Genomic DNA, 50,717 nt, shown 5'->3' with positions numbered 1-50,717 from the left:
CGTCAGCACTGGCCTGGCCGGTGACGAGCGTAGTGCCGCTCGGGAACCACGGACCCACGTTGCCGGAGCGGTCCACCAGGCGCGCCCAGAAGAAGAAACGCTGCCCGCCGCGCAGGCCTTGCAGAGTGTGCTTGTCCTGCGGGTACGCCAGATCCGCCAGCTTGGTGGCGTCGGCCAGCACACTGCCGGCGCTGTACCACAGCTCGGTACGCTGGGTGTCTTCCGCACCTGGTGGGAAGGTCCACTTGAGGCCGATGGCGAACAGCAGGCTTTCCGCGCTCAGGCTGGTGACAGCTGGCGGCAGGCCTTTCTTGCCAGTCAGCTGGGTGAGGATCGAGCTTTTCCAGATCGACGAGATGTCGAAGGCACTCACCGCGCGCACGCGTGCCAAGTACGCGCCCGCGTAGATGCCAGTGACGTCCACCGAGGTCGCCCCGGTACGCTGCAGCCTGATCCAGTTGCCGTTATCTTTTCGCCACTCAACCTCATAGGCCGCAGCCCCGGTCACGGCAGCCCAGGCGATGGTCATGGTGTTGACCGTAATGCCTTGGTCGATCATGTAGCTCGAGGTCAGGGTCACGCTCGCCGGCGGCTGTACGGTGGTCACTGGAATGACGCTGATCGGGCGCTCATCAAGCTTGGCACCGGTATCGATCGCGGAGAATTTGCTGGGGTTGAACTCCAGTGCAGATATCTCGTACTGGCCTTCCTGGGTACGCGTGGTTTTCAGCACGCGGAAGAGCTGCACCGCCAGGTCGCTGTAATCGATCGCCCATTGCAGCTGAGGTTGTGGTTGAGCACTGTAGGCCGTGGTCACGGTCACCACACGTCCGCTTACGGACTGCACTGTGCGCGCTTGGGCGGTGCCGTTGGGCAGGTTGACGATCAGGCGGTCGCCGGCCTTGATTGGTGTGTCGCGGTCAAGCGTCACAGTTTTGCCAGAAGATGCCGAGATGCGCCCGCCATTCGGCCGGCCGGCCACTAGCTCGTCTGCCACGGGAATGACGTATCCAGGGAGCGGAATACGCCCTTCCATGCCAGTCTTGAACGTCACCGTGCGGTCTTGGTTGTTACTCAACAGCGCCCACTTGCCGCGGCGCTGCGCCTCGGAAGCCCGTGTGCAGCCAATGGCCGAGATTTCCACCGGGCGATCGCGGTAGCGACGTTGCAGCGTCACGTCGGTGACCGGAATCACGTCGGTGTCGTAGTTGTTCGACGGGTTGTCGTAGCTGACCAATGCACGGCTGTAATGCGTGTTCCGCTCGGCGCCGCCGTAGACGAACTCGCCATCGATTACGTTGGCGCGGGTGAACACGTAGTCGATGTCTTGCGCGCGCGGCATGTCAGCCTGCATGAACAGCGAGCCATGAGCCCAGTACACCATGCCCCGGTAGATGGCCGAGAGATCGCGCAGCAGCACCCAGGCTTCGGAGCGGCCCTGCAGGTTGATGTCGCACAGGAAGCGCGGCTCTTGGCCGCCTATGCCATTTGGCACAAGCTGGTCGCAGTACTGGGCGATGCGGTACATCTCCCACTTGTCGACCATCCAGGGCTTGATGCGCTTGCCCAGGCCGAAGCGGTCTTCCACGCACAGGCCATAGGTCACGAACGCGGGATTGTTGGTCCAGGCCTGTTTGAACGAGCCGTCCCACACGCCCGTGTAGGTGCGCCCGATGGGGTCGTAGTTGCTCGGCACAGGCCAGCGCTTGGCCTTGCACTTGACGGTCACCGCCGGGATGTTCTGGAACTGCTGGGCGTCAAACTCGACATACAGCAGCGCGGTGTTGGGGTAGCGCAGTTTTTCGTCGATGATCTCGGTGTAGCCGGCCACGTTCATGGTGTCGGCGATGGTGCCGACGTTGGCGTTAGGCGTGATGCGGCGCACGCGCATCATCCAGCCCGATGTGGCCTTGGGCAGGTTGATGCGTACCGAGCGTTGGTAGCCGGTGCTGGTCTTTCCGTCCGCAGCGCCACGATGGGCCTCCGCGTAGGCTCCGCCATCGGTAGCGATGTCGATCGCGTATTCGACGCGGTAGCCCTTGGTGTTACCGCTGGCGTCCTGACTTAGCAGGCGCGGCCAGGCCAGGCGGACGCGCACGGCAGACAGTTTGGTGTCGCTTAGGGCGCGAGTGAATGGGTTGTCACTGCGCAGCTCGACGCCTACGGTGGTCTCGTTCTCCACGGCGGGAATGCCTTGGATGTACTCCTGCTCGATCGTGCCGCGGCGCCACTCCCATTTCACGCCCGGGAAATTGGTGTTGCCGCTGGCGTCCATGATCGGTGTGTTGTCGAGGTAGATGTCGCGATCGGTGGGCGTGCCGTCAAACTCACCCTCACCCACTGCCAACAGGATTTTGGCCACGTTGGTGGAGCGCAGACTGTCCGGTGCCTCGACGGGGGTCGCGGGCTTGCTCTCGCCACCCTTGGCGCCAGTGATATCCAGGTGAGTTGCTGCTGCCATGCTTTCCTCCAGGCAATAAAAAACCGCCCGTAGGCGGTTGCGATGTTGCGGTGGCTCTAGGCCTTGTCCTGCGCCTCAATCGAGGCCGAAATGATCGCCCCGCCCCAGCGTCGTTCACCTATGCAGATCGGGACGGGGTTGCCGCTGGCTGTGGTGTTCTTGGCGCTGCCGAAGGCGTAAGACGGAAGGTTCTCGGGGGCCCCGCTCTGGGACAGACCTTTGGCTTGCGGGCTGAGCATTTGGATGACGCCGCCAACCATCAGTGACGCTCCCATCATGATCATTGCAGATCCAAAAGGAGCTGCGGCGCCGAATGTGCCGCCCGTGATGATCAGGCCTGCAACAATCAGAACTGCGCCAACCACGGTTTGCAGCAGGCCTGCGCGTTTGCTGCCTTCTACGACCGGCACGATTCGAACCTCTTTGCATCCGCCCCGCGCAAGCTCATCCTCACCCACATTCTGACCGTTGCGGAAGATGGCGAAGCGCATGCCCATGGACTCCAAGCGCTTAATTTCCTGCTCAAAGCCGGGGATTGTAGCCTTCAGCGCGCGGAAAACTTCATACGCGCTGCCCCCGTCGAGAATCCGGTGATGCAAGCGCCCGAACTTTCGAGCCAGTGAGCAGGACAGCTTAATTTGCGTCATGGGTTCATAGTGAGCTGCAGTCATCGCCATGTTTTCCTCTAGGTAATAAAAAGCCGCCCGGAGGCGGCTCGGTGTTATTTGCTGTCTCAGATGAGCGCTATAGGCAGCCTTGCAAAGCTGTCAGGCGCTTTTTCGCGATCCAGTTTCCCAGCACCACGTAATACTTCGCTTCTGATCCACGCGGAGATGGCTGAATATCTACAAAGTATTCTGATGCTTCTGTGAATACGGTGTAGCCGGTATCGCGGCCCGGTTGAAGGGTAGCGCCCGGTGTCCCGCCAAAAATCGGCTGGTTCTGCCACTCGTACTGGACGCACTTAGCCAACGCCGCGTCGGTTTTGGACGAGATCAAGACTTTGTAGGGTCCAGCTTGGCGTGCTTCGTTCATGGTAGGGGCCATGCACCCCGCCAGCAACGCCAGCCCCAGTCCTGCTATCAGAATTCGCATTTAGTGGCTCCTCTTCGATGGCAGTAATTCATCATCGAGCGATTGAACAGCTTAAGACACGCTATTTATTAGCTTCCTGCCGAGCAAGCCCTAGACGTTCTAGGTCTCCAGTCAGCAACAGAGTTTCCCGGAGATATATCTCAGCTTCACAGGCTGGCACATTTTCATCCAGATCATAATCAGCGACTCCTCGGAGTCTTTTCTGCTTCTGAAGTCTCCTAGCAATTTTCGTGAGCGCCTTTCCTTGTGCTTCAAACTTCAAAAAAAGACGCTCATGAACGCCAGCATCGCGTTTTTCGCAATTTGGCAAGCTCAGTCTTTTGGCGGTCGCTACAGCGCAGTGGTAGACATAATAGTAACTGCGACTTATCGCAGACCGACTATCAATCTCGGAGTTCTGTTTGGCCAGACGGATAGCCTGCTCGTGAAAATCTTTAGGCGATACCGACATAGTACGCTTCCTCGCGATTAGGCTTTTCGTCCGCAGTCCATGGTGTCGTGCAAATTGTAAGTTCCCGATCAAGAGGTCCGTCGTGATTGTCCATGAGCGCATCAAGAACCTTGTCGTTCAGGTCTATGACATCCTCAACAGATGCTCTGACCCAAAATCGATAGAGAATCCCCTCCCCTTCCATGGCGAAGAATTTGAAGCCCAAAATGGGATGATTCACATGTTCCCTGATTACTCGGCAGGCTGTGTCCAGTCGCTTAGTAAGCTCCATATCGGACTCACCTAACAGGTTGAGGATCTTAAGCGCAGCACCCACGTGTTCGTACTCAGATTTTTCTGGGCCAGTGATTTTTGCGGCCTCTTCAATCGCTCCTATGTTCATCTGGATAGCAGCCAATAGTGACCTCGACTCGGGCGGGACTTTATTTAGGAATTCGGATACATCCACCACTTCTCGTGCACGAAGCATTTGTCCATTGATTAAGGAGAGGTGTGCCGTGGAAAAACCCGAAGCCACGGGCTCCAGCCCCCAATAGGCCGATGCTGCGACATGTTCCATGGATTCAAAGTATTTACCCTGGAGGGCGAGAAGATAGGCGACCTCGTGGTGCAGGACAACTCTGAAATTGGCTGACGTATTAACCGACCCGAGGTACTTTATAGCCTTACGCTTGGCACGCTCGACAGACAACTCATCGAGCATGTAAGAATTGTGCAGCGTGTCTTCGATCGCTCTTCTGGTCTCGGAAATCTCATCCGCGATGGTCTTTTTTGCTACGCCAGCCATGGCAATCTCACTCGTTTTATGAGGTGCGACTGTAGCACGCCACACAGTTATTTCGAGCTGTCCACCCATCCACCCTGGACGCATCCCCAGTAGCGACCCGCCCCGATGCCGTAGTAGCGTTGTGCCTCCCAACGAACCACCCCGGTGCGATGCCGGCAAGCCCATAGACTGGCGCACATAGCGAGGAGGTTCCAGTGAGCAAAGAGCCAAGACTACCGGAAGGGGCTCCGATCTATTTTGTGCAGCCTGGAGAAAGAATTACGAACCTCCCGGCGAGCGAACCAACCATTCCGGTAATCCGAATGGTGATACAGCCAGCTATCCCCTCATCACCATTTCAAGAAGTGCCTGGTTCAGGTCGATTTGAAATCACCGCACTGATTGATACAGGCGCGACTGGCGTTTACATCGATGAAGACTTCGCAAAACAGTATGGCTTTCTAAGTGAAAGAACGATGACCGTCCACTCGGCCGCAGCAACAACGATCGAGCCAGTGTATCCAGCACTTTTCGAGCTTCCTGAGGCATCGTCTCACTACAAACAGTCTGCCGAGTTCACATCTGTTCCTCTGCGGAGACATGGACGGGAATATCATGCCGTTCTCGGCATGCAGTTCCTGAGCAATGGCATTCTTTTCATGGATTTCGACTCAAACACTTTTCGGTTTGAATTCACCACCAAGCCCAACAAATAGCAACTCTCTGGTATCCCACGGGCCGTCCTGCTTCAAAGCGATGACCTCGCGGTCATCCCAACTGCAGTAGGCCAGGGGCTTTACCGAGACAAATTCAGCTCTTAGGCTGATTCTTGTTTCGAGTATGCTGACCGCAACCGCATACGCCTTCTGATCACTCATGCAGCCTCCAAACGGCCAAGCCGCTTCAAGTTGCGTCCCTGTGACGCAAGACAAGTCGTGTCCGGTCGAGCCATGGCCCACCGTACACGATGATTTCCGATGGCCTGCCGAGCAGGTGGTGCAGCATGAATGGGCCAGGTCCAAAGACCTCGGCTCGTTCGCCTGACAGCTGTGGATCGACGCCCAGGTATATCCCGGCATGGTTCGGGTGGGCAGTGCGCCCCACGGCCATGACGATCATGTCGCCCCGCCGGGGTTGGTCGACTTGGTAAAAGCCAGCCGCCTCGTAGGCCTGCTCGTACAGGCTCGGCCCGTCAGCGTCTTCCCACCATCCTTCTTCGCGGGCGTAGGCCGGAAACTCCAGCCCCCACTCGCGCTGGTACCAATCCGCGCAGGCCTGCCAACAGTCCCAGGCGCCATGCACAAATGGCCGATCCAACAGCGGCGTGTGCCCGGTGGGTGTGATTGAGCGCAAGTCGCCCTCAGGCCAGGACAAAATGTGCCAGGGCAGACAGGTTGCCTCGCACATGGCCAGATCACGCGGCGACGGCCTGCTGGTGGCGTCGGGGTGCGAGTGCACGATGCCGATCACCTGGCCCTGGTCTTCAGCCTGGGCGTACTGCTCCGGCGAGATACGAAACTCCTCGCCCGGGTCGGCTGCGGTGTTGTCGCAAGGCACGTACCGGTGCGCCTTGCCCTCGGCAATGATCAGCCCGCAGCACTCGCGCGGATACTCCGCCGCAGCATGCGCTTGCACGGCGGCCAGGATGTGTTTGCGCATGGTCAACTCCGCGCAATTAGGGAGACAGCCGGGAAGCCGCCGAAGGGGACCGCGTTGCCTTTGCCGAAACGCACCGTGCAACCGGAATCGAGGCAGCCATTGCACTGGTCCTTAGCCGGGTCGCTGGTGGGCTTGCCGTCCATGTCGAAATAGGGACCGGTGTAACCGCAGTTCGGCCCGCGATAGCCCGCAGTCATGGCCCAGTGGCACAGCTGTGTCATTTGCCTGCCAATGGTCTCGCCGCCCACATCGCCCGGGCTGGCCAGCTCCCATGCCACGGCCGTGCCGCTCTCGGAGACTTTCTGATCGATGTACCAGACCTCGACGGCCTCCTCGGCAGGGTCCGCCTGCGGGTTGCCCGCGGGGAAGTTGGCCGCGTCCAGGTACTGCGCCAGGGTATGGCGCATCGTGAGCTTGAATTCCAGCAGATCGTCGAACGCCAGGCACAGCGCTGTGATGCGCCCGTTGACGTTGCCTACAGTCAGGCTCGGCCGAACAGCGGTGCCATCCGAATTGGCCTCGATGCCTTCGATCTGCATGGGCCAGGCGCTGTACTGGTTGCCCTGCCACCAGATCGACTTGGCCGGCAATTGATCGGCGGAAGCGCCTGCAGCTGCCAGCTCCTCTGGCGTGTGAGGTATTGCATGCCCATGGAAGCGAAGCGTGTCAGCGCCGAAGTCCGAGCCATCAAGCTCAAACAGCAGCACCTCGTTGCCAGGCTCCAGAGTCTGGATATCTTTGATCAGCGGCATGATTGTTCCTACGGTTGGAAAGCCCGCTCGAACGTAGCGGCAATTTTGAAGCGGCCGCCACCCACCGGGGTGGGCTTTGGATCGGCGCAGGTGAACAAGCCCAGATCGCCGAGTGGCGTAGTCCACAGGAACGCCTTCGCGCCGCCGTGGCGGTCGAAGAACTCCATGATCTTGCGCACCTGGGCCTTCGTGCCCGTGACCGATACCGGGTAGCTGTCTTCCTTGTTGTTCGGGCCATCGCCCACTACTTGCCGGTAGCCCCCACCGAAGCGCGATTCACGCACGCGGTAGGTGATCTCCGGCGCGCTGCCTCGCTCGGTCGGCCAACTGAATTTCTCGATGGCCATCTTCACCGCCCCTTAGCATTTCGATAGCTGGTTCCACCTGGTCGCCAAGAGTCAGCAACCGCCTTTTCGGCAGCAGTCTTCATCTGCATCTGCATGTTCCTCTGCAGAGCTTCTTGATCGAGCTGCATCCCTTCGCTACTGCGATCCTCAACGGTGACCGATACAGGGGCAGAGAGATTGAGGCTTGAGCTGCTCCTGCTGCTCGCGCTTGGGAGGGAAGGCATAGGCGACATCGAGTCGACATAACCGCCGTCGGCATAGCCCCGGGTGTTCAGCGTCTCCAGGAAGTCGCGCATACCGGGCTGGCTTACCACTTCACGCCTCAGAACGAACTCGCCGCTGTGCACCACGCCGGCGGGATCGTACTTGCCGCCGTCGCCGGTGTAGCCACCATCAGAGAATCCGTACGCTGCCGAATAACCTGCCTGAGATGCGCCGAGGTTGGAGGACACATAGCCAGCAGAGCCAGGCTCCAAGCCGTTGCCTGTCCCCCCACCCCCGAAATACGCAGAGGCTGCTGAAACACCCAGGTTGACCAAGCCGCCCAACAGGCTCGACGCAGCTTGGCGTGCGGCGATTCGGGCCATGTCCGCCAGAATCGACTTGGTAAAGTCAGCAAACGAGAATTTGCCGGTCATGGCGAAGTTCACCACGGCGTCCTCCATCGAATTGAAGGCATTGGTGAACAGCGATTTGGTCTGGCCTGAGATGTCGCGTGCTTGATCGAGGTAGTTTTGGAAAGCGGATTTTGCGCCGCTTTGCCAGTCTCCCTGGGCGACAGTGATCTTGTCGTAGTTGTCGACCACGGTTTCGCGGTACCGGTCCTCGGCCTGACCGAGAATGACCAGATCGCGCTGATAGTCGTCCTGCGAGTACTTGTCCGGCGCCGTACGCCGGCGGTCCAGCAGCCGGGCGCGCTCGTCGTTAAAGCGGTCCGTCGCTCCGTCAAGGTTGCTTTGCAGGCCGGCCTGTCGATCGCTCAGGCCCAAGGCGCTGGCTGCGCGGGAGCCGGATATCGCAAGCGCCTCGCGCTGCCTCTCGAGCTGGTCGGTGTAGGCCTGGACCGCCACTTTCTGCTTAGCCAGCCGGCCTTCCTCGTTCGTGGCCAAGACAGCCAGTTCCGAGTCGGCCTCCTTCTGCGCCTTGACCATGGATGCGCGTGCGTCGGCGATCTTCTGGTCGAGCTGGATGCGCTGTTGGGCGCTAGTCGTGCTGCGGCCCTTGGCCTGCTCGAGCGCGGCGATCTCGGCCTCGTAAGCGTGAGTTACATCGGAGGATTGCTGCTCGATGATTGCGGCACGCTGGGAGGCATATGACTCCTCCGAAACCAGTCCAGCCTTTTGCGCAGCATCCAGCTCTTTCTGATGGTTCTTGTACTCGGCCAGGATGGCGCTGAGGGCGTTTTTCCTGTCGTTGAACTCGGTGAGGTCGACTTCGCCCGTTCGGCCCTTCGGATCCTTGTACTTTCCCTTGATGTTGGCGATGTTGCTAGCTACCACATCTGCATTCAGGCGGGCATCGTTGGGGTCTGCTTTCCTGATCGCTTCCAAGTCTCGGCGATACTTTTTGATTTCCTCATTGCGCTTCTGCTCGTTGGTCCACGCTGACTTGGTCAGCGCGTCAATGCGAGTCATTGCGGAAACGGCATCTTTTTGCGACTTGGCTTGATCAGCGTCGTATTTTGCGAGATCCGCCTCAGCCACAAGCTTGTCTTGGAGAAAGGCTTTCTCGTCCCTCAGAAGCGTGAGCGTTCTCTCGCGGTTCCGAGAGATACCAAACCCACCGGCTTCGGTCATCGCGATTCGGCGGTCAAGGTCTGCAATCTGTTCGGCTGTGGTTGCGACACGCCCAATATTGAGCAGCCCGTCCACGGCATTCGATGCAGCGTCCTTTACTTTCTTCCAACCCCTTTCGATGGTGCCGAGATTTTCGGTTATTTCGCCCGCCCGCTTCTCGACCGTTTCAGCATAGGTTTCAGTCAGAAGGTTAGTTGCCTCAACGGTTTCGCCCTGATCCTTAAGGGCCACGATCTGCGAGTAAACCGAGGCAGTCAGGAAGTGATACTGGTCATTCAGTTCCTTCGCCGCCTTGACCGGGTCATCGGCGATTTTCATGAACTCCGCCACGGTCGCATCTATCGAGCGTCCAGTCGCATCCTCCATTGCGGTGGCGGCATTAGCGATGAGCTCGAAGCTCTCAGAAGCGATTTTGCCGCTGCCAGCCAGCTTGGCCAGAACTTCAGCGGCGGCTCCAACCGTCCCATTGGCGTCACTGACTCGACGCGCCATGTCGCCTAGGGCGCTAGCCGTGGTTCCGGCGTAGTTGCCCGTCAGAATGAGAGCTTGATTGTAGTGGTCGGCCTCTTTGCTGCCTTGGCTGTAGCCATAGACCAGCGCACCAATCGCGGCGGCAGCTGCCAAGGCGGCCGCGACCATCGCACCCAGGCCGAACGTCAATGGCGGAGAGGCAGCCCTCAGCGCGTCAGTTGCCTCTTTTGCGTTTTTGGCGGCGTCTGCAGCAGTGTTTGCCCCGTCCGCCATGTCGCCAAGGCCTTCACTGGCAGCATCAGCACCCTCTGCCGCGGCTTTACCGCCCTCGCCGATTGTACCGAGAGCTTCGCCAACCGAGCCGATGCCGCCGCCGATACCCAGCACAGAGCGGATCTTCTCGCCCAGCACATCCAGCGTCGGGCCAATACCGCCGAACGAGTCGACGATCTGGCCGCCTTGCTGAATAAGCACGAGCAGCGGGTTTTGCCCGCCGGCCAGGCTGGTGAAGATGTCGGTGAACTGCGCGGGGAGCTGGCGCAACGCGGCTGCGGTCTGCCCGGCGGAAACACCAGTGTTGCGAACGACTTCATCGAAGTCGCCGAGCTTCTGGCGGGCAGCCTCAATTCGCGTGTTGTATTCCCGGAACGTCTCGTCATCCAACAGCTTGGCGTCTTTGAACTGACGCAACTGAGTCTGCTGCTGGTCCAGCTTGTCCAGCGCGGCAACCACGGGGTTGATCCGGCCCAGCAACTCCTGCAGCCCTTCAGCCTGCAGGCCGTTGGTGGCAGCAGCCTGGCGCGCAGCCTCAGCCAGCCGGTCTTCGGTTTCGAGTAGCGCGCGGCCACGGGCATTGATCTCTTCCTGATACGCCGCCCAGCTAGCTGCCGAGGATTGGGCCCCATCCATTGCGGAGCCCGCCTGTGTCACGCTGGCGGCCAAGCTCTGGTGGTACTCGCTGGCCTCAAGCGAGGCTTTCGCCATAGCCTCCAGCCGCCCCCGGCGCTCGTCCGCCGACTCGGCCGCACGCTGCTCTGCCTGAGCTGCCGATTCCGTCGCGCTGGTCAGCGTTGCCTGTGCCTGCCCAGCCTGATCGGCGGCGGAACGGTAAGCGGACATCCCCGCAGCCGCACTGGTGAAGGCCTCTGAGGCGCTGGTTACCGCGCTGCCCACCGTAGCCATCTGCTGCGCCAGCTCGCCTTGCTTGGCATTGAGCGCCTGCAGCTCCTCAACGATCTGGCGGGTGTCACCGCGCATCCCATTGAGTGCGTTTTCCCAGGCGCTGCCTGCTTTGCCTGCCGAATCCTCGGTGCGCTTGCCAGCGTCTGTCAGCCTGTCGAGATCAGATGCGGCGTCGACGGCATCGCCCGAGTCGACCCGGATTCCGAGTTCGGCAATGGTGGTCATGATCTACTCCAAGGATTCGGCCATGACGGCCAGTGCTTCGACCTCCATGATGCGCAGGTCGGGGAAAATGTCGGTGAGGTCGCGACGGCTGATGCCAAGCATTGAGGCTGTGGCGGGGATGGCGGTGTAGTCGAGCCCGGAGGCACCGGCTTGTGCGACGCGCCACTGAGTGCCCATCGCCTCAAACAGGCGCAGGGCCGGCCACGCATCGGGCCAGACCTCGACTTCTTCCTGCTCGATATCTGCAAGGCTCAGCCCCAGCGAGCCCAGTTGCTCGGCGCTGGGACCGCGCTCGTAGATGGCCCGCGCCGCCGCCCTCAGTTTCCCAAGCGAGCCGGGGCATAGGCCGCTTGGTATGCGTCGATCACAGCCTTCGGGGCGCCGGTGCAGGTGAGCACCAGCTGGCGCACCGTTTCGTCGGTGTATTCGTCCTGCAAGCCCCAGCCGTGGACGATCTCCTTGATCTGGTCGGCCTGCAGTTGCACCTCGCTGCGGGTGACCTCGGCCCAGGTCGCGCCTTCCTTGGCCTGGTCGGCCAGCGACTCGCGGGCCTGGTTCCAGCGGTCGAACATCTCCGCCAGCGCCAAGCGGTCAAAGTAGCGGAATTCGAACTTCACTTCGACCGGCTCGGCGCCGACGCGCGGCAACAGCACTGCGGCGCTGAACGTGGGGTTCTGCGCAATCTTGATCTTCGCCATGGGATTCCCTTATGCCGCCTGGATGTAACGCAACGGGCGACCCGACAGCGCGACGTTGATGACGCGGGTCATCAGGTTATTGCGCTCCATCGTCGGAGTGCTGGAGATGCTGACATAGCCCGGGTAGAGGATCTGGTCACCGTTTGGAAGCTTGAGACGCAGCACGGTCAGCGACTTGGTATCGCCGTAGCCTTCGACCAACGCGACGTAAGCGGCGGTCGGCTGATCCTCAACGGTGATCGCCAGGTTGATCGGGTTGCGGTTGGTCGGGAACTGGCGGTCATCGTCGTCCTCGAGGTAGCCCACGGTCAGGTACTGCTGTTCACCACCAGACGAGGTGAACGCGGTCACTTTGGAGATCTGTGCCCAGTTGCTCACCGGGAGCACCGAGCCCATGCCAGCGCCGACGGTGTACTTATCGGTGTTGGTCGTGTTCAGCCCGCCCATGGAGAACTTGTCAGCCGCCACATTGGAGGCACGGACGGCGCGGTCATTGATCAGGGACCAGCCCGAGTTAACCACCAGTACATCGCCGTTCTTGATGGTGTGGCCGGCAGCGGTGGCCACCGGCGGCGCGGCGTTGGTCAGGGCGGTGTAGGTGACGGCAGCGCCGAGTGATGCAGCAATTTCCAGCACAGAGCCGTTAGGCAGCGGGAAGCGTGCGGCCATGGTGTTTTCCTCTTGGGTAGAAACGAAAAAACCCGCACGCGGCGGGGCTTCAGGGGGTAACGGGTGTCAGGCGGCGTCGAGTCCGAGCGTCATTTGCAGTTGCTCGCGCCAGTAGTCGACCTGATGCTCGAGCGCAGGCTTGCGGCCTTTCCATCGGGCCAGCTCGCGGCCGGAGAGGCTGGCGACCTGCTGACCATCGCTGAGGGCGCGGCAGGCGCGATCGAACTGCTGCTTCTCGTTCAACTCGCCGCGCAGGAGTGCATCGATGTGCAGGTCGGCCCAGACGGCGAAATCCACCTCGAGCCAGCGAGCGAATGCCACGGCAAGCTTCGGATGAAGCCATGTCCCACCAGTGCGGCCTTTGCTGGTTCGGGTTAAAAGGTGGGATTCCCCCACATTAAGATGACGTGCCAAGGCTTCCATGTACTTGATTGAATCAGGAAGCCTGAGCCATTCAGCGGGCTTCTTACCGAATCGCTTGGCAACGTCGGTGGCGTTGATCCAGCCCTCGCTGTTGAAGCGCACGGCCTGGCCTTGGTAGTGGAATGGAATCACGTTGCTGTCGTTCATCGGTGTCACCTCGTTCATCAGGCGAAAAGGAACGCAGCCGGGGCGGACGGATGAACGAACATCCGCCGTTCGGCTGTACGGGCCTAGGCTGCGTGTTGGGTTGGCCGCACCTAGACGGCCTTGGAAGGGGGGCTACTGGTCCGCGATACCGCGGTAGGTAAAGCTGCTCGGAACTGCGTAAGTCGCCGACTCGGTGATGGTTGGCCCCTGCTCTACCGGCTCGGTGATCAGCCCCTCAAAGCCGTTGCGACTGAGTGAGGTGTCGACGCGGAAGACGCCGGACAACTCGTCCACCAGCGTCTCGGCTGTGGCCAGGGCCTGGCCTGCAGGGCAAACAATACTGATCTGGTAGACGCCGGTGTATTCGTACGCCTCTCCGCCCAGGTAGTTGCAGGTGGTGCTGCCTGGCAGTAGATAGGCGCGGAGGTAGGTCTCGCCGGGCTCGGCCTCGAACCCCTCTTCAAAGTTGGCCACCCGAATGGGACGCGCAGCGGCCCAGGCAATCAGCTTGATTTCGATAGCCTGCCTGGCTCTTGCCTGGCTCATAAGCGATTGGCCCTGATGGCTGCGTCGACGATGCGCTGGAAGTTGGCCAGGGTGATCCGCACCATGCCGGCCGGGGCCTGGGTTGAATGGCCGTATTCCAACGGTACCGCGTAGGGCAGGTTGTTCACGATGTAGGCCGTCTGGCCGATGGTCAGCGCCTGAACCTGAGCAAGCAGCGCTGCGATCGCCTCTTTGCCCGATGGGTCGATGCGGTCGAGTTCGTCGGTAGCGGGTGAGTCGATGGAGAACTGCCAGTTGCCGCGAAAACGGCCACCAACGTAACCCTGCCCGGTCACCAAGCCATTCACGAAGAAGTTCTGATCCCGCTCGGTTTTCGTCAAGGGCTTCGCATAGCGCAAGCCTCGCTTGAGGTTGCCAGCCTTGGTGAGGTTGCCTGGCGTCTGCCTGATCGCCTCATTGCGCGCAACGACCTTGGCGTCGTAGCGATCTGCCTCAGCGGTCCGGGCGGCTCGGTGAGCCACATTGGCCGCCCAGATTTCGGGATTGCCCACGGGCGACATGCGGATAACGCTGCTGCCGATCTCGATCACGATTTCGCGGAAGGTGGCGTCCAGCGCCTGCTGCGCCTGCTCGGCGAACGCTCGGATGCTTTCGGCAAACCCACCCTCGCTCCCACCGTACCGCTGCGTCATGTGTGAGCCACGGGACATGTCATTTCCTCAGTTGGATGGTCCAGGTGGCCTTAGCCGGGTCCTCGGAAACGTTGAGGGTCCGGTATCCACTCACCATGTCGCCGATTTTCGGCTCTGCCGGTGTATCGGTGGCCGCGCCGCCCATCTGCTCGAACAATTCGTTCTGCAGCACCAGCAGCTTCACGTCCTGAGTCTGGATGCGTGAGCCGTCGATCTCCTTGGCCAGGTAGCTGCCGAAAACCCCTCGCCCGGTGTAGAGGAGCGTCGAGGCCGGCACCGTGCCGCCGATGGCGGGGTCGTAACCGCCTTTGATGGAGCGCGACCCCGCCACTGGCCGGACCGCATCCGCTAAGCCGTCAGGGTCGTCCAAGGCTTCTGCGAGTTCGGCCTGCAACTCTTCGCGCATGCCCATGGCTAGACCCTCTTAAGCATCACGGTGCCCTGGCGGCGCGTCCATGGCGCGATCAGATCCAGCGCGAAGTTCTCGCCGGTTGAGCGGTCGGTCGACCCTGCGGCGTAGGTCTTGCTGACAGAGGTGCCTGACTGCGCCGACACCGTCTTGCTCTGCACCTCGCGGTCGGTGTCCTTGTAGAGCTTGCCGGCTACAGCCAGCTTGGCTACCTGTGCCCCGGCAGACTTGATTGCGTCCGGCACCACCTCGGGCACCGCACGCTTGATCTTGGCCGTGAGCCACGCATTGGCCATGGCCACGGCAAGGACCGCATCACCGGTGCCAGCCCAGCCCGCTCCGAGCTTGCCATCGACGTCGGCGACAGTGATGAAGTCGGTCATGGCCTTACTCCTGCGGGATCAGAGCTTGCAGGTCATCTTTCTTCGCACTGGCGTCGAAGGCAATGCCCTTAGCGGTGAGCCATTCCTTCAGCTCAGGCACCTTCATCTTGTGCGGGTCGGTTTCCTTCTCAGCTTTGCGGAGCTCGTCGATCTCCTCTTGCGTGCTGCGTGAGGCATAACCCTGCGGCGGGTAATTCGACGCCTTGTAACCTTCGGCGACGTACTCGGCCACGGTTGGGCCATTCTGGCGCAGTTGATCCGAACCTGCGCCGTTGCCAGCGGCTGAACTGACAGCGGCTGCCAGGGCCTGCTTCTGCAGTCGATTGATCTGGGCGAGCGTGAGCTGCTCGCCCGGCTTGATTTCGTCTTTGCTCATAGTCGTCTCCACGGAAACGAGGGCCGGAGCCCTCATCGACTCAGGCGCCTTTGATTTTCAGGAAGGCGATCGGCACGTTCTTGCGATCGACCACGCGATTCCAGTTCGCAGCCTTACGCAGGTCGGCCAGCAGAGGCGAAAACTCGTCGACGCTGGTGTCGGCTCCGGTGCGGCCACGCAGGTTCGCGCGATTGGTGATGTCGTCGCCGGTGAACTGGTAGCCGAACGGGTGCAGGATCCAGGTCTTGCGCTCCCACAGCGTTTCTACGCCGCCGCCGTTGCCGGCGCGGGCCTGACGCTCGATCTCCTCCGGCACTTCCGGGCTACCTTCGCCATAGCCGAACGCGCCAGCACCGAACAGCACGGCGGTCGTGGTGATAGACGCAGGGTTGCCGCCGCTCGTTGCCGGCATGGAGTCGTCCACGATGACGCGCTGACCCATGAACGTTGGGATAGTCAGGTTGCCCTGGCTGTCCTTCACGAAGTCAATGTCGTCGGCGTCGACCATCTGCTTGTAGGCCAGCGAGTGCACAGCGATGGCCGAGAGCTGCCCGAACGCATCGCCCAGGGTGAAGACCGCCGAGGTGAACGCCTGACGCGACCACAGGCCCGCTGCGCCGTCATAAACCATGTCGCCGTCGTCGTTGGCCTCGTTGTCAGCCAGCAGGCCTACAGCCGAGGCGATGACGCGACGCTGCCACTGGCGCTGCCAGTAGGTACCGAAACGGTTGCGGATACGCTGCATCGGATCGGAGCCAGCCAACTCCACCACCAGGTCGGCCGCCGAATAGCCTTGGTTCAGGTAGCTGATGCGCGCCTTCTGCAGGCCGGAGCCCAGCTTATTGGGCGCGGCCATGTCAGCGGGATCGTCGTTGGAGGCATTCGGCTCGACGGACGCGTCCAGATCGCGCCAGAAAGGAATCTGGATTTCCTGCCCCCCGGTGTTGGCTTTGGTGTCGAGCATCTCGTTGCGAACAACGACGCCGGACTCGAAGAAGGCCGTCTTTTCAGGGGTGTTCTCCGCCTGATAGTCGGCATAGACCTCGGGGATTACGGCGTCGGAAAGGCGAGTGGTCGCCATAGGGTGTTACTCCTGTTTGGTGGCATCGCGCAGCTGGCGATATTTCGCCGGGTCCGACCGGTAAAGGGCGGTACGTTCGGCTTCGGTCATGTCGGTGAACTTCTGCGTGGCCTTGCCACCGTTGTCGCCGGTCGGTCCGGCACCCTGAGCCCTTGGCCACAGGTGGGTGGCGGTTTCGCGCAGCGATTCCGCCCATTCGTGGGGAGACAGTGGGCTCTTGCCGTCCTTGCCGTAGATGACCTGGCCATCACGATCGGTGGCGACCGGCTCGCCGTCTTCGCTCAGTTTGAAAGTGCCGCGAGCGCGCAGGATGATGTCCTCGGCAGCCTCGGGCAGCGCGCCAGCCTTGATGGCAGCAGCGCGGATGGAGTCGGCCAGCACCTTGTCGCTGTACTTGGCGGCGAAAGCTTCAGCCTTTTCGGCGCGCTCGTTCGCAGCCTTGATCTGCTTGTCGAGGTCGCCGCGCAGGCGCTCGGTGCGGCGGCTGACGACCTCGTCCAGTTTGCCCTCGGCGATCAGCTTGGTCTCTTCGTCCTGGCCGGCCTTGGTGAGCAGGCCTTTGACGGCCTCGATGTCCAGGCCGTCGAACTTGCCCTTGATCCCGTCCAGCTCGGTCTTGATGGTCTTGTTGGAGTCGATCAGCTCGCGGTTCTTGGTCTTGAGGCCCGAGACCTCGCCGTCCAGGAATTTCTGCACCTCGCCGCCCAGCGCTGCCTTTAGTGCTGCGGCTTGGGTCTCGTCGAGGGTGAGGCCGTGGGCGGCCGGGTCGAAATCAAAAGGCATGTGGCTATCCCCTGGGGATTGGTGGGCCCGCCTCGCGGGCGTAAAAAAGCCCCGCAGTGCGAGGCAAAGATGCGCGCCACGAAACCGTGGCTCTGTGTTCTGTGGCGCGGGTCAGTTGATACCTGCCCGCTGGAACGCCAACGGCTCCAACTCCTTGAGTTGGTCCAGCGTCAGCGGCTTGAAATTCTTGTCCAGCTGCAGGGCGGCGAATCGCTCGGCCGTGAGCCCGCCGTCGCGGAATAGCTTGGCGCGGACCGGGCCCAGTGCTGCGTCTTGGAACGTCGCAGGCTGCGTCTTGAGCCACTGGTAGTAACTGAGGCCTGCAGAGACCTGCGCGCCGCCTGAGGATCCGACTGACGCGCGCGTGGCGCCATCCGCAAGCACTTCCGACAGTTTGGTGATGGGCACGATCGTGGTTCGGCATTTGATATGGAACGGTGGCACCGGTCCCTTGCCCGCCTCAAACTCGCGCCCGTCCAGGCTCTTGCACAGCACGCTGGTTTTGCGGTCGAGGGTAGCGACGATGCGATAGCCGGGAATGAACTCCGCGTTGGCCGCCAGCGTCTCCATGCGCGCAGTCGTGGCCACATGCTGAACTGCAGTGTGCACGACTGCCTTTGCGTTGCGGTTGCTGACCGCCAGCACGCCATCGGTGAAGTTCTGCGCGGCCGTGCCGCGAATGGCCTGAGTGATCTCGGCATTAGTCTTGCCCTGCACCACGCCGAGGCGGATGGCATTGGTCACCCGGGTCGACTCCGTGCGAGTCCAGTCCTTGAGGAATGGCTTGAGCAGTTTCCCGCCGTCGATCCCTGCGACCTGTAGCGGCTTCGTGTTGATCGCGGCCCGGAGCAGCGAGTCGGCCGGCATGATGGCGTCGATCAGCAGTGCTTCGGCAAGGCTCCTGCCCTCGAAGGCTGCCTCATACAGAGCGATGTCCACCAGATCGGCCTGCATGCGCTCGCCGAAGGCCTGGTAGATGCTGAGCAGCTTGCCGCCGACACCACCCAGGAACTCCTCCAGCCGGTTCCGGCTGTAGGTGGTCAACTCCTTGCGCGTCAGCTGGTCGCGCACCTGCGTATCGACCTGGCGCAGTGTCGTCTGGAACTTCTTGACCTCACCCGCCTTGAGCCGCTCCAGCAGTACCGCGTGCCGACTGACCTGCTCCAGCAGCATTTCGTCCGCTGTCTGCTTTGGTTTCGTCGCCATCGTCTTTGTCCAGGTCAATGCCGGCTGACTCGCGCTCATCGCTGATCAGCTCGGCCTCTTCGTCGTAGGCGCGCTCAGGCAGCTTGCCGGTGGTGAGGTACTGCCAGTAGGTCACGGCGCTGATCGTGCCGGCCATGACACTCTTCTGCAGCTCGGCCAGCACCTGCGCGTTGACCTCTTGGGTGGTGAACTCAGGTTTGACGGTGAAGACCACGTCGTCCGGGTTGTAGCCGGTCCACTCAGCGGCGTACCGCAGGGCCTGCTCAATCGCGGCGGCTGCGGTAATGACGATGCTGTGCAGCGTGGCGTGCTGATCGTTCTGCCGCGTCTTGCGTGCCTCGCCCGACTCGGTGCCGGACACATCCATCACCTTGGCGCCGGCCTCAAGGGCTGCGCTCTTCTGGTCGGCCATGGCGGTGCGTACTGCCTGCACACCAGCGCCCTGGAACTCGAGGTAGCCGCACTGGCCGTTCTCACCCAGCACCCATGCAGCCGAAGGGCCTGTAACGCTGAGCTCGACATTATCATCGATGCCCGACACCCACGGCTGCGGGTGGCTGGTCTGATGCAGCGCGGTGAAGTAGTCGGCGCTGAGCTGATAGGACTTCAACGCCGCCCGCGCCATTGTCAGCAGCGGAATCTCATCCACGTCCGGCGAGTTGTCGGTCGACCCGCAGTAGATCACCGGGATGTACTCGAGGCCACGCACCAGCTGGTTACCGGCGCCTACGGTGCCAAGGGGTCTTTCCTCCTCAAGCAGCTCGCCGGCCTCGTTGCGCACTGCTGTGTAGCAGACCTCGCCGTCCATGTAGAACTCGCGAAACACGATCTGGCAGTCATGGCTGTAGCGGTCCTCAGCCTTCTTGCGGAACTCGCGGAACACGGACAGCACCAGGTCCTGCCGGCCGCCTTGGTCAGCGGTGTCCCAATTGATCGCGTTGCGCACCGCGTACGTGGCGAAATACGGCTGGCCTGCGTCATCGACGTTGACCACCAGCGGCACCCGGCCGTGAGAGATGGCCTGGCGCACGATGCGCAGGAACAGCTGAGTCAGGCCGAAGCCGTCAGCAGTGGCGTTCTCTTCCAGGCTCTTCAGGCCGCTGGGCAGCTTCACTTCAGGAATCAGCCGGGAGACCAGGCCCATCATCGAGCGCAGCGAGTCGCGCACCCAGTGCTCGTACTGCGCCCGGGCGGTGTAGTTCAGGTAGAGGTAGGCATTGCCCTGCCCGTCCAGCTTCTCCGCTTCTACCATGCCGCTGGGCTTGGGCAAATTGCGCTGGTTGCGCTTGATGGCGCATTCGCCCTCTAGCGCGTCGTCCATCATCCGCCACTCATCGATGTGAGCGTCGAAGTCTGGGTTGGTGGATTGAACAGGCATTACGCCAAACCTCCGATGCGGCGAGTGCCGGCCGACTGGCTCTTGATTGGGTACCGCTTGGCGATGAAGTAGCCGGCGGCGTCGTTCATGTGGTCGTGGCCTTTCTTCGGGTCTTTGTCCGGCACACCGTTCTTGTCGTAGGTCTGCCGCTCCAGGCACTGCGTGAGCTTCGGGCACTGGTCGATGTTGACCTTCAGGCGCCGCTCGCCGTAGGTGTTGAGGAACATGGCGTTGACCGCGTTGACGCGGTCCTTCACGCCGGGGTTCTGCGAGTCGACCACCACGGTGAAACCAGCTTTCTTGAGCAAGGAGAGGTCGGATTCGCTGGCGTTCTTGCTACTGGTGTTCTGGCCGCTGGCGTCGGGGTATACCGATACGCCGTGTCCATGGAAGCGGGCCTTGATCTTCTCGATCATCTCCGGGGTGTCGCGAACCGTGTGGAACTCGTCCAGCGCCAGCGGGAGGCCGTTCCTCACGACGTACACCACCGCGCTCATCTTCATGACGTTGAAGTCCATGCCGATGTGCAGGGTCTCGCCTGGCTGGATGCGCTCAGTGGTGGTGCACTCGGTGCGGTCGAAGGTGTAGTAGACGACCCCTGCGTAGTTCTCGAATCCGGCCTCGTATTCTTGGCGGAACGTGCGCGGGTCCATCTTGCGCCGGGCCGCGTCCAACTCCTCGGCTGGGACGTTGCCGCCCTGTAGCGATGTGTATTGCCAGCTCTTGTGGTCAGGCTCACCGCCGGGCTGGCCGTCGCGGTAAGTGTCGTAGCAGTGGTTGAAGCCCTTCGGCGTGCCGATCCGCAGCGCGTGGCCGCCCTTGAGGGTGCCAACGCTGGGAATTGTGTACTGGCAGGTCGAGAGCATCGGGCGCAGGACCTCTTCCCAAGCGGCGTACTTGCAGTCAGCCCATTCGTCCACCAGCACGAAAAACAGACCAGAGCCCCGCAGGTCGTCGTAGTTCTCCAGCCCCACGCACCGGATAAGGTGACCGCTCTTGAGCGTGATCAGCATGTCCGTTTCATTGGGCTTGGTCTCGCGCCATTGGGGCGGAATCGCCTGCTTGAGCCGGCGCCAGAAAACTCGACGGGCCTGCTTTTGGGTCGGAGCTGCGTACCAGATCTCGTCCTCGACGCTGACGCCCCACTCAGCAGCCAGGCGCGCGGCACGGCGCATCTCGGATTTGCCGAGAAAGGTTTTGCCGAACCGCCGACCACACACCGCGTCACGGAAGCGTGCCTGAGGCTGGAAGCCCCACACGTAGATGTTCGCCTGCTTCGGCGTCAGCTTTACCGGCGCGTCATAGGTACGGGGTAGTCGGGACATTCTCGTCTGGCTCCAGCGTGTACTCAGCAACGGCGTGCTGCTGGTCCGCCTGGGAGCCCAGGGGCTTATCGGGTTCGAGCTTGCGGTTGACGTACATGTCGCCGCACTCCTTGGCCGCCTGCTCGTATAGCTGGGCGGTCAGGGCCAGGTTGCGCATGGTTTCGGCCTTCTCGGCCATCCGGCCAAGTCCGCGGAGCCGATACGCTCGGTTGGCGATGGGAATGTCTGCGGTCTCTTCGCGAAAGCGCTTGCGGCACTCGTTAAACAGGTCGACCCACTTCTGGGCCAGGCCGCGCCCTGCATACTTGGTTGGGTCATGCCCTTCGCACGTCTGGCGGCTCAGCTCGATCCCGAATTCCTTCTTGACGGCCTCCACCACCTGAGACGGTGTATCGAAGCAGGCCAGAGCCTGAACAATGAAGGCTTTGACCTCGCTTCGTAGTGCTGCCATAGGGTTGTCCGGTAGTCAGGGCCTGTCAGGATTCAGGCCGACTTGAGCAGGCAGGTTCCGCAGGCCCTCGCAATATTGATCTTGGCCACCTCAGGTGGCTGGCTTGCAGCGTCGATTAACTGCTGTACGTCTTGGCTGGCACCGTAGCGGCGAACCACGCCGATGAACTCCTCGACGTCGTGTCCGCGCATCTCCAGCTTGGGCATGCCGTCATCACCAAAGGCCGGCGCGCCGTACTTGTCCGCCTTGTGGGCGATGTGATACAGCTCATGCTCCACTAGGGCGCAGAACTCGGCGTCGGTGCACTGGGCGCAGTAGTCGGCTGCCAATGTGATCAGGAACTGCGGCTCTTCGCCGAACCACTCCCGCATCTGCTGCTCTTGGCGGGCCTTCTGCCAGCCGCCGGCGCGGTGCATCACCTGCTCGGCTTGACCTAGCACCGTTCGGCCCTGCTTAGCGAACGACTGCGATGCCCACAGCACCTGGACGCTGGCATCCAGCAGGTGGGCATGATCGGGGTTATGCAGGCTTCCAGTGTCGGCGAGGATCTCATTCGTTATCCATTCCCAGACCTCATGCGCAGGACTAAGGGTCTGAAATACCGATTCAAGCAGGCTAACTGGAGGTGTTGGCTTGCCCATTTTCCGCCATCCCCATTGAAATAGTGTCTCGTCGCCACCACATGCTCAGTGTCGGCCAAGGAGGGCTATCGTTTTGCGAAATGCAAGCTCATTGGCTGGCTTACCTCCAACCCTCAACTCGAGCTTCATTCATGCCTATCAAATGTAATGACCCTGCTTTCCTGATCGATACAGTTCGCCGCAAACACCCTGACGCTGCAGAAAAGCACCCAACCGCTACTCAGCACCAATTCATATTCAAGTGCGGATTGATTATGAACATCTACAGCACGGGATCCGTGAATTTTCAGGGGAACAGCTTTGAAAACCACACCGCCTCAGACCTGATAAATGTCATCGACATGATCAACAGAGGGTAACGATCCTTTTAGTGCCGCTTTCGCATGCGGCACACTCCAGTGATTGACGAGCTCAGATGCAGAGGGCTTCGTTCTGGCAATCGCGATCAATGCCGTATCTGCTAACACCCAAAAGGTCTCTGCGGCCGCCTATTGGTTTTTCTGAGGGCGGAAGGCACAAACGCCCTAGTCTGGTAACGCCCGCCTTCGTACCACTCACAAGTCACTCTCGACCTCCCGTCGACACGATAGCTGTGATTTTCGATCCTTATCACTGTCATCACGGGACCGCCGCTCACCAACTCCACCACATCGCCAATCTTGAATTCGGACAATTTAACCTGCTCCTCGTGTGAGCTGGGACAGTGGGGACTTGGAGCGTTTTTTTCAAGATCTAAAGCGACTGGCGCGAATGACTTGAGCTCAGGTCAGTTCGACCGCTTGCACAGGTCGCAGTCCAGACGCCGGCATACCCAGCGCTTTACTCGCGGCCAGTAGGTGATGACGAACATGTGGCGGATACCGGCCAGGGCCAGGGCGACGTGCATCGTCACGCCGGCGGTGTTCGGGGTGAAGAACATCCGGTCCGACCGGGCGAGGATGGCGTAGCCGCTCAGGGCGATCACGATGTACAGAATCTTGCCCACCACCCCATCGCGGACTTTGCCGCTCAAGACTGCCCAGGTCGCCCACCAACCAATGAGGCCGGCCGAGATGGCATTCACGTACTCAAGCATCATTGGGAAGGCCCTCCGAACTTGGACCTGATGACAGACCAGAGGTCAGCGGCCTTGATGGCGCGGGTAATGGCGGCGATGAGCGAGCCGCCGAAGGTGCCCAGCAGGAACCCTACCCCGGCCACGCTGCGCGGTTCGACGATGCCGAAATAGGCGCTGACCATACCGGTGAGGTAGTGAGCGCAGGCCATGCCGGTGAACAGAAATAACAGCCAGGCCGTGCGATCTGTCAGGTCGTCCTTGTGCCAACGGCTGGCGATCAGGGCCCCGAATAGGCCCGCAATGCCCAGGTCGAATTTCTCGAGCAGGCTGTGGAAGAAACCCATGCTCGACCTCTCGTAGCGCATGAACGAAAAAACCCGGCGCGAGGGCCGGGTTCTTGAATTTGGTGTGCCGGACAAGCGACACGTAAAAGCTGAACAGATCTCCGAAACTATCGAAGATCTTGAATGGTGAGGGATGGCAGGCTGTTGACGCCGAAGGCTGTTGATGCGTTTGCCGAGAAACTAATCCAGGTTTTCCACATAACTTTCTTCATACGACTACCTCCTTCTTGTCCAGATTGTTGTACTGCGCTTGGTGTGTCACTCAGTGCTAGCAGGAACCACATTGAAACTATCCATACCAGACCTCCAAACATCAACAACCCGCCTTCGCTACCGCTTGAGCTTAAGCTCGCTGCTAGGTAAGCATTCCTACACAGTGCGCAGAAATGACAGGATGGGCGCATATTGCGACATGGCGACATGATATTGCAAGCCCTTTAGAGGGACTATTTCACGCTGCCTCGCTTTCCAGCACCCCTACCGTCTCTAGCAGGTGCTGGGCCTCGACCAGCGCCTCGTTCACAAAACCTTCCAGCGATCCGCGAATGGCCTTGTTCCAGCGCTGGTACGTTCGCTCTGTCAGCCCCTGATCATCCCAGGTGGTCATGTCATAGTTCGACGCAGCCAGGACGATCATCTCGCCTGGGCGATCCTCGGCAACCGTCTTGGCGTGAGCATTAGCACGCTCCACGGCTCGCTGGGCTGCTTTGTTGCGCCAGGCCCAGCGATCCTCACCCTTGTCGCACTCACGCACCTCGGCAGGCTTGGCCTGGACCGCTACGCGCTGCACGCCCTTGCGCTGCTCCGGCACCGCCCACACCAGCACGGCCTGCTGCGTGAAGCGGCGCGGCGCGGGCGTAGCCACCACAGGCACCAATCTGCCTATCGCATCCACCTTTCGCCCCTTGTGCGTGCTGTACTTGGCCAGCAGCGCGTGCCAGTGCCTGGGGGTGAGCTGGGCGTGCAGCATCTTGTGCACGATGCAGTCGGCCAGCAGCGCCGCGTCCTTGCCGGTGATCTCCCCTTTCAACTTGCTGGACTGCACCTTTGGCTCGTAGTCACAGCCGCCGGCACTGTTGATCGTCTCGGCCGCCAGTGCGCGCACTACTGCGGATACCACGTTCTGGTATTTCATGCTGCGGCCTCCAGCGGTTCGATACGGACGCGCACAGCGCCGCCCTTGGTGGTTTCCTTGCTCACCCTGACCTGGGTAGCAAAAACGTTGTCATCGATGCCCAGAGCATCAGCCAGGCCGTCACGGCCCGCCTTGAACATGGCCAGCAGGTTGTCGTCGTCGCGTCGGCGGCGGTCGGACGGCACGAACTCGACTACCAGCAGCGCCTGGCCTGCAGGGGATTGCAGGCCGGCCTGCTTGGCGAGCGCATGACACGCGGCGCGATAGGCTTTGGCCGCCCTGCTCTTCTTCGACCAGTGCACGCGGGCGTTGGGGCTGCATGCGGCCGGCGGCCACGGAAGCATCACTTCGCTCATGCGGCCCCCTTCACTGTCATCAAGCCGGCGCGGATCAGGGCCTCATGCGTCTCCGCGATGGCCCTAGGCATGTCCGACCAATCCACCTCGCCCCGGCCGCGCCCGTCGAGCGCATCGTGGCAGCTCGAGCAGGCGTAGACCGCCACGGTGTCGAAGCCCTTCATGCCCATGCCCTTCTTGCCGCATGGCAGGTGCGCCAGCACGGTCGTCTCAGGGTTGAAGTTGCAGGTGCCAGGGATGCGGACTGTGCAGTCCTGGCCACGGGCGCTTTCGCGGACCTTCTTGCTCACGACCCTCATGCCACTCTCCCCCGGCGCTCGCCGTAGATCGCCATCATCAGATCCTCAGGGTGCGGCAGGAGCAACTGCAGGTGCTCTGCGCTGTAGGCGTCCAGCAGCTCCAGGTACTGGGTCATCTGCTGGGTGGTGAACTTGCGGGTCTTGGCCCGACCGACGCGGTACCGAGTGCCATCGGGCAACTGCACCGGGTGCACCTCGGCGGGCCAGAGCTTGGCCACCAGGATGCTGTGCCACTCTTCAGCGCTGGCCAGTTGGCCGTGCGAGTCGCGCAGGTGCGCCTGGATCAGCCCGTTCCACTGCCACAGCAGGCGGTTCTGCGCGTCCGAGCGCTTGCTGCGCACCTCGACGATGGTCAGGCGGCGCGGCCTGGCCAGGTCCAGGCCGGTGATGTAGCCCAGCAGGCGGGCGCGGTCGGATTCGTTTCGGAGCATGAGGTCAGTCATGGGCGCACCATCCTGTCCACGCATCCGTCGACGAATTCAGCGCGATGCCGGTCCTCGAGTCCGCAAGCCCCATCAGCCCAGCGATCCAGCCAGCAGCCGTCTCTCAGCGCTCGGTACCGCTCGGCATCCTTGTGCAGGGTCTCGTTCTCGGTCTTGAACTGGTCGCGCTCGCGCTGCACCTCTTGACGCCGCTCAACCTCTCGCGCCCAGTCCCTACACTCGCTGCCAGCTTCTCGCCATGCGTGCTCGATCTCAGCAAGGAGGGCCAGGATGGCCGCAGGTCTGGTCATCGACTCGAAGTCTCGAACCTCCTGCGGGAATGCTGCAGCCTCTTCTTCGGTGAAGTCCGCGCCCTGCTCATCGCGCAACATGGACTCAGCCAGCGCCTTGAGTTTCTGCTTGTCGATCGTCATGGCCGGTCCTCCTGCAGCAGCTTGAACAGACGGTCGCGCTCCGCTTCAAGGTCTTTCAGGCGTAGGTACTGCTGGATCACCACCGCCCAGGTCGCGATCAGGGCGAGAATCAGGAATGGGTTCATGGCTTCACCTTCAGGCCGGCGGCCTTGATGCACTGGGCACACGCGTGTCGCATGCCAATGGCCGAGTGATAGGCGTCCATGTGGCTGTCGTCGATGGCCTCCTCGGGATCTTCGGGAACCTCAGGCTTCGGCGGCAGCTCCACCACCACGGCCTCGCGCGATGACTGCCAGGACGCAACCCATGAGCAATACAGCTCATGGGTACGAAGGGTCAGGTAACAGCCGTGGTTGCCGCGCGATAGATCAACCGAGAAGGTCATGCCTCGCATCGCTACCTCGAACTGCTCGCGCATCTTGTTGGTGTCCATCAATGCTGCTCCTCTTCGGCGGCTTCCATTTCGTCGAGCTTTCGCATGGTCCGAGCGAGCAGTCGCGTGAACTCTTCTTCGCTCTCGCAGATCACCGGCACGAACAGAACGCAGTACTTGGCGAACGTCTGGGCCACGATCAGGCTGGCGCGGATTTTCTTGATCGTGCTCATCACGCGCCCTCCTTGCCACGGTGCGATTCCCACTCGAACGGCACCACGATCATCCCGCCCTCGCGCAGCCGGTCGACACAGCGCTCGCCCATGGCCATTGGCAACTGGTGGCCATCAAGATTGGAAATCACCACCGTGGGCTTAACCTGCTCGTACCGGCCGTTAATGATTGCGAACAGCGTCGTCAGCTCGAAGTCGCTCGGCTGCTCCTTGCTCACACCCACCTCGTCCAGCATCAGCAGCGATGGTTCGATCAGGCTGGCCAGGATGCTTGCCTCGGTCGCCTCGCTGGCGCGGTCGTAGGTCGCACGGATGGCCTGCAGGATCGAGCCAACAGTCCGGTACACCGCCGAGTGCGAAGTGGTGCGCATCAGGTCGTTGGCCATGCCGGCGCCCAGGTGTGTCTTGCCGGTACCGGGTTTGCCCAGCAGCACCATGCAGCGGCCCGTCTCGGCGATCTGGGTGAAGGTCTTGACGTAGTGGCGGCAGAAGCGCAGGGCGTCGGCCTGGCCCTTGTTTTCGACCTTGTAGCTCGACAGTGAGCGGTCGGCGAAACGCTTGGGGATCAGCGAATCGCCCAGCTTGCGGGACAGGGCCATGCGCACGGTCAGAGCCTGTTCAGCCTGCTCGCGCGCCTCGCGCTGGTCGCTGGCAATTCGGGCGCACTCAGGGCACTGGCTGCGCAGGGCTCGACCCATCAGCATCGTGACCTTCTGGTCGAACGGACCGTGCTTGTCGCACTCTGCGGGCTCGATACGGTTGCCGACCGCGGCTTGGTTGATCGGGGTGACTTTTTCAGAGCGCATAGCTGCCATCCTCCCGGCGCTTCAGGCCTGCGGTGTAGTCCTTGTCGTCAAACCCGTGGTGGCGGGATGGGGCGGGAGATTTCGGCTCTTGCTCGGCCAGGCGCTTTGCAATCCACGACGCCTTGAAGCCCTGCCAGCCGGCGGACAACGCTTCGGTCATCGCGACGTCAGCGGCGATGCCCAGGGCGGCGCACGCGACCAGCTCGGCGTTCAGTGAATTCCATACCGTCTCGGTGACAGCGGCCTTCTTGGCCTTGCGCAGCGCCAACCAGTCGGCCAGCAACGGCTCGGACAGACCATGCGGGTTGTCGGCCAGTAGCTTGGCCAGGCCGAACGGTTTTTTGCGCTCAGCCTTCGTCGGCTCCGGATCAGCCTGAGGGGGAGATGTAATATCTTCCGAAGGAAGATTTACATAGGGGGTTTCTTTCTTGGAATAGAGAAGGGAGTCGTCGGTTTCGGTCTGTTTCGGTTCCGATCCGATTCGGATGATTTGAGCCGAGTCAGACGATTTGGTCTGTTTCGGCTGTTCAATGAAGACCCATTCTTTCGGGTCGCAGAGACCGATATCACCACGCGCCCCGCCTTCGCGGAAGAGCACGCGGCGGCGCAGCAACCCGGAGATCGCTTTCGACACGGTGTCAGGGTGGATGTGGGTCGCCTTGGCGATGGTCGTTGCAGGGATGCGCTGGGCACCTTCGTTGAAGTTCAGCGTGGCCTTGGCCACATACAGCACGACTTTCATTTCGTGCGCCGACAGGTTGATGGCCAGCAGGCCATCCATCAGCTGATTGTCCATCCGGGTAAACCCCCCGGTATTGCGTAATGGGACGACGTTTGTCATGATTCATCTCACAAGTTGCTTTAACGAAATCGCCGACCTTGCCCGTCGGCTTTTTTGTGCCTGCTGCTCAGCCGTCAGGCTGCTTTCACCGAAGCCGCCATCACATCCAAGCTCTGCCGAACGTGCTGAATCTCCACTTTGATCTGGGCCTTCTCGAGCGAGCTGACGTGCTCATCCGCCAGTGCGTTGTGCACTGCGATGGTCAGGTCAGCAACCTCCTTCCCCACGTTGATCAGGGATGCGGTGAGCGCTTGAGGCTCCGGCGCGACCCTCGCCACTAAATCGAAGCCAAACTCCCCCGCCAGCGCAGCCAGCGGGCGCATGTCGCCGGTGTGGAGCAAAATCCCGAACAGGTGCTCGATCGTCAGTCGGTGTGCATCGTTGTCCGGGTTCGCGCGCTGGAGCAGGCTCACATGCGGAACGCCCATCTTCGAGGCGAGCACCTTTGCCTCGCCGTCCAGAACAGCGCTCTGGGTGGCTCTCAGAAAGTCTTCCATCCGTAAAACCTCAGTGCTGTTTCAGTGGTCGGCAGGCGCGGGCGGCTGGAGAATTTGAGCTCCACCTACGCAGCACCCTTGAGCGCTTTTCGAGCAAATGGAATGAGATCGGGCCGCAGTCCGGCAATGGTGATTTCGCCAGAAGAGGCGTCCTGAAGGCGCTCAGCCAGCTCTGCAGATGCCTTGCGGTGACCGCCGGCGAGCTGCCAGAGGTGGCCGATAGTGGTACTGGCTCCAGCAGCAACCTGCAGCCGGCGCTCGATTGAGGCCTGCGCTAACCAGTCGCGAAGGTGATCATTCATGGGAGTTCTCCTTAAACACAAGGAGAAATTTAGCTCATGGCTAACATTGAATCAAGAGGATTTTAGCTTTGAGCACATTTAGCATGGAGCTAAACACTGGCATTCTTCGCGCCATGGATATTTACGAAATTCGTAAGCACAACTTGGTCAAGCTGATTGGCACTCAGCGAAAGGGATCCTGCGCAGAGCGCTGGGGTATGGCGCCTGCGCACCTGAGCCAGATCCTTTCGGACAAGACGGTCAAGAACCTAGGCGACGACGTAGCGCGCCGGATTGAGGAAGTGGAGGATTTGCCGCGAGGCTGGTTTGACTCGATCCCCGCGAGTGAAGAAGCTCTGTCTCACGCTGAGTCCGTGGACAGCAAATGGTCAGCAGCGGACCTGGTTAAACAGATGCTCGCGAAAAGCGGGAAAGGCATTCCAGAGGAGACGCGGCAGCGGTTGCTGGCTGCCGCCGAGGCACCAGTCGATGGTGGGCCTGGCAACCAAGGCTTGGTGAAAGCTGATTTGAATCGACCTGGTTTGGTGGGCGATGAGGTGTGGATCGCTCATTACGACGTGCGCGGCGCGATGGGCGGCGGCGAGGTGACGCATGACTTCCCGGAGATGCTCCAGGACGTCCGCGTCAGCCCGAAGCACCTGCGCGAACTTGGCATTGAGTTCAAGGAGCACTACCACCTGAAGCTAGTCACCGGCTGGGGCCAGTCGATGGCGCCCACGATCAAGAGTCGCGACCCGCTGATCGTTGACGTGAGCATTCGCGAATTCGTTGGTGACGGGATCTACTACTTCTCTTGGGGCGGACACGAGTACATCAAGCGCCTGCAGATCGCAGACGAGGAATACTTCGAGATGATTTCGGACAATTCGCAGCACAAGGACAGGATGATCAGGCGGGAAGAAACGTACATCCAGGCCAGAGTACTGCTGGTTTGGAACGCTCATTTACTATGAGGCGACAGCCCCAACTCCACCTGAATATGGACCCCGAATCAGCTACGAGAAACGGATAACTCATGAAGCGACCACTGATCGAGCCGAGACTAGTCGGCAAAAGATTTGATGACCATACGATTCCGCTAGAAATGCTTAAAGACCTTGCGGTCCTTGAGGATTTTCTGATTGCCGTAGCGAAATGGATCTACGTTCAGGACAACAGCCGACAACGGTCACCCAAGGGCTTCACTAGCCCACTTACGATTGCATTGTCTGAGGTGAAAAAAGGGAGCGCCTGCCCGGCGATAGTCCTCGAGTACGAGGATCCTTCTGCAGGGCTGTTTCCGGCTGCCAATGAAGATTTCTTTTACCGGGCTGCAGACGCCATCGGCCGGGCAATTGACGCAGCGGAGCACAACGAACCTATCACTCAGCTCCCAGCGAACCTCCTCGGATACTTTGATAGGTTTGGGCGAAGCTTGCGCGACGGCGAGATACTTGAGTTCTTCCCAGGAAAAGCGAGACCGGCAAGGCTCACGAAGCTGACGCGCAGGCGCCTTCTACTAGCTTCCCAGAATGAAGAGATCACTGAGGAGGTCACCGTACGCGGGCTGGTTTCAGAACTTGACCAAGCGAAAATGAGCTTTGAGCTTCAGCTGCCGACTGGTCGAAAGATCACATCGTCTGTGGATGCGATCCACCTTGACACGATTCTTGACGCAACGAGCGGCTACAGAAAAGGCGTAAAAGTTTCGATCTCAGGCGTAGCTCGATTTGACCGACATGAGCGGCTAGACTCATTCGACATGATTGAGGACGCCGTCATCATCGACACCAATGATCCTTTAGCTCGCATCGATGAGCTCCGACTTCTGAGGCCGGGATGGCTTGACGGTATAGGCGCCGTTCCTAGCAAATCTGAATTCGATTGGCTGGAGTCGTTTTTCAGTTCAACCTACCCGGCTACTCTGCCCGCGCCGTACATCTATCCGACGGAGGATGGGGGAGTTTTGCTTGAGTGGAGAACAGCTAACCAGGATATGAGCATGGACATTGACCTCGGAGAACTTCAGGGTGATGTGCATTGTTTAAATACCCAGACCAAGCAAGAAATCGCAGAAGTTTTCGACTTGAGGGACCCCGAGCACCTGCAAAGTCTGATTGATATGATTTCTAAGGCTGCTAAGGGAGAAATTTAATGAAGGGAAACACACGGCTTTTGCGCCAGGTCAATCCAAACTGGGTTCAGGACGGCCGAATCACATCTCAAGTTTTCAGCCCTACACCTAAGGATGAAATGAAGCTCTCTTGCTACGATGGCGATCTGATAGGCCCGCCTGAAGCTCATGATCATTTCGTCGATACTCTGGGACTGCGCTCGATGGGAGTACTGGCAGTCACTGTAGAAGAGTGCCAATCGCTGGATCTTCCAGCCTTACCTGATCCAGCTGCTTTCAAAGAACATGCGATTATTGATTTTGAGGGCAATGGCAAGAGTGATATCAGGCGTAAGTCGAAGGAATTGCGGTCCATCGCTGAGGCTCGTGATTGGCTCTACAAGCCCTGATGCGCAACAGCCCGCAAAACGCGGGCTTTTTCATGCCCGTCAGAAACACGCTGCCTCCTTCTCTGCTTCCTCCTCTCTGTCTCGCTCAGCGAAGAAGTCATCCCGCTCCTCGTTTGCCTGAAGCTCCCACCTGACCGTCACGCTCACGTCGTCGTTGAACGTCAGATCCAGCTCTGACGTCTCCGCGAGCAGGCCCATTACCTCCTCCCACTCATCCTCCCCGTCCATGTCCAGGCGATGGATAGTCACCCAACGCTGCGTCTGCGCAACGGGATGGTTGATCATCGCTGACACCCTTAGGCTCAGCCTCTCAACTCCAGTCATTTCCTGGCGATCCTGTGTAGCCGTCTTCCTTTGCTTAGACATCCCTTCCTCCTTCTTAGCTGTATATTCGTACAGTTATTTTGGAAGGATAGCTCAATGCTAAATCTCCGGTAAACCCTTCACTCGAGAAATTCTCGCAGGAACGAGATCCTACGCCTGGCTAAAATAATTTAGCTCTGAGCTATTGACGATGTTTTAGCTATGGGCTAAATTTCACTCCATCGAGGCGCCACACAGCCCCTCGGGAGGCCCTCAAGCCGACCCGCTCTTTAACAACCAAGACCGCCGAGCCTGCAGGCATAGCAGGCCACCATCCCCGAAGGGCTCTGGTGCGATCAGGTGTGCCGCAATAGCGCGGCATCCAAGCGGCGCGCATGCCTCGACAGATGCAGGAAGCGCGATACCGGGTGAGCGACCGGGGCCTGAGAGAGAACAGAACGATTTACTGATGCCGCTTCGATGAGGCGGCATTGGAAATCAACTGGGGGACATAGGAATGCCGAAATTCATCCTCGACTACATCTGGCTATGCCGGAATTGCAGCCTTGACCTGCGCACCGTTGGAAACATGCGATCCATCGTGATCCCGGCGCTGCAAGAACGCGCAGCCAATATTCGCGCCGTCATCGCAACCGCCCCGGACTGCTACGCCGACTTTGAGGGTGAGCTGCACCTGCTTGAATCGGCCGCAAAAGCTGGTCTGCGGCGGTGTGCATCACAACCTGAGCAGCAAGTGCTGTTCGCAGCATGACGATTTCACTGGCTGGCCTTGGCGACAGGGCCAGTCGGGAAATGAATCCTGACCGGGGTTAGCCGGCCGCTGGACTCCCAAGCGCATAAAGGGATAGCCCTTCCGCATGACGGGCTCAATGGTTGTGCGGTGACAGCCGGAAAGACGGCCCGATGCCCTGCTCCCCATCGCAGGGTTTATCGGTGGATCAACTGGTGAAGGACCACCCAGCCTCTCATGCCCCGGGCGAAGCCGGTCGAGCCATGAAGCCAGTTGCTCCACCGATACACCCCGCATCCCCTTCCCTTCACATACGACCGCATCGACAGGTGCCGGGCTTGGCTTTTCACGCCCAGCTTGGTCACTGGTGCCCGGCACCTGATCGATACGGTTGGCTACCGAGGATCACCAAATGGAATACATGGCAGCCCAAATGGATCGCGAGATTGAAGGCGCAGAACAGCGATACAACGCCGCTCTTGAGGAAGGGGAGAATCCTGCCTTCCCAGTGTCGGCAAGCGAGTATGGCGGCCACGGCACCTTCTTTGGCCTGACCCTCCGCGACCACTTCGCATCCAAGGCCCTGCAGGGCATCTGCGCTCACCCGGACACATGGGGCCGCCAGACCAACGAGATTGCCAAAGCTGCCTACGAACTGGCCGACGCCATGCTCGCCACCCGGGTGAAGCCATGAGCGGCTGGATCAAGTGCAGCGACAAGCTGCCCGAGCTGCCCAAGGGCGGCGGAAAGGCCTGGGTAATCGGCTACACCCCGGCACGGAAAGCGCAGAGCACCTTCAACGGCGCCCGCTTCCTCTACTGGAACGGCATCGACTGGCGTTATGGCGACGGCTCGCGCTTCGAGCACCGCGTGACGCACTGGCAGCCGCACCTCACCCCACCCACCGAGTAACCCACCACCTGGAGGCCGCCATGTCCGCACTTCAAGCAGCGCAGTGGCGGTTCGACAACCGCCTTCCTTCGGATGACGAGTGGGAGTGCCCATTCTGCGAGCGATGCTTCGGCAGCCGAGAGAAGCTGCTTGATCACGGCATGCTTTGCGCCGAAGAAGAGACCGAGCAGCCCGAGGAGGCAGCATGATTCAACAGCAGATGGATCACCAAACAGCCACGGGCTGGGTCGCATCCGAAATCAATATGTTCGAGAAGACTGTCGGCCAGCCCAACGCAAGCTGCGCAGCTCGATCAGTGAACACGTTGGCCCTGCTGCTCCGCGTGATCAGCCTCGAAGAGCACAACTACTTCCTGGCACACATCGAGCGCATCGCCAACCAGTACAACACGCAGTTCCTGGCCGCGTGCCGGGAGAAAATGACCAATATTTCGGCGCCTCATCAGACTCTATGATGGCGCAAGGAGGTTTTGTGAGCACTGCACCCGTTAAATCGTTGATCGACGAGCAGATCGAAGAGATCGAGCGCTGCCTGGCCGTACTGAGCGCAGGCCTGCCGCGTGAATTTCCGGTCGACCAGCTCGGGCCGGTCACTGCCGCAGCTCTGAAGGCCGGCCAGATCGCCGTGAGGCCTGCCCAGTGACCCGCTACCAGCGCGCCCGCCGCATCGCCACCTGGCGCGGCTCGTTCCTCACCCTCACCTTCTGCACCGCCTTCATGCTCGTCAGCGCTCTGGCTGGCCACATCGCGCCGTAACCAACACATCAGCGCCCACCGCAGGGATGGCGCGGGAGATTCTGCATGTCCGAGAAAACCGAACTGGCCGCTGTACCGCTGAAAGAAACAGCCTTGCAGATCTACCAAGCGCCAAATGGCCTTGAGCCCTACCTGCAAAAGATCCGTGACGAAATCGACGCCTTTGTGCCGGATGTAACCACTCGCAAAGGCCGCGACGCTATCGCCTCGATCGCCTACAAGGTGGCCAGGTCCAAGACCGCGCTGGACAACGTCGGCAAGGAACTGGTGGCAGAGCTCAAGGAAATCCCCAAGAAGATCGACGCCGAGCGCAAGCGGATGCGGGACAAGCTGGATGCCTGGCAGGAAGAGGTGCGCCGACCACTGAACGAGTGGCAAGCGGCCGAGGATGCCCGCATTGATCGTCACAACGACCGCTTGAACTGGCTCAAGACGTTGGCAGACGACCTGGGCGAGCTGAGTTCGCTGCACATCAAAGGCCTGATAGCTGAAGCCGAAGGCATGCAGCTCGGCGCCCACTGGGAAGAGTTCGAAGCCGAGGCGGCGAACAACAAGGATCGGGTTCTGACAACCCTGCGCGCCACGCTGCAAAAGCGCGAGCAGTTCGAGGCCGAGCAAGCCGAGCTGTCCCGTCTGCGCCGCGAGGCCGAGGAGCGTGCCGAGGCCGACCGCATTCGACAGGCGCAGGAACAGGCCGTGGAGGCAGAGCGTCAGCGTATCGCCCTGCAGCAGCAAGCTGAACGCGATGCGGCCGCCCGGCGCGAACAGGAACTGCTCGATCAGGCTGCCGCCCAGAAGCGCGCCAGCGAACAGGCTGCCCGCGATGCTGAAGCCGCCGCCGAGCGCCAACGATTCGAGTTGCAGCAGCAGGCCGAGCAGTCCAAGCGTGCTGCAGAACAGGCCGAGGCCAACCGCATCGCGGCTGAGAAGCGCGCCGAGCAAGAGCGTCAGGACGCCGAGCGCCGCTCCGAAGAGGCCGCCGAGCGTGCACGCCAAGACGAACGCCGCCGAGCTGATGCCGCTGCTGCCGAGATCCTGCGCCAGCAGGAAGCCCGTGAGCGTGACGAAGCGCACCGCCGCAGCATCAACCGCGCCGCTCTGGAGGCATTCGTCGCCGGCGGCATGACCGAGGAATGCGCCAGGCAGGCAATCACCCTGATCGCCCAGCGCAAGATCCCGAACATCACTATTTCCTACTGAGGTACGCCATGAGCACCGCAGCCATCGCCGAGCACCGCGAGTCTCGGCAAATCACCGCAGCCGCAGCTACGCCGGAAGCGACCGCCATGCTGACCATGGTGCAGCGGGCCGCGACTGACCCGTCGTTCGATACCGAGAAGATGCAGGCCATGATGGCCATGTACGAGCGGTACACCGACCGGTCTGCATCCGCCGCCTTCAACGCCGCAATGGTACGCGCCCAGGCTGAGATCGGGCCGGTGTTCCGCGACAAGTACAACAGCCAGACCAACAGCTCCTATGCGGCCCTGGAGTCGATCGACAAGAAGATCGCGCCGACCTACACCCTTCACGGCTTCTCGCTGTCATTCGGCACTGATGACAGCCCGCTGGCCGGCCACATCCGCACCGTCTGCGACTGCATGCATGAAGCCGGTCACACCAAGCGCTACCACGTTGATCTGCCCATCGACTCCACCGGCATCAAGGGCAGCGTCAACAAGACCGGCGTACACGCCAACGGATCAACCTTCAGCTACGCCCGCCGCTACCTGACGATGATGATCTTCAACGTCGTGCTGACGAATGAGGACAACGATGGGAACGGCGGCGAGCCCCAGCAGAGCCTGGGCGAGCTGATGAACGAGTGGATTCCGAAGGCCTATGCGGCCGACACCAAAGATTCGCTTACGAAGGTCTGGCAGGAGGGCGTCAAGGCCTCCCAAGACCTCAAGGCCACTGATAGCAAAACGGCGACCGACCTCTACGAGGCGCTGAAGGTCGCCGTGACCACGCGCGGCCAGCAGCTCACCCCGCCGCAACAAGAGGGAGTCAGCCAATGATCATCGTCAATTGCGCCCAGGGCTCGCCTGAATGGCTTCAGGCACGTGCTGGAGTGATTACCGCCAGCATGTTCAGCACCGCCCGCTCGAAGGTGAACGGGCTCACGGCCCAGCAGGGCAAGTATGTCGAAGCCATCCTGGCAGGGCACAGCGAAGCCAAAGCCCGGGATGTAGCCGGATACAAGGCCGCGCCGAAAGCTGAAGTTGTCCAGCGAGCGCTGGATGGGAAAACCGTGGGTGAGCCGTCCAACGCAGCTCTCACCTACGCCTTCGAGCTCGCCGTCGAGCGCATCGGTGGCGCGCCGCTCGACGGCGGATTCGAGACCTGGCAGATGCGCCGCGGCCACGAGCTGGAGCCAGAGGCCAGGATGGAGCACGAAATTCAAACCGGCCTGATAGTTCAGCAGGTGGGCTTGGTGAAGACGGATGACGGCGTCTTCGGCGCCAGCGCGGATGGGTTCATCGGCGCGGACGGCGGCAGCGAGTACAAGTGCTTCCTGGCGCCCGACAAGCTGCGCTCTTTCCACATCGACAACGATGCCAGCGACGTGATCGACCAGGTGCAGGGTTGCATGTGGATCACCGGCCGAAAATGGTGGCACATCGGGATGTATTGCCCGCTCTTGAAACCAGTGGGCCGCCAGCTCTGGTGGCGCGAGTTCAAGCGTGACGACGACTACATCGAAAAGCTCGAGGCCGACTTGTGGGACTTCAAGCTGCTGGTCGACGGATACGAAAAACAGCTGAGGAGCAAAGCAGCATGACCGACAATCTCGTAATGCTCGGCGCTCAACGCCAAGCGGCCCTCGACGCAGCCAAGTCCGCATTCTTCGCCCGAGGCAAAGCCGTGGTCATCCTTGATTCGTGCGGCGATGGCTTCCCACCGGAGCGTTCGGACAGGGTCGACCCTGATACGGTCCTGAAGCGCCGACGACCAGCTGTGAGCCTCAGTGAGCGCCGCGCCTTGAGGCGAATGGCGGCCGAGCTATGAGCAAGGTCCGCAAGCCTCACAACCTCCGCGCCCGCATCGAGCGGGCCTGTCGGTCTCTGCTGGTCACAAACCACGTGGCAGTAGTTAGCATCGACCCCAGCGGCCAGCAACTCCTGATGAACTGGAAGTCTTGCCGACAGATTCGCAGCCGGCAGATCGTCGACGCGGTATGCGACATCCCGCACCGCTGGACGATCTACCTCAGCGTGATGTGTCAGAAGCCGAACGGCGAGCAGTACTGCAAGTCGATCGAGGTCGCGCCCCAGGGTAACTACTTGGCCTCGCACATCACCGACGTGATCGAGACGACCTACGCCGATCTGCGCGGCCAGGCCAACCCCAATCACTTGGTGGCATCCGGTTGGATCGCCATCCCCACCGAAATGACCATGGACGAAGCTCAGGCCGCCAGGCTGTTCACGACCGTGGGCGCCTGGAATCAGCAGAAAGCCGCATGAGACCCATCCGAAAAATCACGCAGCAGCGCCGACGCCAGCTGCACCTGCAACTGCCGCCAAGCGGCCTGAAGGAGCAACCGCATGGCCATGACCCAGAAAGAACGCGATGTGCGGCGGCACACCAAAGCAGCCAAGCACCAGGAGGAAGACCTTCGCATGAAGGTGCGGCCCGGCACGAAGCAGGCGCTGGCCGAGCTGATGCAATGGGCGGAGATCACTGAGCAGGGCGAGGCGCTGACGCTGATGATCCATCACATCGAGGCGCTCGGGCACCACGCCTTGTTCAGGATCGCGCGCCACGAAATCGAAGCTCACCGGAATGTGGCGCGCACTGAGTCATTGCGGCTTTCTGCCAGGAAGCGAACAGGCCAGCACCTGCGGGCGATTTGCGGATGGGTCGACGCTATCCACGGGCAGATGATCGAGGCGCTGGTTCACGGCATCCATGCTTTGGGCCAGCTGCAAGCGGCGAAGTTTCTGACCCCGCCGCGGCATGAGATCAGCATTTCGCCGCGCTTGGCGCTGGCCTTCGACCGTAAGAGTATGCTGATGATCCAGCAGGATCCCGGAGACGAAATTTTGATGCCTTGTTGACGGTGCGCAAACTACAGTCATTCGTCGAATATGAAATTCTCACGCAACTTTATGCTTGATACATCAAGACAAACCTTAATTATCCCTAGGGTGAATTCCAAATGATAGTCGGTCGGCCCAGTAATAAGAGCTGGTACGTCATCCTTCATCAAAATTGAGGAATCCATAGAACGGAAGGTGGCATGGCTGGCAACCCCAGAAAGACCCCGGTATATGGTGTCGTACAGCGGGATCATATCCGCGACGCCAGCGGCGTCAAAACACGAAAACCCCGCTCCGCCTCCATCAGCCCGACGACTTACCTCATTCAGATCTGCTATGTTTCGTTCGGATAGACCTCTGCCTAAAAAGGAACGAATTAATGCCTTGGCCTGCTTTGCCTCAGCCACATCGCCCTCTCTTGCAATTCTGAAAAAAATAGAGGGATCATTGATCAATGCTCCGCCATAAAATATTGCCTCTACTGCGGAACGAGTTAATGTCTGCGCATCAAGAACCAGCCCCCTCTCGCACAGAATGATTGCTGCCTGACAACTACGCACGGCTCTTTGGAAGAAGTTCAAAGAAGCTATCATATGAGGTTGACTCAGATGTGCACCGGCGGTCATGACGAGTTGATGTGCCGAGGCCGATGCAGTCTCGGCCTCGAGAAAAATTTTTTGATGATTTTTACGCTGGGTAACGCGAAAAACTTCAATGCCGGCCGAAAGAAAACCCTTATCAGCAAAGCCATTTATAACTTCCGATTTTTCCATAATTAGCTCCAGATACAAGCCGCTGATAGTTATTTACAATTCAGACACCAATTTATCATGACTGTATCCTGCCAGCGGGCATTAAATGCATCCTGACCTTTCGGCTCAGTTTAAAATTAGTGTGAGGGACGCTTAATTAGATCCTCAATAGTCGCAAGTGCATTTTCAATTACAACTGCAGTTCCTTACCTGTCCGATGGATTAGATCCTCTGCAATCTTCAACAACAATGGAACTTCTTGAACAAGCAACCTTTCCTGACCTGAGAATGGGGTAAACCTTGATTCTTCCCCTTCTTTGTTGTGCACTAAAGCATTACGTATCTGGTAAATCCTAGCGCCCACAGCTGGAAAAATCTGGTTATCGGAAAGATCGATTCTGTTCGATTTACCGAAAACATCTTGCTCTACCGTAAGATCCACACCAGATTGAACTTGATAATTTTTAATCCAGTCGCGCAAGGCTTCCTTATCGACATGCTGTTCCAGTACGGTTTGCAGCATCACTCTCTCATTCATCTTGCTATCGAAATTTCTGACGAGCTTTGTGAGCGCCCGAAGCTTTCCCACTTTCGCATGAGAAAAGTCAGGCGCAACCAAATGAGCCTTCAATTTCTTATGCAAAATATGCTCAGAAGCATCCGTGTAGAAATACTCAAGGATTTTATATAACGCTAGGTATGCTAAAACAAGACTTTCAGCTCCCAACGCCATCTGATAGTAAGCTACTAATTCTTGATTATAGGTGAGCAAAGGAAACTGAACTGTTTCGGATCGACTCGAAATCCTAAAAAAAGATCGCTCCCAAGATTTAAGAGGTACGAGCGCTACGCTGTTTCCATATGATATATGGTATAGTCCAGAATCAGCAATAGCCTGTAATTGCTTTGCGCTTTTCCTGTGAGCATAGTCTGCGGGAGCAAAGACCTTAACAGACATGAACCTTCCGTATAAATCACGCAACCCGCGCCCAGGATCAGACCCTCTTATAGACTTATACATCGTAGCCCTACGAAAGTCTTTATTGACCTCATCATTGTCAGCCATATGCATGACAAACATAGCTGATAACGGGCTCAACTCAATAATAAAACCAGACTGATCATGCTTCAGCGCTATAGTCCTGCTCTCCTTGAACAAGCGGAACGAGTTAGGTCCATAACCATGAATCTCAACTGCCTGTTCATAATACCCCTCAAAAAATATGCTTGTTTCAGTCACCTGCTTAGGCGACTCTTTAAATCGCTTATATCCATCTACCTCTTCAGCTGTAACAGTCACAACTTCCCCACGCACCGAAAAAGTCACAGCACCGTCCGTCATTTCGACATTGGTAATCTTTAGACCTCGGAGCACTGACTTAACTTCATCTTCCAGCGATATAGATTTTGAGCTAACACCTTCGACTCGCATATTTTTTCCTAAGAGACGACTGAGGTCGACCCATGATGTCACAAAGAGATTAGCGAGGTATCCCATGCCCACAGAAAACCGATCCAACAGTACCGAACTGAGCAAGATTGTCACCGAAGCCCTTGTCTGCATGGTTTCCGGCGTGACCGGCATGACTCCGCCGGCAGATGAGCCGCTGCCCGGTTTCATTCAGGCGCCGATCGATCGCGCAGTTACGCGAATTTCCGATTTTCTTGCCCAACCAGCCCAGCAGCACCAGGGCGAGCCGGTGGCGCTGGCCATCCCCGAAGAGTGCCCGCACATCATCGTGTTCGACGATCACGACCGGGTGGATGAGCACTTCTGCGGTGCAGGCGCCAGGCCGGCTGCGCTGCGCCGCTTCGAGCAGATTTCACGGTCGTGGAACGCCCACCTGTTCGTCAGGGTGGAGCGGAACAGCCGCGATGATCGCTACCCGAGCGCTACGGTGGCCGACCTTGCCGAGGTTGAGCGGCTTCGCGGCGAAGTCCGGCGATTACACGAAGCTGGCGAGTTCCTAGACAACGTCAGCCAGGGCATAGAGAACAAGCTGCGCGCCCAGCTGGCCGAGGCACAGGCGCTGCTGCGTGATATTTCCACACGCCCCGACCTTCCAGAAGTGGTTCGCTGCTGGCTCGAAACTTACCTATCCGCCAGCACAGAGCCGAGCGCGCTCGTCATGCAGATCCCCGAGGGCTACTGCGTCATGCCTCGACGACTCACGGCCGAGAATGGCGCCAAGGCTTTGCTGATCGGAGAGTTCAAGCTGGAGACCACCCATGAATGCCCCGAGTGCGCTGAGCTTGAGGAACCAGCTGAAGGCTGCGAAATGTGCGATGGCACGGGTGAGTATGGGCAGCCCCACATTATCCCGTGGGATCAGATCAAATTGATGTACAGCGAGGCTGTGAACGGCCTTTCGCTCAAGCAATAGCCCCACCCCGCTGTAACCCCTCTCCCCTCTATTCAATGCCGCGATATGGCGGCAAAGGAATCGTCATGCCCGAGAAAAGTGGAATCACCCTCAACCGCGCGGCTCAGGACGTCGTGCTCGAGCGCCAGCGGCAGGTCAGCGGCGAAGGCTACTCGCTGTACCACGACGATGGCTATGTGAAGGGCGAGCTGTCGGAAGCGGGCGCTACCTACGCCAGTCTGGCGGGCAAACCGGGGTCGCTGAGCACTCAATGGCCTTGGGGAGCGAAGACATTCAAGCCGAGCGCTGACCGCCGACGCGACCTTGTTAAGGCCGCAGCGCTGATCCTCGCCGAGATCGAGCGCCTCGACCGCCAGCAGTTGATTCGGCACGCAATTGTGCGGCGCGACGAGAACGGATGGTGGCACCACCCCGGCATCCCGGACTTCGGCGGGACCGAAGACCCGGCGCCGTACAAGGAATGGGCAGCTGACCAAGGTTTGGAGCTGAAGACCTGGGATATGGATTCGGACCTGGTTGAGCACCCGTACTTCGACGGCGCGGCGCACTGCAATGGCTGGGAGCCTGAATCGCCCGGCCCGGAGTGGTTCTTGATGGGCATCTTCGATACGGATGATGGTCCGCATGTGCAGTGGGCCCGCCGAGTGGTGACGCCATGACTACCGCCGAACTTGTACGACTTTTACGCGGTGTGCCCGCCCATGCGGAAGTTTTTACCGCAACGCACGACCAAGGTGAATTCGAGTACGACGGAACTCCCTACAGCGCCGACTTTCATCAGGCGCATTCGGATTTCCATCGGGAAAACCCGGATTTGGACCCTGCCGTTCCCGTAATCATTCTTCGCTAGGTGCAACCATGACCCGCCTCGCCCTCTGCCTCCTGCTGCTGGCCACCGGCGTCAGTGCTCACGCGGCCCTGCCCAATGAGGTATCGGTCATCCATGACGACGAGAGAAACGTCACCTGCTGGCTGTTCTGGTCGTTCAACCGCGGGGGCATCAGCTGCATCCCCGACAGCCAGCTGCAGGCCGGCGCCGACCGCCAGCTCTCCCCGCACGAACAACAACCCGAACCTACACCCGCACTGGCGCCTGGGCGCTGGATTGATGAGAGGTATGAGCTGTGAGCGAAACAAAATCGCGCTTGCGCGCCGCCCTGTCAGCCATGAGGCGAACTGGGAAGCGTGAGCTTGGGTTGCACCTGTTCATGATCATCTTCTGCCTGATCGTGCTCGCCGTAGCAATTCCCCTGGTTCTCCTGCTGCATTACCTGCCGGATTGGGTGTGGTACCCGCTGGGTGCGGCCGTCCTGATCTGGATGTTTTTCGGCGACACAATCGCCGCAGGCTATCAAGCATTTCGAGGTGATCGGCCATGACCGACCTGATCGAAGTGAAGGTAGCCAGGCGCGTCTACATCTCCGGGCCAATGACCGGCCTGCCGGAGTTCAACTATCCCGCCTTCAATGCCGCAGCGAGTGAGCTGCGAGCGGCCGGGGCGCATGTCGAAAACCCGGCAGAAAACCCCACTCCGCCATGCGGTAGCTGGCTCGGATACATGCGCCTCGCCGTCGAGCAGGTGTCGCGTTGCGACTACGTGGTGACATTGCCAGGCTGGGACGAGTCCCGGGGTGCTCGTGTAGAGGTCGAGCTGGCCCGCGGGCTAGGGCTTCCAGTCAAGTCACTACCCGAATTCATCCGAATCATTGATCTCTGGAGCTGATGCCGTGACAGAACAAAGCACCAAGGAATTCTACTCAGTCGATCAAGCCTCTCAGCATGCTGCTGAATGGTGCAAACGCAATCCCGCATGGCGCCGGATCTGCGATATCCCGGATATCTCCGTGTTCGAAAAGACCTACGATGAGATTCCAAAGCGCGAGCGTGCCTACTGGGAAAAGAACGGCGGCGAAGAATGCTGGCGTGAGTTTGGCGCCGGAGGAACCAAAGTGCCTACCGGATTCATCTCTGGAAAGGGCGAGTTCTTCGACCACGTCCTCAAAGTGCCACGCCATCACAACTTGATGACGGTGTATCGCGTGGGCACGAGGTGGAAGCCATGATCGCCCTCGCCTACATGGCCTACCTGGTCGCAAGGGGGCCGCGATGACTTGCATCCGCATCGAGTACGGCTTTGTCTGCCGATCACCGTTTTATCGCCTGCCACTGGCCGACGGTACGAGGGTGTTCATGAGTTGGCACAACTACCTCGGACCGATGTTCTTCCGCGATCGCCATGAGCAGCGAGAGATTGAGGACTGGTACGAGAACCTGCTGATCTGCGACGCCCTCGACTGGTTCATCAAGCGCGGCCACCGCGCCTAATCCCTTCCCACCTACTACTCAAGCCCGCCGATGCGCGCGGGCGAGGATTTGCACGCATGAAAATCAGAGCTTCCGGTTCCAGCGTAACTATCGATGGGCGCACATTCACCGGGCGCAACATCAGCATCAATGGCGACAAGGTAGTCGTCGACGGGGTTGAGCAGGCCGGCAGCCTGGTCGGGCCGGTATCAGTGACCGTGAACGGTAATGCGGAATCCGTCGAAAATGGCTCCGGCACCGTAACTGTCACCGGCAGCGCAGGCCAAATCGAGACCATGAGCGGTGATGTCTATTGCGGCGCCGTATCTGGCGACGTCGAGACCATGTCGGGCGATGTGACCTGCGGACCGGTTACCGGAAAGGTTAAAACCACCACGGGCGACATCATCAAGCGCTGACCACCAACCTGCCGCCGCCGGCGGCGCGGAGACCACCATGGCGAATGCCACAGCAGCAAAGCCATCCAGCATTCAGCCGCGGTTCATCCGGTTCGGCGATGCGCCTGGCTATCTCGGCATGTGCCGGGACGAATTCAACAAGACTGTGCGCCCGAACGTGCGCGAGTTTCCCATCGGCAAACAGGGCGTGGCCTTCGACCGGCAAGAGCTCGACGCATGGGCGGATGCCTACATCGAAGCCAGGGCGATTGAAAAAGCAGGCTCACAGGACAACAATCGGCCCCGCAGCGAACGGCTGGCCGTGACCTCTAAGGAGACACCATGGCCAAAAAGGCAATCACCGGGCTCCAGAAAATGCCGAACGGCATCTGGAAAATCGACAAAATCTACAGAGGGGAGCGAATTCAAGAGAGCACTGGCACTTGTGACCGGGAAGAAGCCGAGCAGTATCTGATCCACTTGTTGGAGAAGATGCGCCTGCGCAAGGTTTACGGCGTGCGCGAGATCAAGACCTTCAGCGCCGCGGCTGCGCGGTATCTGATTGAGCACAGGGAACAGCCATCGCTGAGGATCACCGCACTATACCTGGGCCAGCTCGACGACTACATCGGCCACTTGCCGCTGACGCACATTGATGACGAGGCATTGGCGCCCTTCATTCGGGACCGCAAAGCGGACGTGGTACTCCCGGATGGAAAGCTAAAGAAGGGAGTGAGCAACAGGACGGTGAATATCGCGCTCGAGCGCGCGATCCGCGTTCTATCGCTGGCGTGCAGGAAATGGAGGGATGAGGAGCGCCGGCCGTGGCTGGACAGCATTCCGCTGCTCACCAAGCTGGAAGAGAAGAAGGCGAGCCGGAAGCCCTACCCCATGTCATGGGAGGAGCAATCGATTCTCTTCGGGGAGTTGCCGGATCATCTGCAGCGAATGGCCCTGTTCAAGGTGAACACTGGCTGCCGCGAACAGGAAGTCTGCAAGCTGAGGTGGGATTGGGAGATATCGGTGCCCGAGCTGGACACCAGCGTGTTCCTGATTCCTGCCGAGTTCGGCGGCAGGCACGCGAACTCTGGCGTGAAGAACAGGGACGAGCGCTTGGTGGTGTTGAATAACGTGGCCAGGTCGATCATCGAGAAGCAGCGCGGGCAGTCGCGGGAATGGGTGTTCCCTTACAACGGCACCGCGATGCACAGGATGAACGACTCGGCCTGGAAGAAAGCGCGGGTGCGCGCGGCAAAGCTCTGGCAGGAGCAGCATCTACGGCCTGCACACCCGGGATTCGCTTCGATCAGGATTCACGACCTCAAACACACATTCGGCCGGCGCCTGAAAGCAGCGGGCGTTACCGAAGAGGATCGAAAGTCACTATTGGGACACAAGAACGGCAGCGTGACCAGTCACTACTCGGGCGCGGAGATCGGCCAACTGATCGAGGCGGCAAACAAAGTCTCGGCCACGGATTCACGCGGGCCGGTGCTGACAATCTTGAAGAGGAGAATTGGGTGATGAAAAGGCGAAGTCACTCGAAAAGTCACTATGGCCGAAAATGAAAAAGCCACCCGAAGGTGGCTAAGTCATTGAGGTATATGGTCGGGACGGAGTGATTCGAACACTCGACCCCTTGCACCCCATGCAAGTGCGCTACCGGGCTGCGCTACGCCCCGACATGTTCCCGATGCTGCTGAGAACGATGAAGAATGTAACCTAACCTTTTGATAAATGGAAGCTTTTTTTCAAAAAAAACCATCTACAAATCAAGGTCACTTCTTCAGCACGACCAGTACATCTTCCAATTCAGTAATCATCTGCCGAATCAGTTGCTTGTACTGCGTCGTATCGTCCTTGGCCTCATCACTGGACAGGCGCAAGCGCGCACCGCCGATGGTGAAGCCCTGGTCGTACAGTAGGGCGCGGATCTGGCGAATCATCAGCACATCCTGGCGCTGGTAATATCGCCTGTTACCACGTCGCTTGACCGGGTTGAGCTGTGGAAATTCCTGTTCCCAATACCGCAATACGTGCGGCTTTACCGCGCAAAGCTCACTCACTTCACCGATGGTGAAATAGCGTTTGCCCGGTATGGGGGGCAGCTCGTCGTTATGGCTTGGTTCCAGCATAGGCCTCAACCCGGGCTTTCAGTTTCTGCCCTGGACGAAAGGTGACGACTCGGCGTGCGGTAATCGGGATTTCTTCCCCGGTCTTGGGGTTACGGCCCGGCCGCTGGCGCTTGTCGCGAAGATCAAAGTTGCCAAAACCCGACAACTTGACCTGCTCGTTGTCTTCAAGTGCATGTCGTATTTCTTCGAAAAACAACTCGACCAGCTCTTTGGCCTCGCGCTTGTTGAGCCCCAGCTCTTCGTACAGCCGTTCGGCCATCTCAGCTTTCGTCAGAGCACCCATACGCTATTTCCTTAACGTGGTGTTCAACTTCTGTTCAAGCGAGGTGAGAATGGTGTTCAGCGTGGTGTTCACCTCATCGTCGGTAAGAGTGCGTGATGGATGCTGCCAGGTCAAGCCGACGGCAAGGCTTTTTCTATCAGGATCAATACCTTTACCCTGGTACACATCGAACAGCTTGAGGTCGGTCAGCCACTCGCCGGCGTTGTCGCGAATCAGGCTCAGCAGATCGCTGGCCGCCACATCACGACCTGCGATAAGTGCTAGATCGCGACGTGTTTCAGGGAACTTCGACAGCTCCTTGAATGCGGGCAAACAGCCTTCGACGACTTCACTGAGCAGCAACTCGAAGACGAACACCGGGCGATCCAGATCAAGTGCCCGAGCCAGCTCCGGATGAATCGCGCCGACATAACCCACTTCCTTGCCATCACGCTCAATACGCGCGGTCTGGCCAGGATGAAGCGCAGGGTGCTGGGCGGCTGTGAACGTGAAGCTGTGCAGACTGCCCGCATACCCGAGTATGGCCTCGACATCGGCCTTGGCGTCGAAGAAATCGATACCGTCTCGACCGTTGGCCCAGCCTTCCGGCAAGCGGCTGCCCGTGACCACACCCGCGAGCATCGGCTCTTGCTTGAGCTCGCCCAATCGCCCTACAAAGCGCAGGCCGCTTTCAAACAACCTTACGCGATCCTGCTGACGATTGAGGTTGTGCTGCAATACCTTGATCAGACCTGGCCACAGGGACGCACGCATCGCCGCCATGTCATTGGAGATGGGATTGGCAAGCTGCAACGGTTCCACGCCCGGACTGAACAGTTCAAACAACTTGGGATCGATGAAGCTGTAGGTGATCGCTTCCTGATAACCGCGGGCTACCAACAGACGACGCAACGTGGGCAGCTCGCTGCGAGCTTCCTGGCGAGCCTGTGGCGCCAGCCGCGCCTGCGGATAGCGAACCGGCAGATTGTTATAGCCATGCAGGCGCGCCAACTCTTCGATCAGATCGACTTCCAGGCTGATATCGAAGCGATGAGACGGCACACTGACGGTCCACTGCCCGCCGCCATCGGCGCGAGTGGCAAGACCCAGGCCATTGAGCAGTCGCTCGATCTGCGCTGCATCCATGTCCATGCCAAGCATCTGGCTGACGCGCTCGGCGCGCAGCGTGATCGGCGCGACCTGCGGCAGATGCTGTTCGCTTACGCATTCGATGATCGGACCGGCCTCGCCTCCAATGATCTCAAGCAGCAAACCGGTGGCACGCTCCATGGCTTCGCGAGCCAATTGAGCATCCACGCCCCGCTCGAAGCGGTGCGAGGCGTCGGTATGAAGACCATAGGAGCGGGCCTTGCCAGCGACGGAAATGGGCTCGAAGAAGGCGCTCTCCAAGAACAGGTCGCGGGTTTTGCTCGTCTCCACACCACTGTGCTCGCCGCCCATCACGCCTGCTATGGCCAAGGCGCGGGAGTGGTCGGCAATCACCAGCGTGTCGCTACGCAGGGCAACTTCCTGACCGTCGAGCAAGACCAGCTTCTCGCCCTCCTCAGCCATACGCACCTGGATGCCGCCGTTGATTTCTGCCAGATCGAAGGCATGCATCGGCTGACCCAGCTCGAGCATCACGTAGTTGGTGATGTCGACTGCAGCATCGATGCTGCGCACATCACTGCGACGCAAGCGCTCGACCATCCACAGCGGTGTCGCCTTGCTCAGATCGACGTTGCGGATAACACGACCCAGGTAACGCGGACAGGCCGCCGGCGCCAGTACCTGAACGGGGCGCTCTTCGTCGTGTACAGCGGGAACCACCGCCACTTGCGGACGCACAACCGGCACGCCATAGAGTGCGCCGACTTCGCGCGCAAGCCCGGCGAGCGACAGGCAATCACCTCGGTTGGGTGTCAGATCGACTTCGATGCTGGCGTCGTCCAGATTCAAGTAGCTGCGAATGTCTTCCCCAACCGGCGCATCGGCGGCCAACTCGAGCAGGCCGTCGTTTTCTTCGCTGATCTGCAGTTCAGCAGCCGAGCACAGCATGCCGAACGACTCGACGCCGCGCAGCTTGGCTTTCTTGATTTTAAAGTCGCCCGGCAGCTCGGCACCGATCATGGCGAATGGAATCTTAAGGCCTGCCCGCACGTTCGGCGCGCCGCACACGACCTGGAAGGTTTCCTGGCCATTGCTGACCTGGCACACGCGCAGCTTGTCGGCGTCCGGATGTTGTTCGGTGGCGAGCACTTCGCCCACCACGATGCCGCTGAACTGGCCAGCGGCCGGGGTAACGCTGTCGACTTCAAGGCCGGCCATTGACAGGCGGGCGACCAGTTCGTCGCGAGAGACCTGCGGGTTTACCCAACCGCGCAGCCACTGTTCACTGAATTTCATGCTGTTCTCCTAAGATGTGCGTCAAGTGCGGGTCTAGCGAAACTGCGCAAGAAACCGCAAGTCGTTGTCGAAGAACAGACGCAAATCATTGACGCCATAGCGCAGCATCGCCAGGCGCTCGGCGCCCATGCCGAAGGCGAAGCCCTGGTAGGTTTCAGGGTCGATGCCGGACATGCGCAACACATTCGGGTGCACCATGCCGCAGCCCATCACTTCAAGCCAGCCGGTCTGCTTGCAGACACGACAGCCCTTGCCGGAACACATGACGCACTGGATATCGACTTCAGCGGATGGCTCGGTGAAGGGGAAGAACGACGGACGGAAGCGTACGGCCAATTCCTTCTCGAAGAACACACGCAGGAATTCTTCGATGGTGCCTTTGAGGTCGGCGAAATTGATGTCGCGATCGACCAGCAGACCTTCGACCTGATGGAACATGGGCGAGTGGGTGATATCCGAGTCGCAACGATAGACGCGGCCCGGGCAGACAATGCGGATCGGCGGCTGGCTCGACTCCATGGTTCGCACCTGCACCGGTGAGGTGTGGGTGCGCAGCAGCATGTTGGCGTTGAAATAGAACGTGTCGTGCATCGCCCGGGCAGGGTGGTGGCCCGGGATGTTGAGCGCTTCGAAGTTGTGGTAGTCGTCTTCGACTTCGGGGCCTTCGGCGATGCCGTAGCCGATATGGGTGAAGAACTGCTCGATGCGCTCAAGCGTACGGGTGATCGGGTGCAGGCCGCCCGTGGTCTGGCCACGGCCAGGCAAGGTGACGTCAATGCACTCCGCTGCAAGGCGGGCGCTGAGCTCGGCCTCTTCAAAAGCAGCCTTGCGCGTGTTCAGCACGACCGTGACGCGCTCTTTGGCGTCATTGATCAGCGCACCTACTTTAGGGCGCTCATCGGCCGGCAGGTTGCCCAGGGTCTTCATCACCTGGGTCAGCTCACCCTTCTTGCCAAGAAACTGGACCCGGATCTGTTCCAGGGTATTGATGTCTTCAGCGCGCTCCACAGCCTCTAGGGCTTGGGAGACCAGCGCGTCCAGGTTTTCCATGTACAGACTCCAGATACAAAAATAGGGGAAGAGCTTTGAAGGCTCTTCCCCTATCGATGACGTTTTACACCCGAAAACGCAGCGCGCTTTCGGATGATTGTCGTGGGTACTTAAGCCAGAACGGCTTTAGCTTTCTCGACAATTGCAGCAAACGCCGCTTTTTCGTTCACTGCCAGGTCAGCCAGAACTTTGCGGTCGATTTCGATCGACGCTTTTTTCAGGCCAGCAATCAGACGGCTGTACGACAGACCGTTGGTGCGTGCACCGGCGTTGATACGAGCAAT

General features: G+C 60.0%; 76 protein-coding genes and 1 tRNA gene (2 of these 77 running past the window's edge). 27 read left to right on the top strand and 50 right to left on the bottom strand.

Features of this window, described 5'->3' with window-relative positions:
* The 5 genes from gpJ to SJI00_RS07475 all read right to left on the bottom strand — a co-directional run.
* A protein-coding gene (gene gpJ, locus SJI00_RS22540; RefSeq protein WP_416221010.1) for a TipJ family phage tail tip protein crosses the window boundary here: on the bottom strand, window positions 1-2,461 show its 5' portion. It extends 4,973 nt beyond the left edge of the window; the window shows 2,461 of its 7,434 coding nt (coding positions 1-2,461); its start codon is at window positions 2,459-2,461; its stop codon lies beyond the left edge, outside the window.
* A gap of 56 nt (window positions 2,462-2,517) precedes the next feature.
* Window positions 2,518-3,132 carry a tail assembly protein gene (locus SJI00_RS07490; RefSeq protein ID WP_322461365.1) on the bottom strand — a complete coding sequence of 205 codons (615 nt, stop codon included), beginning with the start codon at window positions 3,130-3,132 and terminating at the stop codon, window positions 2,518-2,520.
* A 73-nt stretch (window positions 3,133-3,205) separates the two neighbouring features.
* Entirely contained in the window at window positions 3,206-3,556 is a 351-nt protein-coding gene (locus SJI00_RS07485) for a hypothetical protein (RefSeq protein ID WP_322461100.1), read from the bottom strand.
* Between the two features lie 61 nt (window positions 3,557-3,617).
* On the bottom strand, window positions 3,618-4,007 hold the full coding sequence (locus tag SJI00_RS07480; protein ID WP_322461099.1) for a hypothetical protein: 390 nt from the start codon (window positions 4,005-4,007) through the stop codon (window positions 3,618-3,620).
* The gene (locus SJI00_RS07475; RefSeq protein WP_322461098.1) at window positions 3,991-4,794 is read right to left on the bottom strand and encodes a hypothetical protein; all 804 of its coding nucleotides are present in this window, start codon (window positions 4,792-4,794) and stop codon (window positions 3,991-3,993) included. Before SJI00_RS07475 ends, SJI00_RS07480 begins: the two co-directional genes overlap by 17 nt.
* Before the next feature lie 194 nt (window positions 4,795-4,988).
* Here SJI00_RS07475 and SJI00_RS07470 point away from each other — a divergent pair, with 194 nt between their 5' ends.
* The gene (locus tag SJI00_RS07470; RefSeq protein WP_322461097.1) at window positions 4,989-5,489 is read left to right on the top strand and encodes a retropepsin-like aspartic protease; all 501 of its coding nucleotides are present in this window, start codon (window positions 4,989-4,991) and stop codon (window positions 5,487-5,489) included.
* Here SJI00_RS07470 and SJI00_RS07465 read toward each other — a convergent pair.
* The 36 genes from SJI00_RS07465 to SJI00_RS07295 form a co-directional block, all read right to left on the bottom strand.
* The gene (locus tag SJI00_RS07465; RefSeq protein WP_322461096.1) at window positions 5,445-5,651 is read right to left on the bottom strand and encodes a hypothetical protein; all 207 of its coding nucleotides are present in this window, start codon (window positions 5,649-5,651) and stop codon (window positions 5,445-5,447) included. The two genes, SJI00_RS07470 and SJI00_RS07465, sit on opposite strands and share 45 nt — an antisense overlap.
* A gap of 25 nt (window positions 5,652-5,676) precedes the next feature.
* Window positions 5,677-6,432, bottom strand: coding sequence for a C40 family peptidase (locus tag SJI00_RS07460; protein ID WP_322461095.1), 756 nt, complete (start codon window positions 6,430-6,432; stop codon window positions 5,677-5,679).
* Between the two features lie 2 nt (window positions 6,433-6,434).
* Entirely contained in the window at window positions 6,435-7,184 is a 750-nt protein-coding gene (locus SJI00_RS07455) for a phage minor tail protein L (RefSeq protein ID WP_322461094.1), read from the bottom strand.
* Window positions 7,185-7,192: 8 nt separating this feature from the next.
* Window positions 7,193-7,531 carry a phage tail protein gene (locus tag SJI00_RS07450; protein ID WP_322461093.1) on the bottom strand — a complete coding sequence of 113 codons (339 nt, stop codon included), beginning with the start codon at window positions 7,529-7,531 and terminating at the stop codon, window positions 7,193-7,195.
* 2 nt (window positions 7,532-7,533) lie between these two features.
* On the bottom strand, window positions 7,534-11,205 hold the full coding sequence (locus SJI00_RS07445; protein ID WP_322461092.1) for a phage tail tape measure protein: 3,672 nt from the start codon (window positions 11,203-11,205) through the stop codon (window positions 7,534-7,536).
* Window positions 11,206-11,208: 3 nt separating this feature from the next.
* Window positions 11,209-11,460, bottom strand: coding sequence for a DUF1799 domain-containing protein (locus SJI00_RS07440; protein ID WP_322461364.1), 252 nt, complete (start codon window positions 11,458-11,460; stop codon window positions 11,209-11,211).
* Between the two features lie 62 nt (window positions 11,461-11,522).
* The gene (locus tag SJI00_RS07435; RefSeq protein WP_322461091.1) at window positions 11,523-11,903 is read right to left on the bottom strand and encodes a phage tail assembly chaperone; all 381 of its coding nucleotides are present in this window, start codon (window positions 11,901-11,903) and stop codon (window positions 11,523-11,525) included.
* Between the two features lie 9 nt (window positions 11,904-11,912).
* Window positions 11,913-12,572, bottom strand: a complete 660-nt coding sequence (locus SJI00_RS07430) for a phage tail protein (RefSeq protein ID WP_322461090.1) — start codon at window positions 12,570-12,572, stop codon at window positions 11,913-11,915.
* A gap of 66 nt (window positions 12,573-12,638) precedes the next feature.
* Window positions 12,639-13,142 carry a KilA-N domain-containing protein gene (locus SJI00_RS07425; RefSeq protein ID WP_322461089.1) on the bottom strand — a complete coding sequence of 168 codons (504 nt, stop codon included), beginning with the start codon at window positions 13,140-13,142 and terminating at the stop codon, window positions 12,639-12,641.
* 132 nt (window positions 13,143-13,274) lie between these two features.
* On the bottom strand, window positions 13,275-13,688 hold the full coding sequence (locus tag SJI00_RS07420; RefSeq protein ID WP_322461088.1) for a phage tail terminator-like protein: 414 nt from the start codon (window positions 13,686-13,688) through the stop codon (window positions 13,275-13,277).
* Window positions 13,685-14,359 (bottom strand): hypothetical protein, encoded by a 675-nt coding sequence (locus tag SJI00_RS07415; protein WP_322461087.1) that lies wholly within the window; start codon window positions 14,357-14,359, stop codon window positions 13,685-13,687. The genes SJI00_RS07420 and SJI00_RS07415 overlap by 4 nt, the downstream gene beginning before the upstream one ends.
* 1 nt (window position 14,360) lies before the next feature.
* Entirely contained in the window at window positions 14,361-14,753 is a 393-nt protein-coding gene (locus SJI00_RS07410; protein WP_322461086.1) for a hypothetical protein, read from the bottom strand.
* Window positions 14,754-14,755: 2 nt separating this feature from the next.
* Window positions 14,756-15,133, bottom strand: coding sequence for a hypothetical protein (locus tag SJI00_RS07405; protein ID WP_322461085.1), 378 nt, complete (start codon window positions 15,131-15,133; stop codon window positions 14,756-14,758).
* A 4-nt stretch (window positions 15,134-15,137) separates the two neighbouring features.
* Complete coding sequence (locus tag SJI00_RS07400; protein WP_322461084.1) at window positions 15,138-15,509, bottom strand: HeH/LEM domain-containing protein; 372 nt, start codon at window positions 15,507-15,509, stop codon at window positions 15,138-15,140.
* Between the two features lie 40 nt (window positions 15,510-15,549).
* Window positions 15,550-16,590, bottom strand: coding sequence for a phage coat protein (locus tag SJI00_RS07395; RefSeq protein ID WP_322461083.1), 1,041 nt, complete (start codon window positions 16,588-16,590; stop codon window positions 15,550-15,552).
* 6 nt (window positions 16,591-16,596) lie between these two features.
* Window positions 16,597-17,373, bottom strand: coding sequence for a hypothetical protein (locus SJI00_RS07390; protein ID WP_322461082.1), 777 nt, complete (start codon window positions 17,371-17,373; stop codon window positions 16,597-16,599).
* A gap of 111 nt (window positions 17,374-17,484) precedes the next feature.
* Complete coding sequence (locus SJI00_RS07385) at window positions 17,485-18,546, bottom strand: minor capsid protein (RefSeq protein WP_322461081.1); 1,062 nt, start codon at window positions 18,544-18,546, stop codon at window positions 17,485-17,487.
* The gene (locus tag SJI00_RS07380) at window positions 18,488-19,957 is read right to left on the bottom strand and encodes a DUF4055 domain-containing protein (protein ID WP_322461080.1); all 1,470 of its coding nucleotides are present in this window, start codon (window positions 19,955-19,957) and stop codon (window positions 18,488-18,490) included. The genes SJI00_RS07385 and SJI00_RS07380 overlap by 59 nt, the downstream gene beginning before the upstream one ends.
* Window positions 19,957-21,282, bottom strand: coding sequence for a phage terminase large subunit family protein (locus SJI00_RS07375; protein WP_322461079.1), 1,326 nt, complete (start codon window positions 21,280-21,282; stop codon window positions 19,957-19,959). The genes SJI00_RS07380 and SJI00_RS07375 overlap by 1 nt, the downstream gene beginning before the upstream one ends.
* Window positions 21,257-21,733 (bottom strand): DUF2280 domain-containing protein, encoded by a 477-nt coding sequence (locus SJI00_RS07370; RefSeq protein WP_322461078.1) that lies wholly within the window; start codon window positions 21,731-21,733, stop codon window positions 21,257-21,259. Before SJI00_RS07370 ends, SJI00_RS07375 begins: the two co-directional genes overlap by 26 nt.
* A 32-nt stretch (window positions 21,734-21,765) precedes the next feature.
* Window positions 21,766-22,374, bottom strand: a complete 609-nt coding sequence (locus tag SJI00_RS07365) for a putative metallopeptidase (RefSeq protein ID WP_322461077.1) — start codon at window positions 22,372-22,374, stop codon at window positions 21,766-21,768.
* A gap of 460 nt (window positions 22,375-22,834) precedes the next feature.
* A complete protein-coding gene (locus SJI00_RS22535) occupies window positions 22,835-23,023 on the bottom strand; it encodes a YodC family protein (protein WP_416221014.1) in 189 nt (62 codons plus the stop codon).
* Window positions 23,024-23,140: 117 nt separating this feature from the next.
* The gene (locus tag SJI00_RS07360) at window positions 23,141-23,452 is read right to left on the bottom strand and encodes a hypothetical protein (RefSeq protein WP_322461076.1); all 312 of its coding nucleotides are present in this window, start codon (window positions 23,450-23,452) and stop codon (window positions 23,141-23,143) included.
* The gene (locus tag SJI00_RS07355; RefSeq protein WP_322461363.1) at window positions 23,449-23,775 is read right to left on the bottom strand and encodes an MFS transporter; all 327 of its coding nucleotides are present in this window, start codon (window positions 23,773-23,775) and stop codon (window positions 23,449-23,451) included. The genes SJI00_RS07360 and SJI00_RS07355 overlap by 4 nt, the downstream gene beginning before the upstream one ends.
* Window positions 23,776-24,226: 451 nt before the next feature.
* A complete protein-coding gene (locus tag SJI00_RS07350) occupies window positions 24,227-24,910 on the bottom strand; it encodes a hypothetical protein (RefSeq protein ID WP_322461075.1) in 684 nt (227 codons plus the stop codon).
* Window positions 24,907-25,266: a RusA family crossover junction endodeoxyribonuclease gene (locus SJI00_RS07345; protein ID WP_322461074.1), complete on the bottom strand. Its 360-nt coding sequence runs from the start codon at window positions 25,264-25,266 to the stop codon at window positions 24,907-24,909. Before SJI00_RS07345 ends, SJI00_RS07350 begins: the two co-directional genes overlap by 4 nt.
* A complete protein-coding gene (locus SJI00_RS07340) occupies window positions 25,263-25,565 on the bottom strand; it encodes a nuclease domain-containing protein (protein WP_322461073.1) in 303 nt (100 codons plus the stop codon). Before SJI00_RS07340 ends, SJI00_RS07345 begins: the two co-directional genes overlap by 4 nt.
* The gene (locus tag SJI00_RS07335) at window positions 25,562-26,008 is read right to left on the bottom strand and encodes a recombination protein NinB (protein WP_322461072.1); all 447 of its coding nucleotides are present in this window, start codon (window positions 26,006-26,008) and stop codon (window positions 25,562-25,564) included. Before SJI00_RS07335 ends, SJI00_RS07340 begins: the two co-directional genes overlap by 4 nt.
* On the bottom strand, window positions 26,005-26,421 hold the full coding sequence (locus tag SJI00_RS07330; RefSeq protein WP_322461071.1) for a hypothetical protein: 417 nt from the start codon (window positions 26,419-26,421) through the stop codon (window positions 26,005-26,007). Before SJI00_RS07330 ends, SJI00_RS07335 begins: the two co-directional genes overlap by 4 nt.
* Complete coding sequence (locus SJI00_RS07325) at window positions 26,418-26,546, bottom strand: hypothetical protein (protein ID WP_322461070.1); 129 nt, start codon at window positions 26,544-26,546, stop codon at window positions 26,418-26,420. The genes SJI00_RS07330 and SJI00_RS07325 overlap by 4 nt, the downstream gene beginning before the upstream one ends.
* Window positions 26,543-26,854: a phiTE_015 family protein gene (locus SJI00_RS07320; protein ID WP_322461069.1), complete on the bottom strand. Its 312-nt coding sequence runs from the start codon at window positions 26,852-26,854 to the stop codon at window positions 26,543-26,545. The genes SJI00_RS07325 and SJI00_RS07320 overlap by 4 nt, the downstream gene beginning before the upstream one ends.
* The gene (locus SJI00_RS07315; protein WP_322461068.1) at window positions 26,854-27,027 is read right to left on the bottom strand and encodes a DUF1382 family protein; all 174 of its coding nucleotides are present in this window, start codon (window positions 27,025-27,027) and stop codon (window positions 26,854-26,856) included. Before SJI00_RS07315 ends, SJI00_RS07320 begins: the two co-directional genes overlap by 1 nt.
* Complete coding sequence (locus SJI00_RS07310) at window positions 27,027-27,833, bottom strand: ATP-binding protein (protein ID WP_322461067.1); 807 nt, start codon at window positions 27,831-27,833, stop codon at window positions 27,027-27,029. Before SJI00_RS07310 ends, SJI00_RS07315 begins: the two co-directional genes overlap by 1 nt.
* Window positions 27,823-28,674 (bottom strand): replication protein, encoded by an 852-nt coding sequence (locus SJI00_RS07305; protein ID WP_322461066.1) that lies wholly within the window; start codon window positions 28,672-28,674, stop codon window positions 27,823-27,825. The genes SJI00_RS07310 and SJI00_RS07305 overlap by 11 nt, the downstream gene beginning before the upstream one ends.
* Before the next feature lie 74 nt (window positions 28,675-28,748).
* Entirely contained in the window at window positions 28,749-29,171 is a 423-nt protein-coding gene (locus SJI00_RS07300; RefSeq protein ID WP_322461065.1) for a phage regulatory CII family protein, read from the bottom strand.
* Window positions 29,172-29,236: 65 nt separating this feature from the next.
* Entirely contained in the window at window positions 29,237-29,473 is a 237-nt protein-coding gene (locus SJI00_RS07295; RefSeq protein ID WP_322461064.1) for a helix-turn-helix domain-containing protein, read from the bottom strand.
* Window positions 29,474-29,586: 113 nt separating this feature from the next.
* On the opposite strand from SJI00_RS07295, the gene SJI00_RS07290 reads away from it, so the two are divergent.
* The 3 genes from SJI00_RS07290 (at window position 29,587) to SJI00_RS07280 (ending at window position 31,975) form a co-directional block, all read left to right on the top strand.
* Window positions 29,587-30,426 carry a S24 family peptidase gene (locus SJI00_RS07290; RefSeq protein ID WP_322461362.1) on the top strand — a complete coding sequence of 280 codons (840 nt, stop codon included), beginning with the start codon at window positions 29,587-29,589 and terminating at the stop codon, window positions 30,424-30,426.
* Between the two features lie 62 nt (window positions 30,427-30,488).
* Window positions 30,489-31,607, top strand: coding sequence for a hypothetical protein (locus SJI00_RS07285; protein ID WP_322461063.1), 1,119 nt, complete (start codon window positions 30,489-30,491; stop codon window positions 31,605-31,607).
* Window positions 31,607-31,975, top strand: a complete 369-nt coding sequence (locus tag SJI00_RS07280) for a hypothetical protein (protein ID WP_322461062.1) — start codon at window positions 31,607-31,609, stop codon at window positions 31,973-31,975. Before SJI00_RS07285 ends, SJI00_RS07280 begins: the two co-directional genes overlap by 1 nt.
* A gap of 39 nt (window positions 31,976-32,014) precedes the next feature.
* On the opposite strand, the gene SJI00_RS07275 is transcribed toward SJI00_RS07280, so the two are convergent.
* Window positions 32,015-32,341: a DUF1654 domain-containing protein gene (locus tag SJI00_RS07275; protein ID WP_322461061.1), complete on the bottom strand. Its 327-nt coding sequence runs from the start codon at window positions 32,339-32,341 to the stop codon at window positions 32,015-32,017.
* A 454-nt stretch (window positions 32,342-32,795) separates the two neighbouring features.
* Here SJI00_RS07275 and SJI00_RS07270 point away from each other — a divergent pair, with 454 nt between their 5' ends.
* The 12 genes from SJI00_RS07270 (at window position 32,796) to SJI00_RS07215 (ending at window position 38,760) form a co-directional block, all read left to right on the top strand.
* Entirely contained in the window at window positions 32,796-33,050 is a 255-nt protein-coding gene (locus SJI00_RS07270) for a hypothetical protein (protein ID WP_322461060.1), read from the top strand.
* Between the two features lie 391 nt (window positions 33,051-33,441).
* The gene (locus SJI00_RS07265; protein WP_322461059.1) at window positions 33,442-33,723 is read left to right on the top strand and encodes a hypothetical protein; all 282 of its coding nucleotides are present in this window, start codon (window positions 33,442-33,444) and stop codon (window positions 33,721-33,723) included.
* Window positions 33,720-33,941 (top strand): DUF551 domain-containing protein, encoded by a 222-nt coding sequence (locus SJI00_RS07260; RefSeq protein ID WP_322461058.1) that lies wholly within the window; start codon window positions 33,720-33,722, stop codon window positions 33,939-33,941. The genes SJI00_RS07265 and SJI00_RS07260 overlap by 4 nt, the downstream gene beginning before the upstream one ends.
* 20 nt (window positions 33,942-33,961) lie before the next feature.
* Window positions 33,962-34,129, top strand: coding sequence for a hypothetical protein (locus SJI00_RS07255; protein ID WP_322461057.1), 168 nt, complete (start codon window positions 33,962-33,964; stop codon window positions 34,127-34,129).
* Window positions 34,126-34,395, top strand: a complete 270-nt coding sequence (locus SJI00_RS07250; RefSeq protein ID WP_322461056.1) for a hypothetical protein — start codon at window positions 34,126-34,128, stop codon at window positions 34,393-34,395. Before SJI00_RS07255 ends, SJI00_RS07250 begins: the two co-directional genes overlap by 4 nt.
* A gap of 17 nt (window positions 34,396-34,412) precedes the next feature.
* Window positions 34,413-34,583: a hypothetical protein gene (locus SJI00_RS07245; RefSeq protein ID WP_322461055.1), complete on the top strand. Its 171-nt coding sequence runs from the start codon at window positions 34,413-34,415 to the stop codon at window positions 34,581-34,583.
* A gap of 158 nt (window positions 34,584-34,741) precedes the next feature.
* Window positions 34,742-35,896 (top strand): coiled-coil domain-containing protein, encoded by a 1,155-nt coding sequence (locus SJI00_RS07240; protein WP_322461054.1) that lies wholly within the window; start codon window positions 34,742-34,744, stop codon window positions 35,894-35,896.
* Between the two features lie 8 nt (window positions 35,897-35,904).
* Complete coding sequence (locus tag SJI00_RS07235; RefSeq protein ID WP_322461053.1) at window positions 35,905-36,717, top strand: ERF family protein; 813 nt, start codon at window positions 35,905-35,907, stop codon at window positions 36,715-36,717.
* On the top strand, window positions 36,714-37,481 hold the full coding sequence (locus tag SJI00_RS07230) for a lambda exonuclease family protein (RefSeq protein WP_322461052.1): 768 nt from the start codon (window positions 36,714-36,716) through the stop codon (window positions 37,479-37,481). Before SJI00_RS07235 ends, SJI00_RS07230 begins: the two co-directional genes overlap by 4 nt.
* A complete protein-coding gene (locus tag SJI00_RS07225; RefSeq protein ID WP_322461051.1) occupies window positions 37,478-37,708 on the top strand; it encodes a hypothetical protein in 231 nt (76 codons plus the stop codon). Before SJI00_RS07230 ends, SJI00_RS07225 begins: the two co-directional genes overlap by 4 nt.
* On the top strand, window positions 37,705-38,166 hold the full coding sequence (locus SJI00_RS07220; protein ID WP_322461050.1) for a hypothetical protein: 462 nt from the start codon (window positions 37,705-37,707) through the stop codon (window positions 38,164-38,166). The genes SJI00_RS07225 and SJI00_RS07220 overlap by 4 nt, the downstream gene beginning before the upstream one ends.
* 81 nt (window positions 38,167-38,247) lie before the next feature.
* A complete protein-coding gene (locus SJI00_RS07215) occupies window positions 38,248-38,760 on the top strand; it encodes a hypothetical protein (protein ID WP_322461049.1) in 513 nt (170 codons plus the stop codon).
* Window positions 38,761-38,777: 17 nt separating this feature from the next.
* Here SJI00_RS07215 and SJI00_RS07210 read toward each other — a convergent pair whose 3' ends face one another.
* Both SJI00_RS07210 and SJI00_RS07205 read right to left on the bottom strand, forming a co-directional pair.
* Window positions 38,778-39,515, bottom strand: a complete 738-nt coding sequence (locus SJI00_RS07210) for a DUF5677 domain-containing protein (protein ID WP_322461048.1) — start codon at window positions 39,513-39,515, stop codon at window positions 38,778-38,780.
* A gap of 169 nt (window positions 39,516-39,684) precedes the next feature.
* Window positions 39,685-40,926 (bottom strand): hypothetical protein, encoded by a 1,242-nt coding sequence (locus SJI00_RS07205; protein WP_322461047.1) that lies wholly within the window; start codon window positions 40,924-40,926, stop codon window positions 39,685-39,687.
* Between the two features lie 64 nt (window positions 40,927-40,990).
* On the opposite strand from SJI00_RS07205, the gene SJI00_RS07200 reads away from it, so the two are divergent.
* The 11 genes from SJI00_RS07200 to SJI00_RS07150 all read left to right on the top strand — a co-directional run bounded on the left by SJI00_RS07200 (window position 40,991) and on the right by SJI00_RS07150 (window position 46,104).
* The gene (locus tag SJI00_RS07200; RefSeq protein WP_322461046.1) at window positions 40,991-41,878 is read left to right on the top strand and encodes a hypothetical protein; all 888 of its coding nucleotides are present in this window, start codon (window positions 40,991-40,993) and stop codon (window positions 41,876-41,878) included.
* A 65-nt stretch (window positions 41,879-41,943) separates the two neighbouring features.
* Window positions 41,944-42,537 carry a hypothetical protein gene (locus SJI00_RS07195; protein ID WP_322461045.1) on the top strand — a complete coding sequence of 198 codons (594 nt, stop codon included), beginning with the start codon at window positions 41,944-41,946 and terminating at the stop codon, window positions 42,535-42,537.
* Window positions 42,534-42,728: a hypothetical protein gene (locus SJI00_RS07190; protein WP_322461044.1), complete on the top strand. Its 195-nt coding sequence runs from the start codon at window positions 42,534-42,536 to the stop codon at window positions 42,726-42,728. The genes SJI00_RS07195 and SJI00_RS07190 overlap by 4 nt, the downstream gene beginning before the upstream one ends.
* Window positions 42,729-42,736: 8 nt before the next feature.
* Window positions 42,737-43,006 carry a hypothetical protein gene (locus SJI00_RS07185; protein ID WP_322461043.1) on the top strand — a complete coding sequence of 90 codons (270 nt, stop codon included), beginning with the start codon at window positions 42,737-42,739 and terminating at the stop codon, window positions 43,004-43,006.
* Window positions 43,003-43,257 (top strand): hypothetical protein, encoded by a 255-nt coding sequence (locus tag SJI00_RS07180; protein WP_322461042.1) that lies wholly within the window; start codon window positions 43,003-43,005, stop codon window positions 43,255-43,257. The genes SJI00_RS07185 and SJI00_RS07180 overlap by 4 nt, the downstream gene beginning before the upstream one ends.
* On the top strand, window positions 43,254-43,601 hold the full coding sequence (locus SJI00_RS07175) for a DUF4406 domain-containing protein (protein ID WP_322461041.1): 348 nt from the start codon (window positions 43,254-43,256) through the stop codon (window positions 43,599-43,601). Before SJI00_RS07180 ends, SJI00_RS07175 begins: the two co-directional genes overlap by 4 nt.
* A 4-nt stretch (window positions 43,602-43,605) precedes the next feature.
* Complete coding sequence (locus SJI00_RS07170; protein ID WP_322461040.1) at window positions 43,606-43,941, top strand: hypothetical protein; 336 nt, start codon at window positions 43,606-43,608, stop codon at window positions 43,939-43,941.
* 43 nt (window positions 43,942-43,984) lie between these two features.
* Complete coding sequence (locus tag SJI00_RS07165) at window positions 43,985-44,203, top strand: hypothetical protein (RefSeq protein ID WP_322461039.1); 219 nt, start codon at window positions 43,985-43,987, stop codon at window positions 44,201-44,203.
* A gap of 56 nt (window positions 44,204-44,259) precedes the next feature.
* Window positions 44,260-44,601, top strand: coding sequence for a hypothetical protein (locus tag SJI00_RS07160; protein ID WP_322461038.1), 342 nt, complete (start codon window positions 44,260-44,262; stop codon window positions 44,599-44,601).
* Window positions 44,602-44,638: 37 nt separating this feature from the next.
* A complete protein-coding gene (locus SJI00_RS07155; protein WP_322461037.1) occupies window positions 44,639-45,055 on the top strand; it encodes a hypothetical protein in 417 nt (138 codons plus the stop codon).
* Window positions 44,956-46,104: a tyrosine-type recombinase/integrase gene (locus SJI00_RS07150; protein ID WP_322461361.1), complete on the top strand. Its 1,149-nt coding sequence runs from the start codon at window positions 44,956-44,958 to the stop codon at window positions 46,102-46,104. The genes SJI00_RS07155 and SJI00_RS07150 overlap by 100 nt, the downstream gene beginning before the upstream one ends.
* An 81-nt stretch (window positions 46,105-46,185) precedes the next feature.
* Here SJI00_RS07150 and SJI00_RS07145 read toward each other — a convergent pair.
* From SJI00_RS07145 to rplT, 6 genes are all read right to left on the bottom strand, one after another.
* A tRNA-Pro gene (locus SJI00_RS07145) sits at window positions 46,186-46,262 on the bottom strand.
* A gap of 96 nt (window positions 46,263-46,358) precedes the next feature.
* Window positions 46,359-46,715, bottom strand: a complete 357-nt coding sequence (locus SJI00_RS07140) for a MerR family transcriptional regulator (RefSeq protein WP_151926229.1) — start codon at window positions 46,713-46,715, stop codon at window positions 46,359-46,361.
* On the bottom strand, window positions 46,696-46,998 hold the full coding sequence (gene ihfA, locus SJI00_RS07135; RefSeq protein ID WP_009394049.1) for an integration host factor subunit alpha: 303 nt from the start codon (window positions 46,996-46,998) through the stop codon (window positions 46,696-46,698). Before ihfA ends, SJI00_RS07140 begins: the two co-directional genes overlap by 20 nt.
* A 3-nt stretch (window positions 46,999-47,001) precedes the next feature.
* A complete protein-coding gene (pheT, locus tag SJI00_RS07130; RefSeq protein ID WP_322461036.1) occupies window positions 47,002-49,383 on the bottom strand; it encodes a phenylalanine--tRNA ligase subunit beta in 2,382 nt (793 codons plus the stop codon).
* Window positions 49,384-49,416: 33 nt separating this feature from the next.
* Window positions 49,417-50,433: a phenylalanine--tRNA ligase subunit alpha gene (gene pheS / locus SJI00_RS07125; protein ID WP_322461035.1), complete on the bottom strand. Its 1,017-nt coding sequence runs from the start codon at window positions 50,431-50,433 to the stop codon at window positions 49,417-49,419.
* Window positions 50,434-50,543: 110 nt separating this feature from the next.
* Window positions 50,544-50,717, bottom strand: partial view of a 50S ribosomal protein L20 gene (gene rplT, locus SJI00_RS07120; protein WP_003250671.1) — the 3' portion only. It continues 183 nt past the right edge of the window; only the last 174 of its 357 coding nucleotides appear in the window; the start codon falls outside the window, past its right edge; its stop codon occupies window positions 50,544-50,546.

The organism is Pseudomonas gebzensis, from assembly GCF_034427815.1.
In the GTDB taxonomy this organism is placed as follows: domain Bacteria; phylum Pseudomonadota; class Gammaproteobacteria; order Pseudomonadales; family Pseudomonadaceae; genus Aquipseudomonas.
The sequence above is the reverse complement of the archived record's forward strand: the minus strand, read 5'-3'. Positions and strand labels throughout refer to the sequence as shown.

What these genes read in the sequence shown, in the direction of transcription:
- SJI00_RS07490 (WP_322461365.1), bottom strand. Translation starts at nt 3,132, where the DNA reads ATGACTGCAGCTCACTATGAACCCATGACGCAAATTAAGCTGTCCTGC.
- SJI00_RS07485 (WP_322461100.1), bottom strand. Translation starts at nt 3,556, where the DNA reads ATGCGAATTCTGATAGCAGGACTGGGGCTGGCGTTGCTGGCGGGGTGC.
- SJI00_RS07480 (WP_322461099.1), bottom strand. Translation starts at nt 4,007, where the DNA reads ATGTCGGTATCGCCTAAAGATTTTCACGAGCAGGCTATCCGTCTGGCC.
- SJI00_RS07475 (WP_322461098.1), bottom strand. Translation starts at nt 4,794, where the DNA reads ATGGCTGGCGTAGCAAAAAAGACCATCGCGGATGAGATTTCCGAGACC.
- SJI00_RS07465 (WP_322461096.1), bottom strand. Translation starts at nt 5,651, where the DNA reads ATGAGTGATCAGAAGGCGTATGCGGTTGCGGTCAGCATACTCGAAACA.
- SJI00_RS07460 (WP_322461095.1), bottom strand. Translation starts at nt 6,432, where the DNA reads ATGCGCAAACACATCCTGGCCGCCGTGCAAGCGCATGCTGCGGCGGAG.
- SJI00_RS07455 (WP_322461094.1), bottom strand. Translation starts at nt 7,184, where the DNA reads ATGCCGCTGATCAAAGATATCCAGACTCTGGAGCCTGGCAACGAGGTG.
- SJI00_RS07450 (WP_322461093.1), bottom strand. Translation starts at nt 7,531, where the DNA reads ATGGCCATCGAGAAATTCAGTTGGCCGACCGAGCGAGGCAGCGCGCCG.
- SJI00_RS07445 (WP_322461092.1), bottom strand. Translation starts at nt 11,205, where the DNA reads ATGACCACCATTGCCGAACTCGGAATCCGGGTCGACTCGGGCGATGCC.
- SJI00_RS07435 (WP_322461091.1), bottom strand. Translation starts at nt 11,903, where the DNA reads ATGGCGAAGATCAAGATTGCGCAGAACCCCACGTTCAGCGCCGCAGTG.
- SJI00_RS07430 (WP_322461090.1), bottom strand. Translation starts at nt 12,572, where the DNA reads ATGGCCGCACGCTTCCCGCTGCCTAACGGCTCTGTGCTGGAAATTGCT.
- SJI00_RS07425 (WP_322461089.1), bottom strand. Translation starts at nt 13,142, where the DNA reads ATGAACGACAGCAACGTGATTCCATTCCACTACCAAGGCCAGGCCGTG.
- SJI00_RS07420 (WP_322461088.1), bottom strand. Translation starts at nt 13,688, where the DNA reads ATGAGCCAGGCAAGAGCCAGGCAGGCTATCGAAATCAAGCTGATTGCC.
- SJI00_RS07415 (WP_322461087.1), bottom strand. Translation starts at nt 14,359, where the DNA reads ATGTCCCGTGGCTCACACATGACGCAGCGGTACGGTGGGAGCGAGGGT.
- SJI00_RS07410 (WP_322461086.1), bottom strand. Translation starts at nt 14,753, where the DNA reads ATGGGCATGCGCGAAGAGTTGCAGGCCGAACTCGCAGAAGCCTTGGAC.
- SJI00_RS07405 (WP_322461085.1), bottom strand. Translation starts at nt 15,133, where the DNA reads ATGACCGACTTCATCACTGTCGCCGACGTCGATGGCAAGCTCGGAGCG.
- SJI00_RS07400 (WP_322461084.1), bottom strand. Translation starts at nt 15,509, where the DNA reads ATGAGCAAAGACGAAATCAAGCCGGGCGAGCAGCTCACGCTCGCCCAG.
- SJI00_RS07395 (WP_322461083.1), bottom strand. Translation starts at nt 16,590, where the DNA reads ATGGCGACCACTCGCCTTTCCGACGCCGTAATCCCCGAGGTCTATGCC.
- SJI00_RS07390 (WP_322461082.1), bottom strand. Translation starts at nt 17,373, where the DNA reads ATGCCTTTTGATTTCGACCCGGCCGCCCACGGCCTCACCCTCGACGAG.
- SJI00_RS07385 (WP_322461081.1), bottom strand. Translation starts at nt 18,546, where the DNA reads ATGCTGCTGGAGCAGGTCAGTCGGCACGCGGTACTGCTGGAGCGGCTC.
- SJI00_RS07380 (WP_322461080.1), bottom strand. Translation starts at nt 19,957, where the DNA reads ATGCCTGTTCAATCCACCAACCCAGACTTCGACGCTCACATCGATGAG.
- SJI00_RS07375 (WP_322461079.1), bottom strand. Translation starts at nt 21,282, where the DNA reads ATGTCCCGACTACCCCGTACCTATGACGCGCCGGTAAAGCTGACGCCG.
- SJI00_RS07370 (WP_322461078.1), bottom strand. Translation starts at nt 21,733, where the DNA reads ATGGCAGCACTACGAAGCGAGGTCAAAGCCTTCATTGTTCAGGCTCTG.
- SJI00_RS07365 (WP_322461077.1), bottom strand. Translation starts at nt 22,374, where the DNA reads ATGGGCAAGCCAACACCTCCAGTTAGCCTGCTTGAATCGGTATTTCAG.
- SJI00_RS07360 (WP_322461076.1), bottom strand. Translation starts at nt 23,452, where the DNA reads ATGATGCTTGAGTACGTGAATGCCATCTCGGCCGGCCTCATTGGTTGG.
- SJI00_RS07355 (WP_322461363.1), bottom strand. Translation starts at nt 23,775, where the DNA reads ATGGGTTTCTTCCACAGCCTGCTCGAGAAATTCGACCTGGGCATTGCG.
- SJI00_RS07350 (WP_322461075.1), bottom strand. Translation starts at nt 24,910, where the DNA reads ATGAAATACCAGAACGTGGTATCCGCAGTAGTGCGCGCACTGGCGGCC.
- SJI00_RS07345 (WP_322461074.1), bottom strand. Translation starts at nt 25,266, where the DNA reads ATGAGCGAAGTGATGCTTCCGTGGCCGCCGGCCGCATGCAGCCCCAAC.
- SJI00_RS07340 (WP_322461073.1), bottom strand. Translation starts at nt 25,565, where the DNA reads ATGAGGGTCGTGAGCAAGAAGGTCCGCGAAAGCGCCCGTGGCCAGGAC.
- SJI00_RS07335 (WP_322461072.1), bottom strand. Translation starts at nt 26,008, where the DNA reads ATGACTGACCTCATGCTCCGAAACGAATCCGACCGCGCCCGCCTGCTG.
- SJI00_RS07330 (WP_322461071.1), bottom strand. Translation starts at nt 26,421, where the DNA reads ATGACGATCGACAAGCAGAAACTCAAGGCGCTGGCTGAGTCCATGTTG.
- SJI00_RS07325 (WP_322461070.1), bottom strand. Translation starts at nt 26,546, where the DNA reads ATGAACCCATTCCTGATTCTCGCCCTGATCGCGACCTGGGCGGTGGTG.
- SJI00_RS07320 (WP_322461069.1), bottom strand. Translation starts at nt 26,854, where the DNA reads ATGGACACCAACAAGATGCGCGAGCAGTTCGAGGTAGCGATGCGAGGC.
- SJI00_RS07315 (WP_322461068.1), bottom strand. Translation starts at nt 27,027, where the DNA reads ATGAGCACGATCAAGAAAATCCGCGCCAGCCTGATCGTGGCCCAGACG.
- SJI00_RS07310 (WP_322461067.1), bottom strand. Translation starts at nt 27,833, where the DNA reads ATGCGCTCTGAAAAAGTCACCCCGATCAACCAAGCCGCGGTCGGCAAC.
- SJI00_RS07305 (WP_322461066.1), bottom strand. Translation starts at nt 28,674, where the DNA reads ATGACAAACGTCGTCCCATTACGCAATACCGGGGGGTTTACCCGGATG.
- SJI00_RS07300 (WP_322461065.1), bottom strand. Translation starts at nt 29,171, where the DNA reads ATGGAAGACTTTCTGAGAGCCACCCAGAGCGCTGTTCTGGACGGCGAG.
- SJI00_RS07295 (WP_322461064.1), bottom strand. Translation starts at nt 29,473, where the DNA reads ATGAATGATCACCTTCGCGACTGGTTAGCGCAGGCCTCAATCGAGCGC.
- SJI00_RS07290 (WP_322461362.1), top strand. Translation starts at nt 29,587, where the DNA reads ATGGATATTTACGAAATTCGTAAGCACAACTTGGTCAAGCTGATTGGC.
- SJI00_RS07285 (WP_322461063.1), top strand. Translation starts at nt 30,489, where the DNA reads ATGAAGCGACCACTGATCGAGCCGAGACTAGTCGGCAAAAGATTTGAT.
- SJI00_RS07280 (WP_322461062.1), top strand. Translation starts at nt 31,607, where the DNA reads ATGAAGGGAAACACACGGCTTTTGCGCCAGGTCAATCCAAACTGGGTT.
- SJI00_RS07275 (WP_322461061.1), bottom strand. Translation starts at nt 32,341, where the DNA reads ATGTCTAAGCAAAGGAAGACGGCTACACAGGATCGCCAGGAAATGACT.
- SJI00_RS07270 (WP_322461060.1), top strand. Translation starts at nt 32,796, where the DNA reads ATGCCGAAATTCATCCTCGACTACATCTGGCTATGCCGGAATTGCAGC.
- SJI00_RS07265 (WP_322461059.1), top strand. Translation starts at nt 33,442, where the DNA reads ATGGAATACATGGCAGCCCAAATGGATCGCGAGATTGAAGGCGCAGAA.
- SJI00_RS07260 (WP_322461058.1), top strand. Translation starts at nt 33,720, where the DNA reads ATGAGCGGCTGGATCAAGTGCAGCGACAAGCTGCCCGAGCTGCCCAAG.
- SJI00_RS07255 (WP_322461057.1), top strand. Translation starts at nt 33,962, where the DNA reads ATGTCCGCACTTCAAGCAGCGCAGTGGCGGTTCGACAACCGCCTTCCT.
- SJI00_RS07250 (WP_322461056.1), top strand. Translation starts at nt 34,126, where the DNA reads ATGATTCAACAGCAGATGGATCACCAAACAGCCACGGGCTGGGTCGCA.
- SJI00_RS07240 (WP_322461054.1), top strand. Translation starts at nt 34,742, where the DNA reads ATGTCCGAGAAAACCGAACTGGCCGCTGTACCGCTGAAAGAAACAGCC.
- SJI00_RS07235 (WP_322461053.1), top strand. Translation starts at nt 35,905, where the DNA reads ATGAGCACCGCAGCCATCGCCGAGCACCGCGAGTCTCGGCAAATCACC.
- SJI00_RS07230 (WP_322461052.1), top strand. Translation starts at nt 36,714, where the DNA reads ATGATCATCGTCAATTGCGCCCAGGGCTCGCCTGAATGGCTTCAGGCA.
- SJI00_RS07225 (WP_322461051.1), top strand. Translation starts at nt 37,478, where the DNA reads ATGACCGACAATCTCGTAATGCTCGGCGCTCAACGCCAAGCGGCCCTC.
- SJI00_RS07220 (WP_322461050.1), top strand. Translation starts at nt 37,705, where the DNA reads ATGAGCAAGGTCCGCAAGCCTCACAACCTCCGCGCCCGCATCGAGCGG.
- SJI00_RS07215 (WP_322461049.1), top strand. Translation starts at nt 38,248, where the DNA reads ATGGCCATGACCCAGAAAGAACGCGATGTGCGGCGGCACACCAAAGCA.
- SJI00_RS07210 (WP_322461048.1), bottom strand. Translation starts at nt 39,515, where the DNA reads ATGGAAAAATCGGAAGTTATAAATGGCTTTGCTGATAAGGGTTTTCTT.
- SJI00_RS07205 (WP_322461047.1), bottom strand. Translation starts at nt 40,926, where the DNA reads ATGCGAGTCGAAGGTGTTAGCTCAAAATCTATATCGCTGGAAGATGAA.
- SJI00_RS07200 (WP_322461046.1), top strand. Translation starts at nt 40,991, where the DNA reads ATGCCCACAGAAAACCGATCCAACAGTACCGAACTGAGCAAGATTGTC.
- SJI00_RS07195 (WP_322461045.1), top strand. Translation starts at nt 41,944, where the DNA reads ATGCCCGAGAAAAGTGGAATCACCCTCAACCGCGCGGCTCAGGACGTC.
- SJI00_RS07190 (WP_322461044.1), top strand. Translation starts at nt 42,534, where the DNA reads ATGACTACCGCCGAACTTGTACGACTTTTACGCGGTGTGCCCGCCCAT.
- SJI00_RS07185 (WP_322461043.1), top strand. Translation starts at nt 42,737, where the DNA reads ATGACCCGCCTCGCCCTCTGCCTCCTGCTGCTGGCCACCGGCGTCAGT.
- SJI00_RS07175 (WP_322461041.1), top strand. Translation starts at nt 43,254, where the DNA reads ATGACCGACCTGATCGAAGTGAAGGTAGCCAGGCGCGTCTACATCTCC.
- SJI00_RS07165 (WP_322461039.1), top strand. Translation starts at nt 43,985, where the DNA reads ATGACTTGCATCCGCATCGAGTACGGCTTTGTCTGCCGATCACCGTTT.
- SJI00_RS07160 (WP_322461038.1), top strand. Translation starts at nt 44,260, where the DNA reads ATGAAAATCAGAGCTTCCGGTTCCAGCGTAACTATCGATGGGCGCACA.
- SJI00_RS07155 (WP_322461037.1), top strand. Translation starts at nt 44,639, where the DNA reads ATGGCGAATGCCACAGCAGCAAAGCCATCCAGCATTCAGCCGCGGTTC.
- SJI00_RS07150 (WP_322461361.1), top strand. Translation starts at nt 44,956, where the DNA reads ATGCCGAACGGCATCTGGAAAATCGACAAAATCTACAGAGGGGAGCGA.
- SJI00_RS07140 (WP_151926229.1), bottom strand. Translation starts at nt 46,715, where the DNA reads ATGCTGGAACCAAGCCATAACGACGAGCTGCCCCCCATACCGGGCAAA.
- ihfA (WP_009394049.1), bottom strand. Translation starts at nt 46,998, where the DNA reads ATGGGTGCTCTGACGAAAGCTGAGATGGCCGAACGGCTGTACGAAGAG.
- pheT (WP_322461036.1), bottom strand. Translation starts at nt 49,383, where the DNA reads ATGAAATTCAGTGAACAGTGGCTGCGCGGTTGGGTAAACCCGCAGGTC.
- pheS (WP_322461035.1), bottom strand. Translation starts at nt 50,433, where the DNA reads ATGGAAAACCTGGACGCGCTGGTCTCCCAAGCCCTAGAGGCTGTGGAG.